General features: G+C 73.4%; 47 protein-coding genes and 1 tRNA gene (1 of these 48 running past the window's edge). 22 read left to right on the top strand and 26 right to left on the bottom strand.

Annotation, left to right across the window (positions count from 1 at the left end; genetic code table 11):
* On the bottom strand, positions 1 to 319 hold the beginning of the coding sequence (locus AB0424_RS26865; RefSeq protein WP_366309120.1) for a transglycosylase family protein. The gene continues 758 nt to the left of window position 1, outside the view; 319 of the gene's 1,077 nt are visible here — the first part of the coding sequence; its start codon is at positions 317 to 319; its stop codon lies beyond the left edge, outside the window.
* Positions 320 to 437: 118 nt separating this feature from the next.
* Positions 438 to 1,697 carry a cytochrome P450 gene (locus AB0424_RS26860; protein WP_366309119.1) on the bottom strand — a complete coding sequence of 420 codons (1,260 nt, stop codon included), beginning with the start codon at positions 1,695 to 1,697 and terminating at the stop codon, positions 438 to 440.
* A gap of 87 nt (positions 1,698 to 1,784) precedes the next feature.
* On the opposite strand from AB0424_RS26860, the gene AB0424_RS26855 reads away from it, so the two are divergent.
* Positions 1,785 to 2,996 (top strand): globin domain-containing protein, encoded by a 1,212-nt coding sequence (locus AB0424_RS26855; protein ID WP_366309118.1) that lies wholly within the window; start codon positions 1,785 to 1,787, stop codon positions 2,994 to 2,996.
* 34 nt (positions 2,997 to 3,030) lie between these two features.
* Here AB0424_RS26855 and AB0424_RS26850 read toward each other — a convergent pair whose 3' ends face one another.
* The 4 genes from AB0424_RS26850 to AB0424_RS26835 form a co-directional block, all read right to left on the bottom strand.
* Positions 3,031 to 3,240, bottom strand: a complete 210-nt coding sequence (locus AB0424_RS26850; RefSeq protein WP_366309117.1) for a hypothetical protein — start codon at positions 3,238 to 3,240, stop codon at positions 3,031 to 3,033.
* Positions 3,237 to 4,196, bottom strand: coding sequence for a nucleoside triphosphate pyrophosphohydrolase (locus tag AB0424_RS26845; RefSeq protein ID WP_366309116.1), 960 nt, complete (start codon positions 4,194 to 4,196; stop codon positions 3,237 to 3,239). The genes AB0424_RS26850 and AB0424_RS26845 overlap by 4 nt, the downstream gene beginning before the upstream one ends.
* Before the next feature lie 19 nt (positions 4,197 to 4,215).
* Positions 4,216 to 4,860 carry a SurA N-terminal domain-containing protein gene (locus AB0424_RS26840; protein WP_366309115.1) on the bottom strand — a complete coding sequence of 215 codons (645 nt, stop codon included), beginning with the start codon at positions 4,858 to 4,860 and terminating at the stop codon, positions 4,216 to 4,218.
* Positions 4,861 to 4,941: 81 nt separating this feature from the next.
* Positions 4,942 to 5,925: a glycosyltransferase family 2 protein gene (locus AB0424_RS26835; RefSeq protein WP_366309114.1), complete on the bottom strand. Its 984-nt coding sequence runs from the start codon at positions 5,923 to 5,925 to the stop codon at positions 4,942 to 4,944.
* A 125-nt stretch (positions 5,926 to 6,050) separates the two neighbouring features.
* Between AB0424_RS26835 and AB0424_RS26830 the strand changes: the two genes are divergently transcribed.
* On the top strand, positions 6,051 to 8,420 hold the full coding sequence (locus AB0424_RS26830; protein WP_366309113.1) for a YfhO family protein: 2,370 nt from the start codon (positions 6,051 to 6,053) through the stop codon (positions 8,418 to 8,420).
* 35 nt (positions 8,421 to 8,455) lie between these two features.
* Here the strand turns inward: AB0424_RS26830 and AB0424_RS26825 are convergent, their stop codons facing one another.
* The 7 genes from AB0424_RS26825 to AB0424_RS26795 all read right to left on the bottom strand — a co-directional run bounded on the left by AB0424_RS26825 (position 8,456) and on the right by AB0424_RS26795 (position 16,109).
* The gene (locus tag AB0424_RS26825; RefSeq protein ID WP_366309112.1) at positions 8,456 to 9,103 is read right to left on the bottom strand and encodes a GNAT family N-acetyltransferase; all 648 of its coding nucleotides are present in this window, start codon (positions 9,101 to 9,103) and stop codon (positions 8,456 to 8,458) included.
* A gap of 62 nt (positions 9,104 to 9,165) precedes the next feature.
* Positions 9,166 to 9,894, bottom strand: coding sequence for a DUF2625 domain-containing protein (locus AB0424_RS26820; protein WP_366309111.1), 729 nt, complete (start codon positions 9,892 to 9,894; stop codon positions 9,166 to 9,168).
* Between the two features lie 140 nt (positions 9,895 to 10,034).
* Positions 10,035 to 11,039, bottom strand: coding sequence for an AraC family transcriptional regulator (locus AB0424_RS26815; protein WP_366309110.1), 1,005 nt, complete (start codon positions 11,037 to 11,039; stop codon positions 10,035 to 10,037).
* 190 nt (positions 11,040 to 11,229) lie between these two features.
* Positions 11,230 to 11,613: a hypothetical protein gene (locus AB0424_RS26810; protein ID WP_366309109.1), complete on the bottom strand. Its 384-nt coding sequence runs from the start codon at positions 11,611 to 11,613 to the stop codon at positions 11,230 to 11,232.
* 131 nt (positions 11,614 to 11,744) lie between these two features.
* Complete coding sequence (locus tag AB0424_RS26805; RefSeq protein ID WP_366309108.1) at positions 11,745 to 13,325, bottom strand: serine/threonine-protein kinase; 1,581 nt, start codon at positions 13,323 to 13,325, stop codon at positions 11,745 to 11,747.
* Positions 13,322 to 13,927, bottom strand: coding sequence for a hypothetical protein (locus tag AB0424_RS26800; RefSeq protein WP_366309107.1), 606 nt, complete (start codon positions 13,925 to 13,927; stop codon positions 13,322 to 13,324). The genes AB0424_RS26805 and AB0424_RS26800 overlap by 4 nt, the downstream gene beginning before the upstream one ends.
* Positions 13,928 to 14,048: 121 nt before the next feature.
* Positions 14,049 to 16,109, bottom strand: coding sequence for an N-6 DNA methylase (locus tag AB0424_RS26795; RefSeq protein ID WP_366309174.1), 2,061 nt, complete (start codon positions 16,107 to 16,109; stop codon positions 14,049 to 14,051).
* A gap of 265 nt (positions 16,110 to 16,374) precedes the next feature.
* On the opposite strand from AB0424_RS26795, the gene AB0424_RS26790 reads away from it, so the two are divergent.
* Together AB0424_RS26790 and AB0424_RS26785 are read left to right on the top strand one after the other, a co-directional pair.
* Positions 16,375 to 17,169 carry a DUF4190 domain-containing protein gene (locus AB0424_RS26790; protein WP_366309106.1) on the top strand — a complete coding sequence of 265 codons (795 nt, stop codon included), beginning with the start codon at positions 16,375 to 16,377 and terminating at the stop codon, positions 17,167 to 17,169.
* Positions 17,170 to 17,322: 153 nt separating this feature from the next.
* Positions 17,323 to 18,129, top strand: coding sequence for a hypothetical protein (locus tag AB0424_RS26785; RefSeq protein ID WP_366309105.1), 807 nt, complete (start codon positions 17,323 to 17,325; stop codon positions 18,127 to 18,129).
* Positions 18,130 to 18,231: 102 nt separating this feature from the next.
* Here AB0424_RS26785 and AB0424_RS26780 read toward each other — a convergent pair whose 3' ends face one another.
* The 3 genes from AB0424_RS26780 to AB0424_RS26770 all read right to left on the bottom strand — a co-directional run bounded on the left by AB0424_RS26780 (position 18,232) and on the right by AB0424_RS26770 (position 20,766).
* Positions 18,232 to 18,978 (bottom strand): N-acetyltransferase, encoded by a 747-nt coding sequence (locus AB0424_RS26780; RefSeq protein WP_366309104.1) that lies wholly within the window; start codon positions 18,976 to 18,978, stop codon positions 18,232 to 18,234.
* 97 nt (positions 18,979 to 19,075) lie between these two features.
* Positions 19,076 to 19,783, bottom strand: a complete 708-nt coding sequence (locus tag AB0424_RS26775; RefSeq protein WP_366309103.1) for an HNH endonuclease family protein — start codon at positions 19,781 to 19,783, stop codon at positions 19,076 to 19,078.
* 134 nt (positions 19,784 to 19,917) lie between these two features.
* Complete coding sequence (locus AB0424_RS26770) at positions 19,918 to 20,766, bottom strand: hypothetical protein (RefSeq protein WP_366309173.1); 849 nt, start codon at positions 20,764 to 20,766, stop codon at positions 19,918 to 19,920.
* Positions 20,767 to 20,887: 121 nt separating this feature from the next.
* On the opposite strand from AB0424_RS26770, the gene AB0424_RS26765 reads away from it, so the two are divergent.
* The 3 genes from AB0424_RS26765 (at position 20,888) to AB0424_RS26755 (ending at position 24,344) form a co-directional block, all read left to right on the top strand.
* On the top strand, positions 20,888 to 21,526 hold the full coding sequence (locus AB0424_RS26765) for a TetR/AcrR family transcriptional regulator (RefSeq protein WP_366309102.1): 639 nt from the start codon (positions 20,888 to 20,890) through the stop codon (positions 21,524 to 21,526).
* 4 nt (positions 21,527 to 21,530) lie between these two features.
* On the top strand, positions 21,531 to 22,907 hold the full coding sequence (locus AB0424_RS26760; RefSeq protein WP_366309101.1) for a GDSL-type esterase/lipase family protein: 1,377 nt from the start codon (positions 21,531 to 21,533) through the stop codon (positions 22,905 to 22,907).
* A gap of 162 nt (positions 22,908 to 23,069) precedes the next feature.
* Positions 23,070 to 24,344: an SGNH/GDSL hydrolase family protein gene (locus tag AB0424_RS26755; protein ID WP_366309100.1), complete on the top strand. Its 1,275-nt coding sequence runs from the start codon at positions 23,070 to 23,072 to the stop codon at positions 24,342 to 24,344.
* 70 nt (positions 24,345 to 24,414) lie between these two features.
* Here AB0424_RS26755 and mfd read toward each other — a convergent pair whose 3' ends face one another.
* The 3 genes from mfd to AB0424_RS26740 all read right to left on the bottom strand — a co-directional run bounded on the left by mfd (position 24,415) and on the right by AB0424_RS26740 (position 31,469).
* Complete coding sequence (gene mfd, locus AB0424_RS26750; protein ID WP_366309099.1) at positions 24,415 to 27,945, bottom strand: transcription-repair coupling factor; 3,531 nt, start codon at positions 27,943 to 27,945, stop codon at positions 24,415 to 24,417.
* Positions 27,946 to 28,110: 165 nt separating this feature from the next.
* On the bottom strand, positions 28,111 to 30,684 hold the full coding sequence (locus AB0424_RS26745) for an FtsX-like permease family protein (protein ID WP_366309098.1): 2,574 nt from the start codon (positions 30,682 to 30,684) through the stop codon (positions 28,111 to 28,113).
* A complete protein-coding gene (locus AB0424_RS26740; protein WP_366309097.1) occupies positions 30,681 to 31,469 on the bottom strand; it encodes an ABC transporter ATP-binding protein in 789 nt (262 codons plus the stop codon). The genes AB0424_RS26745 and AB0424_RS26740 overlap by 4 nt, the downstream gene beginning before the upstream one ends.
* A 196-nt stretch (positions 31,470 to 31,665) precedes the next feature.
* Between AB0424_RS26740 and AB0424_RS26735 the strand changes: the two genes are divergently transcribed.
* Both AB0424_RS26735 and AB0424_RS26730 read left to right on the top strand, forming a co-directional pair.
* Entirely contained in the window at positions 31,666 to 33,231 is a 1,566-nt protein-coding gene (locus tag AB0424_RS26735; protein ID WP_366309096.1) for an MFS transporter, read from the top strand.
* Between the two features lie 29 nt (positions 33,232 to 33,260).
* On the top strand, positions 33,261 to 33,848 hold the full coding sequence (locus AB0424_RS26730) for a nitroreductase family protein (protein ID WP_366309095.1): 588 nt from the start codon (positions 33,261 to 33,263) through the stop codon (positions 33,846 to 33,848).
* A gap of 66 nt (positions 33,849 to 33,914) precedes the next feature.
* Here the strand turns inward: AB0424_RS26730 and AB0424_RS26725 are convergent, their stop codons facing one another.
* The 5 genes from AB0424_RS26725 to AB0424_RS26705 all read right to left on the bottom strand — a co-directional run bounded on the left by AB0424_RS26725 (position 33,915) and on the right by AB0424_RS26705 (position 41,456).
* Entirely contained in the window at positions 33,915 to 36,215 is a 2,301-nt protein-coding gene (locus tag AB0424_RS26725) for a VCBS repeat-containing protein (protein ID WP_366309094.1), read from the bottom strand.
* Positions 36,216 to 36,285: 70 nt separating this feature from the next.
* The gene (locus tag AB0424_RS26720) at positions 36,286 to 36,666 is read right to left on the bottom strand and encodes a VOC family protein (protein ID WP_366309092.1); all 381 of its coding nucleotides are present in this window, start codon (positions 36,664 to 36,666) and stop codon (positions 36,286 to 36,288) included.
* 11 nt (positions 36,667 to 36,677) lie between these two features.
* Positions 36,678 to 37,640, bottom strand: coding sequence for a cellulose-binding protein (locus AB0424_RS26715; RefSeq protein WP_366309091.1), 963 nt, complete (start codon positions 37,638 to 37,640; stop codon positions 36,678 to 36,680).
* A gap of 116 nt (positions 37,641 to 37,756) precedes the next feature.
* Positions 37,757 to 40,456 carry an SUKH-4 family immunity protein gene (locus tag AB0424_RS26710; RefSeq protein WP_366309090.1) on the bottom strand — a complete coding sequence of 900 codons (2,700 nt, stop codon included), beginning with the start codon at positions 40,454 to 40,456 and terminating at the stop codon, positions 37,757 to 37,759.
* A gap of 7 nt (positions 40,457 to 40,463) precedes the next feature.
* Positions 40,464 to 41,456, bottom strand: a complete 993-nt coding sequence (locus AB0424_RS26705) for an SMI1/KNR4 family protein (protein ID WP_366309089.1) — start codon at positions 41,454 to 41,456, stop codon at positions 40,464 to 40,466.
* Between the two features lie 248 nt (positions 41,457 to 41,704).
* Here AB0424_RS26705 and AB0424_RS26700 point away from each other — a divergent pair, with 248 nt between their 5' ends.
* Positions 41,705 to 42,217: a YwqJ-related putative deaminase gene (locus AB0424_RS26700; RefSeq protein ID WP_366309088.1), complete on the top strand. Its 513-nt coding sequence runs from the start codon at positions 41,705 to 41,707 to the stop codon at positions 42,215 to 42,217.
* Between the two features lie 8 nt (positions 42,218 to 42,225).
* Positions 42,226 to 42,717, top strand: coding sequence for an SUKH-3 domain-containing protein (locus AB0424_RS26695; RefSeq protein ID WP_366309087.1), 492 nt, complete (start codon positions 42,226 to 42,228; stop codon positions 42,715 to 42,717).
* Positions 42,718 to 42,779: 62 nt separating this feature from the next.
* On the opposite strand, the gene AB0424_RS26690 is transcribed toward AB0424_RS26695, so the two are convergent.
* Positions 42,780 to 44,108: a histidine kinase gene (locus AB0424_RS26690; RefSeq protein WP_366309086.1), complete on the bottom strand. Its 1,329-nt coding sequence runs from the start codon at positions 44,106 to 44,108 to the stop codon at positions 42,780 to 42,782.
* Positions 44,109 to 44,236: 128 nt separating this feature from the next.
* On the opposite strand from AB0424_RS26690, the gene AB0424_RS26685 reads away from it, so the two are divergent.
* The 8 genes from AB0424_RS26685 to AB0424_RS26650 all read left to right on the top strand — a co-directional run bounded on the left by AB0424_RS26685 (position 44,237) and on the right by AB0424_RS26650 (position 50,898).
* Complete coding sequence (locus tag AB0424_RS26685; RefSeq protein ID WP_366309085.1) at positions 44,237 to 45,109, top strand: hypothetical protein; 873 nt, start codon at positions 44,237 to 44,239, stop codon at positions 45,107 to 45,109.
* 11 nt (positions 45,110 to 45,120) lie between these two features.
* A tRNA-Gln gene (locus AB0424_RS26680) sits at positions 45,121 to 45,191 on the top strand.
* Positions 45,192 to 45,300: 109 nt separating this feature from the next.
* Positions 45,301 to 46,746: a bifunctional UDP-N-acetylglucosamine diphosphorylase/glucosamine-1-phosphate N-acetyltransferase GlmU gene (gene glmU / locus AB0424_RS26675; RefSeq protein ID WP_366309084.1), complete on the top strand. Its 1,446-nt coding sequence runs from the start codon at positions 45,301 to 45,303 to the stop codon at positions 46,744 to 46,746.
* 121 nt (positions 46,747 to 46,867) lie between these two features.
* Entirely contained in the window at positions 46,868 to 47,842 is a 975-nt protein-coding gene (locus tag AB0424_RS26670) for a ribose-phosphate diphosphokinase (RefSeq protein ID WP_055643043.1), read from the top strand.
* A gap of 240 nt (positions 47,843 to 48,082) precedes the next feature.
* Positions 48,083 to 48,670: a 50S ribosomal protein L25/general stress protein Ctc gene (locus tag AB0424_RS26665; protein WP_366309083.1), complete on the top strand. Its 588-nt coding sequence runs from the start codon at positions 48,083 to 48,085 to the stop codon at positions 48,668 to 48,670.
* A gap of 102 nt (positions 48,671 to 48,772) precedes the next feature.
* Positions 48,773 to 49,369: an aminoacyl-tRNA hydrolase gene (gene pth, locus AB0424_RS26660; protein WP_366309082.1), complete on the top strand. Its 597-nt coding sequence runs from the start codon at positions 48,773 to 48,775 to the stop codon at positions 49,367 to 49,369.
* An 89-nt stretch (positions 49,370 to 49,458) separates the two neighbouring features.
* Complete coding sequence (locus AB0424_RS26655; protein WP_366309081.1) at positions 49,459 to 49,902, top strand: hypothetical protein; 444 nt, start codon at positions 49,459 to 49,461, stop codon at positions 49,900 to 49,902.
* Between the two features lie 126 nt (positions 49,903 to 50,028).
* A complete protein-coding gene (locus AB0424_RS26650; protein WP_366309080.1) occupies positions 50,029 to 50,898 on the top strand; it encodes an LPXTG cell wall anchor domain-containing protein in 870 nt (289 codons plus the stop codon).
* A 69-nt stretch (positions 50,899 to 50,967) separates the two neighbouring features.
* Here AB0424_RS26650 and ppc read toward each other — a convergent pair whose 3' ends face one another.
* Positions 50,968 to 53,697, bottom strand: coding sequence for a phosphoenolpyruvate carboxylase (ppc, locus tag AB0424_RS26645; protein ID WP_366309079.1), 2,730 nt, complete (start codon positions 53,695 to 53,697; stop codon positions 50,968 to 50,970).
* A 262-nt stretch (positions 53,698 to 53,959) separates the two neighbouring features.
* Here ppc and AB0424_RS26640 point away from each other — a divergent pair, with 262 nt between their 5' ends.
* From AB0424_RS26640 to AB0424_RS26630, 3 genes are all read left to right on the top strand, one after another.
* On the top strand, positions 53,960 to 54,946 hold the full coding sequence (locus tag AB0424_RS26640) for a fatty acid desaturase (RefSeq protein ID WP_366309078.1): 987 nt from the start codon (positions 53,960 to 53,962) through the stop codon (positions 54,944 to 54,946).
* Positions 54,946 to 55,635: a TetR/AcrR family transcriptional regulator gene (locus tag AB0424_RS26635; protein WP_366309172.1), complete on the top strand. Its 690-nt coding sequence runs from the start codon at positions 54,946 to 54,948 to the stop codon at positions 55,633 to 55,635. The genes AB0424_RS26640 and AB0424_RS26635 overlap by 1 nt, the downstream gene beginning before the upstream one ends.
* 206 nt (positions 55,636 to 55,841) lie before the next feature.
* Positions 55,842 to 57,572, top strand: coding sequence for a VCBS repeat-containing protein (locus tag AB0424_RS26630; protein WP_366309077.1), 1,731 nt, complete (start codon positions 55,842 to 55,844; stop codon positions 57,570 to 57,572).
* The last annotated feature ends 99 nt before the right edge of the window (positions 57,573 to 57,671 follow it).

The following is a 57,671-nucleotide window of genomic DNA, read 5'->3' as shown; positions in this document are numbered from 1 at the left end:
TGGCAAGAGCCTTCTCGGCCACGGCGATCTGCTGGGCGCGGCTGGCGAGGTCGGGGCTGGGGGCGTACGCGAGGCCGCCGTTCCGCTCCCAGCTGTCCTGGGTGAACTGGAGCCCGCCGTACATCCCGTTGCCGAAGTTGGCGCTCCACTGGCCACCGGACTCGCACTCGGCGACCCGGTCCCAGGTGGCCGCGTCGGCGGCGGATGCGGAGCCCGTGGCGAGCAACGGCAGCGCCATCGCCGAACCGGTGACACCGGCGGCGACGACGATGGCGGGGGCCTGACGGGGGCGACGGTGTCGTCCGTTCCCGGAACGCATAGGAGCGCCTTTCGCGTGACGGCTGAGACTGCCGGGAAACGTAGCGGTATTCGAACGCTCATCACAAGTCGGTCGACCCGCGATCACGCGAAGATCACATTTCTGATGCGAAGTCAGTTCACGGGCGGGGAACGGACGGGGAGAATTCCACCGGAAGCGTGCGCAATCCACGCATGATGAGCCCGCCACGCCACCGCAGTTCGTCCGGATCGACGGCAAGTCGCAGATCCGGCAGGCGCGTCAGCAGCGTCGCGAGCGCCGCCTGGCCCTCCAGCCGCGCGAGCGGCGCGCCCAGGCAGTAGTGGATGCCGTGCCCGTACCCCAGGTGCTGGTTGTCGCGCCGGGCGAGGTCGAGCGTGTCCGGCCCGTCGAACCGCTCCGGGTCCCTGTTCGCGGCGGCCAGGACGACGAGGACCGGGTCCCCCGCCGGGATCTCCTGCCCGCCGACGGTCAGCGCCCGCGTCGCGTACCGCCAGGTCGCCATCTCCACCGGCCCGTCGAACCGCAGCAGTTCCTCGACTCCGGTCTCCAGCAGCCCCCGCTCCCCCGCCGCGAGCGACGCCTGGAGCCGCTCGCGCTCCGCGGGGTGGCGCAGCAGCTGGTAGACGCCGTTGCCGATGAGGTTGACGGTCGTCTCGAAGCCGGCGAAGAGAATGATGAAGGCCATGGCGGCGGCCTCGTTCTCGGTGAGGTGCTCGCCGTGGTCGGACGCCCTGATGAGCCCCGAGATGAGGTCCTCGCCGGGCTCCCCGCGCTTGCGGTGGATCAGCTCGGCGAGATAGCCGCGCATCTTCTTCACCGAGCGCGCGACGCCGCCGCGCGGCCCGCCGCCGTGGCGGATCATCATCCCGGCCCAGTCCCGGAAGTCGTCCTGGTCCTCCGGGGGCACGCCGAGGAGGTCGCAGATCGCGTAGATGGGCAGCGGGAACGCGAACTCGTGGATGAGGTCGGCGCTCCCCCGCTCCGCGAAGGAGTCGATGAGCCGATCGGTCAACTCCTGTACGCGGGGCGCGAACTCGGCGACCCGGCGCGGGGTGAACGCCTTCGACACGAGCCGCCGCAGCCGGGTGTGGTCGGGCGGGTCGATGTTGAGCAGGTGGGTCATCAGCTCGGCCTTGCGCTCACCCGGAATGCCCGTCTTGCCCTTGGCGTGCGGGGACTCCTCGTGGTGCGCGGGGTTCTTGGAGAGCCTCTGGTCGGCGAGCGCCTGCCGGGCGTCGGCGTACCGGGTCACGAGCCATGCCTCGACGCCGCTGGGCAGCGTCGTCCGGTGCACGGGCGCGTGCTCCCGCAACCAGGCGTAGGCGGGGTACGGATCGCTGGCGAACTCCCAGGTGAAGAGCTCGGGGGCGGGGGCGGGGCCGGGGGCTGTGCTCACGCCACGACCGTACAGGTCCGCCCCGGACGTCACGTTCGTGGAGAACCTGTGATCAAGGGGTGCAGGTCGTGCCCTAGATTCATGCCGGTGGACCCTCAGCTGCTCAGAGCCACGTTCGCCGTCGTCGAGAGACGCGCCGAACACGCCGTCACCTTCTTCTACTCGCACCTCTTCTGGAACAACCCCGGGGTGCGGGCGCTCTTCCCCGAGGAGATGCAGCCGCAGCGCGACCGGCTCTTCGCGGCGCTCACCCATGTGGTGACGCGTCTGGAGGACCCCGGACTCGCCGGCTACCTGGGCCGGCTGGGCCGCGACCACCGCAAGTTCCTCGCCTCCCCCGCCCTGTACGCCGCCGTCGGCGAGAGCCTGCTCGCCGCGTTCGCGCACGCCGCCGGCGCCGCCTGGACGGTGGAGGCGGAGAAGGCGTGGTCCGAGGCGTACGGCCACATCGCCGAACTGATGCTGGCGGGCGCCGACGAGGCGGCCGCCGCCGGGGAGCCGGCCTGGTGGGACGCGGACGTCGTCCGCCACCGGCGCCACGGCGAGGACCTCGCCCTCCTCACCCTCCGCCCCCGCCGCCCGCTCCCCTACCTCCCCGGGCAGTACGTCAGCGTCAGCTCGCTGCGCGTGCCCCGCGTCTGGCGCACGTACTCCCTCGGCAACGCGCCCCGCCCGGACGGCACCGTCGACCTGCACGTCAGCCGCATCGCGGGCGGCGCGATGAGCACGGCGCTCGTCGAGGAGACCGGCCAGGGCGACTTCCTGCGGCTCAGCGCCCCCGGCGGCGCCCTCACCGCGCGGACGCCGCCGGGCGGAGTGCGCACCTACATCTGCGCGGGCACGGGCTGGGCACCGGTGAAGGCCCTCCTGGAGGAGGCCGCGGCGGTCGAGCCGGACCTCGAGGGCCGGCTCTTCGTCGTGGCCCGCGCCAAGGAGTACCTGTACGGGCGGCCGGACGTGGAGCTGCTGAAGGAGCGGCTCCCCCGGCTGCACGTCACCTACATCACCTCGGCGCCCGGCCGGCGCCGCGACCAGGCCACCGAGCGGCTGGTCCAGGCCCTGCGCGCCTGCGGCCACTGGCAGGCCCACGACGTCTACCTCGCCGGGCCGCCGGCCTTCCTCACCGAGGTCGCCGAGGTCCTGGAGGAGCTGGGCACCGACCCGGACCGCGTCCACCACGACACCCTGCCGACCGTCGGACGCTTCGCCACCCGGCCCGGCACGACGGCCGAACGCCTCCTCGGCCCGCCCCAGGTCCTCTGGCACGACCCCGAGGCCCGGGCCCCGCGCCCCCGCTGAACCGGGTGCCGGAGCCGGGCGCCGGAGCCGGGTGTCAGACCCGCACCGAACCCCGCGCGCGCGTGCGCCAGAAGGCGAACCGCACCAGGTCCACGGCGCACCCGACCGCGACGACCGCGAAGACGGTCCGCGCCCACCACGGGGTCCCGCCGCTCGCCGCCTCCCAGCCGAAGAACAGCGTCATCAGGGCCGTCGTGCCCGGCGCCTCGGCGCACCGGGGCCGCCGTCCCCGGGCTCCGCTCACAGCCCCTCCGCCGCGCGGATCGCGTCCCGGTAGGCACGGCCCGCCGCACGCAGCGCGGCCTCCGGATCCACCCCGGACTCCTCGGCCCCGGCCACCAGGGCCAGCAGCTCGTAGCCGATCCCCTCGCCCTCCGGCAGCGGCACGTCCAGACCGGCCGTCCGCACCCGGCCCGCCAGCTTCGCGGCGAGCGCGAGCCCCGGCTGGCCGAGCGGCACGCCGTCGGTGACGGACTCCCGCCGCTTCTCGACGGCCTTGGTCCGCAGCCAGTGCGCCTTGACCTCCTCGGGGGTCTCGGCGGTCTCGTCCCCGAAGACGTGCGGGTGCCGGTGGACCAGCTTCTCGACGAGCGTCGCCGCCACGTCGTCCACGGAGAACGGCTCCTCCGGGTCCTCCTCGGCGATCCGGGCGTGGAAGACCACCTGGAGCAGGACGTCGCCGAGCTCCTCGCGCAGGGCCTCGCGGTCGTCGTCCTCGATGGCCTCGACGAGTTCGTACGCCTCCTCGATGCCGTACTTGGCGAGGCCCTTGTGGGTCTGCCGGGAGGACCACGGGCAGGAGCGCCGGATGCGGTCCATGACCTGCACCACGTCGAGGAGGCGGGCGCCCGGCAGGTCGTAGGAGCCGGGCAGCAGCTCCAGGTCGGGCATGGTGTGCCGGCCGGAGCCGGCCAGCCGGGCGAGGCCGTCGGTCAGCGCGCGGTCGCCCTCGCCGGAGGGCAGCAGCAGGACCGTGCGGCCCCCGGCGCAGTCGGCGACCAGCTCCTCGGCCGTCGGCACGGCGTGCTCGACGGCGACGCCGGCCTCGCTCAGGTACGGCAGCTGGGGGTGGTGCTCGTCGGGGCAGAGCACCCGGTCCGCGGTGCGCAGCGCCTGCCAGGCGGGCCAGGACAGCAGTCCGGGCGCCACGCGGTGGCTGGCGGTCAGCAGGACGATGCGGCCGGGGCTCTGGGAAGTCACCCCTCGAACCTACCCGGACTCAGGCACCGGCCTCCACGGCGGCCGGGTCCTGGCTGACCTGGCGGAGCCAGGGCGTGGTGGCGGCGGTCAGTCCGCCCCGGCTGGAGTCCCAGGCGCCGTAGCGCGGGTTCACGTCGATGGCGAGGGCCGCGGAGGCGGCCGAGTAGACGTCCGTCCGCTTCTTCTGGCCCTCGGCGCTGTCGGTGAAGCCCAGCTTCTCGGCGATCTTCAGCATGAGGACCTCGTGCCGGATGAAGCCGTCGATCTGGTCGGGCGCCACGCCCCGCTGCTGCAGCAGGATCGCCTCGAAGCGCTCCTCGCCGCCGTTCTCGCGGGTGTAGGCGGTCCGGGTCTGCTGGATGTCGGCCCGGGTGGCGGTGATGCCGTTGTCCGCGGCGACCTTCTCGATGATCCGGTCGATGATCAGGGCGCTGAGCTTCTGCCGGCCGAGGTCGCCGGTGGACCTGAGCAGCTCGGCCGACTGCTCCGAGGACGCCTGTGCGGCCCGCACGTCCTTCACCTGGGCCTGGAGGCTGGAGACCTCGATCCGTTCGCCGCCGACGACGGCCGCCGCTCCTGGGTGGGCGTCACTGCCACACGCGGTGAGGAGGGGGGCCGCGGCGAGGAGCGCGGCGGAGACGGTGAGCGCAGTGCGGCGGTGCAAAGGAGCCTCCCGGGCTGGTCGTGCGTCACGTTGAACGACCTTGCGGTGATCGATGGTAGGGAGTCGCCGGGGCCGGAGCCACTACTTCGGTGCGACTGATTCCCACAACGACTCACCTGTCACCCGGGTGTCGGCCGGTTCCGGACCGCCGCCGGTCTCCTGCAGCAGGTAGTGCGGTCTCCGTTTCACCTCGTAGTAGATGCGGCCGACGTACTCGCCGATCAGTCCGACCATGACCATCTGGACGCCGGCGAGGGCGGTGACGGCGACGAGGAGCGTGACGTAGCCGGGGGTGTCGACGCCGTGGGCGAGGGCGTCGGCGACGATCCAGGCGGCGTAGCCGAGGGCGACGACGAGGAGGAGGAGCCCGAGGTGGACGGCGGCCCGCAGCGGCTTGTTGTTGAAGGAGAGGAGGCCGTCGAGGCCGTAGTTGAGGAGCTTGCCGAAGCTCCACTTGGAACGGCCCTGCTCGCGGACGGCGTTCTCGTAGGCGAAGGTCGTGGTGCGGAAGCCGACCCAGGAGAACAGCCCCTTGGAGAAGCGGTTGTACTCGCCGAGGTCGAGGACCGCGTCGACGGCGCGGCGGGAGAGCAGCCGGAAGTCGCCGACCCCGTCGACGAGCTCGACGTCGACCAGCCGGTTGATGGCCCGGTAGTACAGGCGGGCGGTCAGGGTCCGGGTGACGCGGTCGCCGTCGCGGGTCCGGCGGGCGACGACCTGGTCGTACCCCTCGGCGTGCAGCGCGACCATCCGGTGCACCAGCTCGGGGGGATGCTGGAGGTCGGCGTCCATGATCACGACGGCGTCGCCGGAGACGTTCCGGAGGCCGGCGAGCATCGCGGCCTCCTTGCCGAAGTTGCGGCTGAAGGAGACGTAGCGGACGTGTCCGGGGTCGGTGGCGGCGAGGCGGCGCAGGAGCGGGAGGGTCCCGTCCCGGCTTCCGTCGTCCACGTAGACGATCTCGAACTCGCCGTCGAGCCTGGCGAGTTCGTCGGTCACGCGGTCGTGGAAACGGGCGAGGACGTCCTCCTCGTTGAAGCACGGTACGACGATCGAGAGCAGCACGCGGACCACGACAACGGGGCGCGGTGTCCCGGCCGGTCCGCGCGGATGGCCTGGAGACGACCATTGAATGAACTGGCCCTCCGGGAGCGGATCCGCCGCCGGGACGCTGACATATTCGAGCCGTCATGCCGAACACCACGCGCTCGTGCCTGCTCGCCGCCCTCCTCTCCGCCGCCGCCGTCTGCGGCGGGGACGCCGTCGCCCGGGTCTTCCCCTTCGGCCCGCGTCACCGGGCCGTCAACGACCTGGCCAACCAGTTCGTGCCGTTCCACGCGCACCTCTGGGACCTGCTGCACGGCCGGGCGGACGGCGGGCTGATCGACTGGCAGGCGGGCTGGGGCACCAGCTTCCTGCCCGACTACGGCACCTATCTGTCGAGCCCCTTCGCCCCGCTGGTGGCGCTCCTCCCGCGCGGGGACGTCGAGTACGCCGTGTACGCCCTGACCGTCCTCAAGACGGCGGTCGCGGCGGCGGCCATGACCTTCCTGCTGCGCCGCGTCGGACCGGGCGCCTGGTGGTGGGCGGCGGTCCTCGGCGCCTCGTACGCCCTGTGCGGCTGGTCGCTCGCCGAGGGCACGTACAACCCGATGTGGCTCGACGGCCTCATCGCGCTCCCCCTGCTCTGCCTCGTCGGCGAGTGGTGCCGGGAGGCCCGCCGGCCCCTCGTCGGGCCGCTGGTCGTGGCGGTCTGCTGGGTCGCGAACTTCTACACCGCCTACATGGCGACGCTCGGCGCCTGCCTGGTGCTCCTGGTCCGCCTGGCCGTCACGGGCACCGGCCGGGCGGCGGCGGTACGGGCGCTCGGCCGGGGCGCCCTGACGACCGCGCTCGGCGTCGGCCTCGCCGCGCCCGTCCTCGTCCCGGTGTTCCTCGGCTCGCGCCACGCGCACCCCGGCGTCGTCCGCGACTTCGCCCCCGCGGACGGCACGGACGTGCTCGCGCGCCTCCTGCCCGCCACCTACGGCTTCGCGACCCCGGCGGCCTTCGTCTGCACGGCGGTGCCGCTGCTCGCGGGGACGCTCCTGTTCCGCAGGGACGTGCCCGGCCGGGAGCGGTGGCCGTGGGCGGGGCTGTGCGCGGCGGTGGCGGCGTCGATGCAGTGGGGTCCGACCCACCTCGTCTGGCACCTCTTCGCGACCCCGAACGGCAGCCCCTACCGCCAGACCTTCGTCCTCTCCGGCGTCCTCGTCCTCGCCGCGTGGACCGGCCTCGCACACGGTCTCCCGGACCGCCGGGCGCTCCTCGGCGGCGCGGCCGTCGTCCTGGTCCTCGGCGCCGGGGCCCTGCCCAGCGATCTGCTCACCCCCTGGGCGCTGCTCCTCGCCGCCGGTGGCCTCGCGGCCGTGTCGGGCGCGCTGCTGCTGCCGCGCCGCGGCCGGTACGGGATGCTCGCCGCGGTCCTGGTCACGGGCACCCTGCTCGGGCAGGCGGCGGCCACGACGGCGTACGCGGACCGGGAGCGCCTCGTCCGGCTCGACGACTATCCGCCGTGGGGCGCGGAGCACGCCCGGCGGGCGGCGGCGCTGGTGGCGGCCGACGGCTGGCCGGCGTACCGCACGGACCCCGGGCTGCCCCGGGTGGCGGGCAACGACCCGCTGCTCCTGGGCGGCCAGAGCGCGGCCTACTACAGCAGCCACACCCCCGCCGTGCTGACCGCCACGACGACCGCGCTCGGCGGCGGCTGGACCTCCCGCGGCCGCAACCTCCTCGGCCTCGACAACCCGGTGACGGACGCGCTGTTCGGGGTGGGGGCGCGGTGGCGGGACGGCGTCGTCGTCCGGACCGCGACGTGGCTGCCGCTGGTGACGGTGCGGCCCCCGGGCCCGGCCCCGCGCTACGGCCCGTCGCCCTTCCGCAACCAGGAACTCCTGCTCGGCTCACGGGTGTACGGCGCTCCGCGCGGCGCCGTCTGCCCCGTCGGCACCGAGGTCTTCCTGTGGGCCCCCGACGCCACCGGGACCGCCCGCCTCGGCGACCGCGGCATCCGCCTCCTCGGCGGCCGGCCCCGGCGCAGCGCCGCCCTCGCCTCGCTGGGGATCCAGCGGACACCGGGGACGCCGGTGCTCCTGCGGGACGACCGGGCCGTCGAGCGGCCGGTCCTCCCCGGCACCGGCGCCGAGGTCGGCTGCCTGGACCACGACCGTCTCCGGTCGGCGGTGACCGCGCTGCGCGCCCGGGCCGCGGTCTCCGTGCGCCTCACCCCCGACGGCCTGCGCGCCACGCTCCCGGCGGGCGGCGGCACGGCGGTCGTCGCCACCCCGCGCCTCGCCGGCTGGCGCTGCGACGGCGCCCCCGCCCTCTCCTACGGCGGCCTCCTCGCGGTCACCCTCCCGGCCGGCCGCACGGAGCTCTCCTGCTCCTTCCGGCCGCCCGGCCTCCGCGCGGGAGCCGCCCTCGGCGTCGCGGCGGCGCTCGCCCTCCTGCTCCGCCACACGCCGGGCGCCGCACGGATCCGGCGCCGCGCTCCCGCCGCCCGCGCGGACGGCGGGAGCTGACGCACCGGCGCACCCGCTGGGGGGTGTCCTGTCGATCAGGCCGGGATCCCGAAGAGTTCCTCGCACCCCCGCAGCCCGCTCACGGTCACCTCGGGCCGCTCCGTGCGCTGCCAGTCCTCCCGCGAGAGCCGGAAGCGCTGCGACTCGACGACCTCGCCGCGCAGGACGTCCCGGGTGATGCCGTCCGGCCGGTAGCCGATCTTGCGGGAGACGGTCACCGAGGAGAGGTTCTCGGCGAAGGAAGCGGACGTCGCCGAGACCGTCCCCAGCTCCGCGAACGCCAGGTGCAGCATCCCGAGCCGCATCTCGGTCCCGATCCCCCTGCCCTGGTGCTCGGCGCCGAGCCACGAGCCGGACACGATCTCCCGCCGCACCGCGAACCCGGCGGCCCTCATGTTCTGGACGCCGACGGGCCGCCCCTCGTGGAAGGCGACGAGGTCGAGCGCCCAGTCCTCCGGCGTCCACCGTCCCAGCTTGCCCCAGTACCCCTGGAGGACGTACCGGGCCCGCCCCTGCGGGGGCAGCTCCGTCCACCCGTTCAGGAAGGTCCGGGTGCCCGCGCCGCTCACCCCCCGGGCCGCCACCTCCGCGACCTCTCCGAGCTCGTCCTCGGAGGGGAGCCTCAGTTCCAGGCGAGGGGTCCGTACGCGCAGGGCCTTGAGCGGCCAGTGGTGAGTGATCACCGCACGAGTCTGCACAGCGGCCCCGGGCGGCGCACCCCCGTTTCCGGGAGCGCGGTCCGCCGCTACAGGGCGCCCAGGAAGCCGGGGTCGGCGCCGTCGAACTCGGCGCTCGTCAGGCGCTCCAGGTCCAGGAGTTCCGCGAGGGCCACGACGCGCCGGCTGGTGCCGGCGAGGTCGCGGTGCGCCTCGGCGGACCAGAGGGGCGGGTAGAGGGTGAGGCCCCGGTCGCCGTCGAGCCCGCGGACCTCCTCGCGCCAGCCGGGCCAGCGCAGGTCCTGGTAGAACTCCTCGGTCCCGCCGGACAGCATCCAGGACAGCCAGGCGCCGTAGCCGGAGCCGAGGGCCTCCCAGCGCAGCGCGTCCGGGGCGAAGTAGACGATCTCGCCGGGCCGGCCGGGCAGGCCGACCCGGTCGGCGGGGCCGCCCTGGACGACGAAGACGCCGCCGAGGACGTCGTGGGCCACGACGAGTCCGGCCCGGGGCCGCCAGTGGGGGTCGAACCGGTCCGGGTAGCCGTTGACCCGCGCGATGCCCGGCAGCCGCCGGGAGTCGTCGGCGGCCGGACTGCCGTAGACCCGCAGCCAGCCGTCGTCGACGAACGCGCCGCCGCCGTGCAGCAGGAAGGCCCCGAGGTACGACCGGACGCTCACCTGGGTCTGCAGCAGCGCGGCGGCGCCGACCGCGGGGTCGGCCTCCGGCATCTCGACCGGCACGGCCGCCGCCCGCAGTTCCTCGCCCAGGACCGGCCACGCCGGGTCCTCGACCTCGGTCAGTTCGTTCAGTTCACGCACCGGTGCATGCTCGCACGGCCACCTCCGCCGCCGAACCCGGCCAGGTCCCAGACCTGCTGGTCGGCGTCCCTCTTGCGCCTCGTCATGTTGCCTCCCCCGTCCTCGCGGTGGTCGTCCGCACGGCTCCGAGCCTAGGAAGATCACGGTCCGGGCGCTGTGCCCCCGGCGCTGCCTTCGTTGACGCTCAGCGCACGCGCGCGGAACTCGGTGGGGCTGATCCCGTACGCCTCACGGAAGGTGCGGCTGAAGACGGCCGGGCCGCTGAACCCCCAGCGGGCGGCGATCGCCTGGACGGGACAGGCCGCGAACTCGGGCCGCTCCAGATCGGTCCGGGCCCGTTCGAGGCGGCGGCGCCGGACGCGGGCCTGGACGGTCTCCCCCTCGCCCCTGAAGAGCTGGTGGAGGGCGCGTACCGAGAGGTTGTGGTGGGCGGCGACGGCGACGGGCGTCAGCTCCGGGTCGCCGAGGTTGTACTCGATGAAGGCGTGGACCCGGCGGAGCAGCGTCCGCGTCCGTATCTCGGCGGGGAGCCGGTGCTCGGCGTCGAGGTGGGCGGCGAGGGTGGCGGCCGCGAGGTCGACCGCCGTCGAGCCGATCCGGCGCAGCTCCTCGGGCCCGCACCCGCCGCCGTGGGCGACCAGGGAGCGCAGGAAGTCGGCGAGGACCGCCCCGGCGCCGGTCCCGCCGGGCATCCGGTGGGCGAGGAGGCCGTCCAGCCGTGCGGCGCGCAGGGGCAGGATGTCGCGCGGGAGCTGGAGGATGACCAGTTGTCCCGGCTCGCCCTCGGAGACCGACCGGGCGTCGGAGGGCCGCGAGGTGTCCCAGAAGACCAGGTCCCCGGCCTCCGCCTCGCAGTCGTTGCCGTTCTGGACCAGGGTCATGGCCCCTCGGCTCACCAGGGCGAGCTGGTACTGCTCGGGGTCACCGCGCCGGATCAGCGCGGGGGTGCGGCGCGAGCGCAGGGGCGAGTAAGCGACCCGGGAGACCTGGGGGCCGCCCAGGTCGAGCACGGCCGCCTCCGCGGTGAAGTCGGCGGTCCGGTCGCTGCTGAGGGCGGTGGGCATGACCTCGCGGGAGATCATGTCCGCGAACCACTCGAACCGGTCCCTCTCGGGGAGGTCCCCCGACGACACCACCGACCACATCGCACGCTCCCCCCGGCCGGCCACCTTCACGACGGTGGCCAGAATGCACCGGCTCGAACGGCAACACGGCACCGTTTCATTCCCGTTCACCTCCGGGGCGGACTTTCCGCGCCCCGGGGAACCGTACGGCGCCGGGCAGCACGAGAGGGCCGGAACCCGTCGGTTCCGGCCCTCTCGGAGGTGCGGGGGGTTACTTCTTGACGACCTCTTCGAGGCAGAGGACGAACTTGTCCGAGTCGAGCTGCTGCGCCAGGGCGGAGAGCTCCTGGCCGCACTTGTCGAGGTCGAAGGTGTCGTCGTAGACCTTGACGACCTTGAAGAGGTCGGCCTTGCCGGAGGAGCAGTCCGCGGTGTCGACCTTGGGGTCGTTGTCGGCGCCGGTCACGGTGACGCACTCGCCGGCCTTGGCGTGCACCGGGGCGTCGCCCGTGAGGATGGGCAGACCGAACTTCACGGCGACGGCGATGACGATCGCCGCGATCACGCCGCCGACCTTCTTCAGGACGGTGCTGCCCTTCTTGGCGGGCGCGGCGGGCTGCTGCTCGGGGGTGAGGGGCGCGGACGGCGTCGTCATGAGGGATTCCTTGGGGACGCGGACATGATCAGACGCGAACGTTACATGCGCCAAATCAGACAAAAAGGATCATGAAGATCCACTTCCCGATCAGATGCCGAGTCGTGATCCTGGCGCCCCGTCAGGAGCCCTCAGGGGCGGGGCCCGAGCTGCCGCTGATGCTCCAGCACGCGCCTCAACTCCACCGGAAGCGGGTGATAAGGCCCGTACGCGCGCTCCGCGTCGAACAGCAGCCGCCCGAGCTGGTCCTGCCCTGCCGCGTGCTCGCCCGCCGCCACGAGCAGCAGCCCGACCCGCTGCCGGATGTCGAAGGAACGGACCTGGTCCCGCTCGTAGTACGGCAGGACCGCCCGGAACTCCGCCAGCGCGGCGGCCGTCTCGCCCAACTGCTCCAGACAGAGCGCGGCGTCGTACCGGAACTGCAGCGTCCCCGGATCCGCCGGACCCGCCTCCGCGTCGCGGTCCTCCGCCAGCCGGCGCAGCTCCGGCAGCGCGCGCCGGTACTGGCCGTCGTCCATCAGCGTCGAGGCGTACTGCTTGCGCAGGATGCGGACGACCGGCGACCGCTCCCCGTGCTCGGCCGCCGCCCGGGGCAGGATGCCGCCGAGCAGGTCCACGGCCTGGGTCAGCGACCCCTCGCCCAGCAGCCGCTTCACCTCGTCCACCGCGGCGGCGAGATCGGTGCGCCCGGTGGATCCCGACTGCACCCGGGGGTCGGTACGGGGGTCCGCGGGGCGCGCGGCCGGCGGCGGGGGCGCCTGGGGCGGCAGCTGCACGGGCACCTGCACGGGTACGGCGGCGGGACGCGCCGGCCAGGGCGCGTGCGGCCGCAGGAACGGGCGGGTCGGGTCCATCGGGCCCGTCGGGGCGCCCCGCGCGGGAAGGAGCGGCAGCAGGTGCTCGTACACCTCGTGCGCGCCGGACGGCCTGCTCCGCGGATCCTTGGCGAGCAGCCTCAGGACCAGGGCCTCCAGCACCTCGGGGACCTCGGGCCGCAGCTGCCGGATCGGCACGGGTGGCTCGTACAGGTGCCGGTGCAGGACGCCGAGGGCGGTGGAGCCGGCGAACGGGACGTCGCCGCTGAGCAGTTCGTGCAGCAGGACGCCGAGCGCGTACAGGTCGGTGGACGGGCCCACGGCGCCGCCCATCGCCTGCTCCGGCGCCATGTAGGCCGGGCTCCCGATCGGCGAGCCGGTCTGCGTGAGGCGGGTGGTGTCCGTGTCGAGGACGGAGGCGACGCCCAGGTCGAGGACGGTCACCGACCCGTCCGGACGGACCATCACGTTCCGCGGCTTGAGGTCGCGGTGCACGATCGGCACCGCGTGCACGGCGGCGAGCACCGCGCACAGCTGCGCGGCGACGCAGACGGCCCACTGCCAGGGGTACGGGGTGTGCTCGGCCAGGTGGTCGGCGAGGTCGGCGCCCTCCACGTACTGCATGACGAGGTAGAGGTCGTCGCCGTCGCTGCCCGCGTCGTGCACCGTCACCAGACCGGGGTGGTCGACGTGCGCGGTCACCCGGCACTCGCGCACGAACCGGCGCCGCAGCTCCTCGGCGGCCGTGGCGGGGCCCGTCATCGTCGCCGGCCGGAGCAGCTTCACCGCGACCCGGCGGTCGAGCCGCCCGTCGTAGGCCGTCCAGACCTGGCCCATGCCTCCCTGGCCGATGACGGTGGAGAGCTCGTAACGGCCGCCGATCACCCGCCCGTTCACCGTCGGTCGTCGCCTTCCGGAGTGTCCTTGCGCAGCAGGTCGCTCAGCTCGTCGAGCTCGGCGCGGACCTGCGCGATGCGCGGCGCGGACGGCGTGCCGGGCGGCGGCGTGGCGGCGGGCGGCAGCGGGGTCGCCGGGTGGGGCGCCGGGGGCCGGGAGTCGAGGTACGGGTTGGGGGGCCCGACCGGGCTCGGCACCGTCACGGCCGAACCGTCGGCGCCGTAGGGGCGGTAGGCGGACGCCTGCTCCGGGGCCGCCCCGCGGCGCTCGTAGTGGCGGATCTCCGCGACCAGGTAGTAGGTGACGGAACCGGCCGCCAGGACCGTGATCGTGCCGATCCCGACGAACGCCTCCAGCGTGGTGCCCTCCTCCTCGCCGGTGGCCGCGGCGTACGCGAAGAGGCCCGAGCCGGCCAGGAACGCCAGCCCGAACAGCACCCAGTCCAGCGTGCGGCGGGTCACGATCGCCAGCCTCAGCAGCGGGGCCCAGGCCAGGAACCCGCAGCTGAGCAGCGGGAGCGCGGCGAAGAGCACGCGCAGGGCGATCAGGCCGCCGGAGGCGGGGCTCTTCGGCGGCTGCGGGGCCTGCGGGGGGCCGTACATGTCGGCTGCTCCTGCTCGGACGGATCGGGATGCGAAGACGAGCGTATACACCGATTCGGACAACGGTTCCGGGATACCCGGAACCGTTGTCGAAGAGAGCGGGAAGCGGCCCCCCCGCGGGTCAGGGCGCGACCGTGCCGTCCGCCAGCCCGTCGTACAGGCCCTGCACCAGCTGGTCCCCCAGCCGGGACGCCTCGCGGAGCGCCTGCTCGAAGGCGTCCAGGGCCTGGAACCGCTCGCCGAACCGCCGCTGTTCGGCGAGCGGCAGCCGCGGCAGCTGGAGGCGCCGGACGTCGAGCCGGGTCGCGGTCGAGGCGTAGCTGCTGGCCTGCCTGTTGTTGGCGGTGGCCCGGAGGAATCCGGCCAGGAACCAGGGGTCGAGGGCCGCCGGATCGGGGCGCAGCAGCTGGAGGTTGCGGCCGAGCGCGGCGCCCTCGGCCGAGGAGTCCACGACCCGGACGGCCGCGCCGCCGCCCAGGACGGGGACGACCACGTCCCCGGCGGCGAGCAGCACCGGGTCCTCCGGCGGACCGTCGGGCAGCGTCCCCGACGGAGGCTGGGCGGCCAGCACGTCGTGGTCGGTGAGGACGGGCACCGGGGCGCCGGCGGGGGCCGTGCCCGCGCCGCCCGCGCGCAGGGTCAGGGCACCGGCCCTGGCCAGCTCGCCGACGGTGGTCGTGGGGCGGCCGACCGGACCGCCGCCGGCGGTGGCCGGGTCGGTCACGGGCGGCGGGGTCAGCTCCCTGGTCCGGTGCAGGGTCTCCGTCAGCCGCTCGCGCACCCCGGCCAGCTGGTCGGCTCCCTCGGCGGCGGCCGGCGGCGGCAGGTGGCGGGCCGGCGCGAGGTCGACGTCGTCGTCGAGGAGTTCGATGACGGGGACGGACCGGCTCGCGCCGGGGACCGCGGTGACGCTCCCGTCCCGGTCGAAGGGCTTCCACGCCTCCAGCACGGCGGTGTGGACGGCCGGCCAGTCGATCCGGTCGCGGGTGTCGCGGGCCGGACCCGTGTGCTCGGACGCGGTGTCGACGAGGAGGAGTTCGGCGGGCGGGCGCTCCCCCGGGGCGGGCCGGCGCAGCACCCACAGGTGGAGCGGGATGCCGTACGGGGGCGCGGCGCCGGCCGGGAGGGCGACGACCGCGCGCAGGGCGCCCCGGCGGAGCAGGTCGGCGCGGATCCGGCGGCCGGAGCGGCGCGAGGCGGCGGCGGGCGGCATGAGGAGGACGGCGGTGCCGCCGGGCCGGAGCCGGGCCAGGGCGTGCTGCACCCAGGCGAGTTCGGACTCCGTGCGGGCCGGGAAGCCGTACTCCCAGCGCGGGTCGTAGGCCAGCTCGTCGTGGCCCCAGTTGCGTTCGTTGAACGGCGGGTGGCACAGGACGGCGTCCGCGGCGAGCGACGGGAAGGCGTCGGCGCGCAGGCTGTCGCCGGACCGGACGCGGATGTCGGCGTCGGCGGCGAGCGCCAGGCGCAGGGCGGTGAGCGCGGCGAGGTCGGGGTCGGCGTCCTGGCCGCAGAAGGCGCCGGGCCGGGCGACCGCGGTGAGCAGGCTGCCGGTGCCGCAGGCGGGGTCGAGGACGGTGAGCGGGGCGTCGCCGTCGCCCGTGCGGGGCGGCAGGGCGAGCGCCGCCATGAGGGCGGCGGGGCCGGGCGGGGTCAGGGTGTACTGCCGCGGGTTGGCGTCGAGGTGACGGCCGAGCAGGAACTCGAACGCCGGGCGCACCCCGGCCTCCGCCGCCAGCTCGGCGGCGCCCCGCAGCAGGGGGACGGAGGCGGTGAGCGCGGCGCTGGTGGGGGTGTGGACGGACCGTCCGGGGCCGAGGCGCTCGCCGAGCGTCTCCTCCAGGGCGACGGGCAGCACCTCGACGAACCGGTCGTCGGGCAGCTCGGCCAGCGCGGGCCAGGCCGCGGACCTCTCCCGGACGAGCAGGAGGGCGCAGCCGGCGTGGACGAGGGCCGTCACGGCGCCCGCCGGATGGCCCGCGATCTGCTGCCAGACGCGCTCGCGGAGCGGGACCTCGGCCAGCTTGCCCTGGTCGCGGAGCCACTGCTCGACATCGGCCAGGGCGAAGGAGGGGCTCGTCTCCGTGCCCCCGACGGGCTTGGGGAAGTCGGCGTGGCGGCGGCGCCAGTTGCTGACGGCCGCCCGGCCGACGCCCGCGAGCCGGGCGATCCCGGCGGCGGTCACCTCGGCACCGCCGGGCTCCGTCCCGCCCGCGTCTCCGCCGCCCACGTCTGCTGCGCGCTCCGGCACGTGACCCATCTCCCCTGGTTCGCCCGCTGGCTCGTCCTGCTCGTCCTCGTGTGACCCCAATCCTACTGAGGAACGCGTCGGACACCACTTCACAGTGTGAGTCGATCTGTTTTTCGTGAACCGTGTTGACTCGGTTCACAGCCTCTGCTGTGATTGACCCATCGCGCCAGACAGCCTCATCGTCCGGGAGGACACACCCATGTCGTACGACACCCAGGTCCCGCCTGCCGCTCCGCAGGTCATGCGCAACGGGCTCGGCACCGCCGCCCTGATCCTCGGCATCATCGGCACGCTCTCCGGCTTCGTCCCCTTCTTCTTCTGGCTGGCCGGCATCCTGGGCGTGATCGCGCTGATCCTGGGCCTGGTCGCCAGGGGCCGCGTGAAGCGCCGCGAGGCGGACAACAAGGGAGTGGCCCTCACCGGCGTCATCCTGGGTCTCGCGTCCCTGGTCCTCTCGATCGTCGGCCTGGTCATCGTGGTCACGGCCGTCAGCGACGCGGTCGACGAGATCGACAAGTCCATCAAGGACTCGGCGCCGAAGGACCCCTCCGCGAGCCCGAAGGGCAAGGCCCCCGCGGCCGACGCCGGGAAGAACAAGGGCGCGGGCCTGGCGGACGGCGACACGTCCGTCTACGACGACGACGTCAAGGTCACGGTCTCGGACCCGAAGCCCTTCTCCCCGAGCGAGTTCTCGATCGGCCACACCAAGGGCAACAAGGCGTACCAGGTGACCGTCGTCATCGAGAACGGCGGCAAGGAGAAGTTCGACACCACCCTCGTGTCCTTCAGCGCCACGGCCGGCAAGGACGGCGTCGCCGCCGAGCAGATCATGGACGACAAGGTCGGCGCGGGCTTCGAGGGCACGATCATGCCCGGCAAGAAGGCCACCGTCACCGTCGCCTTCGACGCCCCCGAGGACGCGAAGAACCTGACCGTCGAGGTCAACCCCGGCTTCACCTACGACGCCTCGCAGTGGGAGCTGAAGATCGGCTGACGCGGCAGCACGCCGACCGGCCGCGTCCCCGGCCGACCGACACCGGTCGACTCGGGCCGGCACCGGTCACCACGGTCCGGCACGACCGGGCACACCAGGACCGGGGGCCCTTCGGGGCCCCCACCGCCGTACGACCCCCTCGGAGAGACCCCCATGCGCACCTCCTCCCGCCCCCGGGCCGGCCGCGGCAGGCACGCCGCCGCCGCCCTGCTGTGCGCCGCCGTCGCGGCCGGCGCAGCGGCCTGCGGACCGTCCCCGGACGACGCGAAGGCGGCCGGCTCCCCCGCGGAGCCGACGGGGTCGGCCCGCGCGAAGGCGAGCGGACCCTTCGGGGAGCTGACGGGGTCGCAGATCGTCGACAAGGCGTTCGCGGCGACGAGGGCGGCGAAGTCCCTGACCCTGGACATCGACCTGCGGTCCGCCGACGAGCCGACGAAGGGCTACCTCTCGCTGGACAGCCGGGGGAAGTGCGTCGGCACCCTGTCGCTCGGCACGGCCAGTACGGCCGAACTGCTCAAGGCCGACGACCGCGACGTCTACCTGCGCTTCGACGAGGCGTTCCTGCGCGAGCAGGTCAAGGAGGAGAGCCCGGAGCAGCAGGAGGCCACACTCGATCAGTTCCGCGGGCGCTGGACGAAGATGCCGCTGTCGGACCCCGACGCCGAGGACATGACGGCACTCTGCGACCTGGAGTCGCTGCTCTCCTCGTTCGACGGGGGCGCGAGCGGCATCGTCAAGGGCGGGGAGACCACCGTCGGCGGACGGAAGGCGCTGGCGCTGACGGAGCCGGCCGGCGGCGGCGAGACCAGCACCGTCTACGTGGCGACCGAGGGCACGCCGTACGTCCTGCGGATCGTCACGTCCGGCGGCGACGAGCCGGGGACGATCACCTTCTCCCGGTTCGGCAGGCCGGTCGTCGCGAAGGCCCCCGCGGCGAAGGACGTCGTCGTCACCGAGTGACCGGGCCGGAGCACCCGCGCCCGGGGCGGGGCCGCCACCGGGGGACGGCCCCGCCCCGCGCGCGGGCGGACAGGCGTACGCGTGCGTACGCCCGTCGGTGGTTCAGATGCGGTGACGCACCCAGACGTTGGGCTCGACGTAGACCGCGTATCCGCGGGTGGCCTGGCAGTGGACGGGGACCAGGGCCCCCTCCACCTCGACCGGACCGTCCGCGTCGAAGGGGAGACCCGTCCACTTGCGCCACTGCTCGACGGAGCCGGAGACCGTCATCGACGCGGCGGCCACCGCCTCGATCCTGCCGCCCGCGCGCACGTGGACACGGAGCCACGGGTCGTGCGGCAGTCCGTCGCTCTCCCGGGTGCGGAAGGCGTACTCGTGGATCGAGGTGCCGGACTCCAGGTGCTTGCCGTTCGGCCGGACCGGCGCGACGAGTTCGGCGAAGCCGCGCGCGCCCGCGTTGTCCCGCATGGCGGCCAGCATCCGGTGCGAGACGCCGCGGCCCAGGGCCGTGGTGTCGACCGTGATCTCGATCGCGCTGACCGTGTCGGCCTCCCGGCCGTGCTTCAGGTCGGAGAAGGCCCAGAGGAGCACCTCGTCCCAGCCGCGCGCGGGCAGTTCGCGGCGGCCGTCCAGGTCGAGGCGGAAGGGGACGCTGAAGCCCCGGGCGACGACCTTGCCGTCGGCGTCGGTGGCCACGAGGACGAACTCCGGCATCTCGCGCACGATCCGCCCGATGTTGGCCCAGCCCACCGGGTCGTACATCATGAACTCGGGCCACAGGTCCTGCATGCCCCACATCGGCCCTTCCAGTTCGGGGCGCTCGGCGAGGGTCGATATGTTGAGATCCATGCGGGCAGGATAGAGATCGCTGCGTGCTACACCAACCCGTTTTCGAGCCGGTCTCGGTGCGGGATTTCCCGACAGGTCTTCCCGGCCCGACCGTGCGTCACGGAAGTTTCTGCTGAGGGCACGCCGTCAGGACCCGCTTCATCGCGTCCCGCTCACCCTTCGTCACCCACACCCCGTACTTCTTCTTCACGGCGATCTGCCGTGCCACGTAGGTGCAGCGGTAGGCCCCGTTCGGAGGCAGCCAGGTCGCCGCGTCGCCGTCGGACTTGCGGCGGTTCGTCGAGGCGTCCACGGCGAGGAGGTTGAGCGGGTCGTTGGCGAAGCGGCGCCGGGTCTCGCCGTCCCACTTCTGCGCGCCCTTCTGCCAGGCGTCGGAGAGCGCGACGACGTGGTCGACGTCGACCTTGCTGCGGCCCCGCGCGTAGGCGATGGAGCCGCCCGTGTACGGGTCCTTCGCGAGGGTGCCGGAGGCGACCTTGCAGTGGCCGTCGGCGAAGCGGACCCCGGTCAGGTCGCGCTTGAGTATGTCGTCGCGGGTTCCGCAGCCGTTGCCGTCGACGTCCACCCAGGCGCGGCCGAACTTCTCCCGCTCGTAACCGGTCTTCGGGGCACGGCCCTTGACCGTCAGGGTGTCCACGGCCGCCAGGGCCGTGCCGCGCGCGGCGGGCTTGCCGCCCGAGCCGCCGCCGGGCTCCGGCCTGCCGGCGTCGCCCGGCGAGCAGGCGGTGGCGACGAGGGCCGCGGCGGCGAGCGCCGTGACGGCCAGGAGGCTTCGGCGGGTGCGGTACGTCCGTGGTGTGAACACCCGCGCATCCTAGGGGGTGTCCGAAAAGTCCGGTCTCTACGGCAGCCTTCGGGCCGGGCCGGGCCGGTGCGAGCCGGGCCGGACCGGGCCGGACCGGCCAGGGCCCCGACGTGCCGGTCCGCACCGACGGCCGTTCAGACCTTGCCGATGCCGAGGGTGTTCTCGGACGGGAGCAGGCCCGAGCCGATGGCGGCCAGCCAGGGGCCGCCGAGCAGGTCGGCGAGCCGGGCGGTGCCGTCGGGGCCGAGGGCGGCCCAGGGGGCGGCGGCCAGTTCGTCCGTGCGCCGCTCGACCTCGGCGCGCAGGGCGCGCCCGGCCTCCGTGACGCCGCCGGACGGGTCGAGGAGCCCGCGGGCCGCCAGCCGCTCCCGGGCGGCGGACCACTCGGCGGCGGACCAGCCGCGGCTCTCGAAGACGGGCTCGGGGGCGGCGCCGATCGCGGCGAAGGAGACCAGCGCCTCGACCGGGTCGAGCCCCGCGGCCTGGAGCGCGGCGAGGTGCCCGTCACCGCGGTGTTCGCGCAGGACCGTCGCGGCCTGCCAGAGGACGAGGTGCGGGGCCTCGGGCCAGGGCAGGTCCGCGTTGGCGGCGGCGAGCGGGCGGCCCGCAAGCCCCAGGGGCACGACGGCCCCGGCGGCGCGGCGGGCGAGGGCGGCGGCCTCGGCGAGTGCGGGGTCCTCGACGGCGTCGTCGCCGAGGACGGCCCGGTAGGTGCGGTCGACGGCCCGCAGCCGGGCGGCGAGCACGTCGGAGGGGGCGGCGGTCTCCCAGGCGGCGGGGACGTACCGGGCGACCATCGCCGGGCTGAAGCTGTAGAAGGCCGACGTCGTCGTGGCCGCGCCGGGGGTGCCGAGGGGCGCGGCCCGCCAGGCGAAGTAGGCGGGCCAGCGCTCGGAGGTGTCGTACCCGAGGGCGGCGGCCTCGTCGAACGCCTCGGGGGCGTAGTACACGAGGGCGTGCAGGGGTTCGAGCAGGTGCCACATCTGGCGTACGCGTCCGTTGTCCACGGTCTCCTCTTTTCTCCGCACCCATCGTCTTGTCACTGACAAGATTGCTCCCGCCCCAGGAACTTGTCAATGCCTAGATACGGACTAGGCTGCCCCCATGACGAGCCGGAACAGCTACCACCACGGCGACCTGCGACAGGCCGTCCTCGCCGCCGCCCTCGACGTCATCGCGGCCGAGGGCCCCGGAGCACTGAGCCTGCGCGACCTCGCCCGCCGCGCCGGGGTCTCCCACGCCGCGCCCGCCCACCACTTCAAGGACCGCACCGGGCTCCTCACGGCCATCGCCACCCAGGGGTACGAGCTGCTCGCCGACGCCCTCGCCGACGCCCCCGAGCTGCGCGAACGCGGCGTGCGGTACGTACGGTTCGCCGTCGCGCACCCCGCCCACTTCACCGTCATGTTCCAGCCGGAGCTGCTCCGCGCCGACGACCCCGACCTCGTCGCCGCCCGGGAGCACGCCTCCGCCGAACTCCGCGCCGGCGTCGCCTCCCTGCCGTCCGCGACCGCCGCACCGGACGACGCCGCCGCACTGCCCGGCACCGATCCCGTGCGGGACGCCCCCGACGCGCGTACCGTCGGCATCGCCGCCTGGTCGCTCGCCCACGGCTTCGCGACCCTGCTGCTCACCCACAACCTGGACGGGGCGGTCGGGGAGCGGGAACCGGGCGAGGTCTTCCGGACGTTGACCGGCCTGATGTTCGGCACCGAGCCCCCCACGGAGGGCCGGCACGGATGAACGGATGACGATGGACGCTCGGCTCGGGCGCACGGCCGCCGCCCTCCTCGCCCTGGCCGTCACGGCGACCCTGACCGCGTGCGGCTCGGCCGCCGCGGGACCGCGCACCGCGGCCGCCGGCCCCCACGCCGCGGCCACCGGACCCGGGCTCCCGGCCTCCCCGCCACCCGGCACCGCCCCGCTCGGCGCCGTGCCCCCCGCCCCCCTCGCGCCGGGCACACCGGCCCTCCCCCTCTGGCGCGGCTCCTGGGCGGCCTCGCCGCAACAGCCCCTCGACGTCGCCTGGTCGGGCCGGGGCTTCGCGGACCGGACACTGCGCCAGACGGTCCGCCTCACGGCCGGCGGCGACCGGGTCCGCGTCGAACTCACCAACCGCTACGGCACCACGCCGCTCCGCGTCACCCGCGCCACCGTGGCCCGCGCCACCCCGTCGGGCGACGGCTCCGTCGCACCCGGATCGGTCCGCCCGCTCCGCTTCGACGGCCGGCCCTCCGTGACGATCCCGCCCGGAGACACGCTCCTCAGCGACGCCGCGGACCTCCCCGTCGAGGCCCTCGCCCCGCTCGCCGTCACCCTCTACCTGGCGGAGCCGACCGGTCCCGCCACCTTCCACCGCATCGCCGCCACCAGCCTCCTCGCGGCCGGCGACCACAGCGCCGACCCGTCGGGATCGGCCTTCCGGGAGGCCGGGGGGTCCTGGTACTACCTGTCCGGCGTCGAGGTCTCCGGCGGACGCGAGGCCGTGCGCCGGGGCGGCGTCGTCGCCTTCGGCGACTCGATCACCGACGGCGCCGGCGCCACGCGGGACGCGAACGCCCACTACCCCGACGAACTGGCCGAGCGCCTCGCCGCCGCCGGCCGGCCCCGCGCCGTCCTCAACCACGGCATCAGCGGCAACCAGGTCGTCAACGACACCACCTGGGCCGGCGAGAAGGCCCTCACCCGCTTCCGCAAGGACGTCCTCACCGAACGCGGCGTCCGGACCGTCATCCTCCTCGAAGGCATCAACGACCTCGGTTCGAGCGAGGTCAACCCGCCCTCCACCGCCACCCCCGAGGTCACCGTCGATCGGCTGATCGCGGCCCACCTCACCCTCGTCGCCGAGGCCCGCGCCCACGGCCTCCGCGTCATCGGCGCGACCCTCACCCCCGTGGGCGGCTCCCCCTACGACACCCCCACCGTCGAGGCCAAGCGCAACGCCTTCAACCACTGGGTCCGCACCTCGGGCGCCTACGACGCCGTCGTCGACTTCGACCGCGCCCTCGCCGACCCCTCGGCCCCCCACCGCCTCCTCCCCGCCTACGACTCCGGCGACCACCTCCACCCCGGCGACGCCGGCTACCACGCCATGGCCGAGGCCGTGGACCTCGACGCGCTGTAGCCGCCTCCGGCACCCGGAACGGATCGGCATCCGGACCCCGAACACCTGCCTGACACTCCCTCATGTCCTTTTACACATAAGGGAATAGAAGGAATCGATCACGACTTGAACCTCATGCGCCCCACCGGCGCCACTGATCGAACTCCACGGGGGAGACACCGGATGAACACCCGCACCACCCTCCGGCACACCGCTGCCGCCCTGCTCGCCGCGACCACCCTGACCCTCCTGCCGGCCACCGCGACGGCCACCACGGAATCGGCCGCCGGCCGCCACACGGACGGCGGATGGCGCGGCGCCTGGGCCGCCTCCCCGCAGTCGGCGGCCCAGTCCTTCGTCCCCAACTGGTCGCAGCAGGGCTTCGCCGACCAGACGGTCCGCCAGGTCGTCCGCGTCAGCGCGGGCGGCACACGGAACCGGATCGAGCTGACCAACCGGTACGGCACCGCCCCGCTGCGGATCACCGGCGCCACCGTCGCCCGTACCGCCGACGGCAGCGCGGTCGAGCCCGGCTCCGTCCGCCGGCTCCTCTTCGGCGGCCGGACGTCCGTGACCATCCCGGCCGGCGGCACCCTCCGCAGCGACGCCGCGCACCTGCCCGTCGACGCCTTCGAGTCGCTGACCGTCACCCTCTACCTGGCGGGCGGGACCGGCCCCGCCACCTTCCACCAGTTCTCCACCGCCACCAGCTACCGCGCGAACGGCGACCACCGCGCCGACGTGTCCGGCACCGCCTTCAAGGAGAGCACCGACGCCTGGTACTACCTCTCCGGCGTCGAGGTCTCCGGCGGTCGGGAGGCCGGGCGCGGGAACGGGATCGTCGCCTTCGGCGACTCGATCACCGACGGCGTCGGCTCCACGGTCAACGCGAACGACCGCTACCCCGACGAGCTCGCCGAACGCCTCGCCGCCGCCGGCCGGCCCCGCGCCGTCCTCAACCACGGCATCGGCGGCAACCAGGTCGTCAACGACACCACCTGGGCCGGCGAGAGCGCCCTCCACCGCTTCCGCAAGGACGTCCTCACCGAACCCGGGGTCCGCACCGTCATCCTCTTCGAAGGCATCAACGACATCGGCGGCAGCGGCCCCGCCTTCCCGGACCCCACCCCCGAGGTCTCCGTCGACCGGCTGATCGCCGGCCACCTCGCCCTCGTCCGCGAGGCCCACGCCAAGGGCCTCAAGGTCATCGGCGCGACCCTCACCCCGATCGCGGGCTCCTTCTACGACAGCCCCGAGAACGAGGCCAAGCGGACCGCCTTCAACCAGTGGGTCCGCACGTCCGGCGCCTACGACGCCGTCGTCGACTTCGACCGCGCCGTCGCCGACCCGGCCCACCCGGAGCGCGTCCTGCCCGCCTACGACGCCGACGACCACATCCACCTGAACGACGCCGGTTACGCCGCCCTGGCCGGCGCCCTCGACCTCGACGAGCTCTGACCGATCCGTCGCCCCGGCCGCCCCGGCCGCCCCGCCTTCCGGAGCGGCCGGAGCGGCCGGGACGACACCGTCACGAGTCGAGGATCGTCGTAAGGAACTCCCCGGTCCACGCCAGGAGTTCACGGCCCACCACCGGCTTGCCGCCGATCTTGCCCGTCGTCGGACGCGGGACGAGGATCTGGTGGACGGCCGGCTTGATGACCGTCCGCGGGTGGAGCCGCTTGAGGCGCAGCTCCTGCGACTCGCGCAGCTCCACCGGGGCGAAGCGGATGTTGGAGCCCTGGAGGACGATCTCGCCGACGCCGCAGGAACGGGCCAGCATCCGCAGACCCGCGACCAGGAGCAGGTTCTCGACCGGCTCGGGCAGCTTGCCGTAGCGGTCGGTGAGCTCCTCGCGGACGGCGCGGATGTCCTCCTCGGAGTTGGCGGAGGCGATGGAGCGGTACGCCTGGAGGCGCAGCCGCTCCCCCGGGGCGTAGTCGTGCGGCATGTGGGCGTCGACCGGAAGCTCGATCTTGACCTCCAGCGGAGCCTCCTCCTCGGCCCCGCCCTCCATCTGCGCCCGGTAGTCGGCGACGGCCTCGCCGACCATGCGGACGTACAGGTCGAAGCCGACGCCCGCGATGTGACCGGACTGCTCGCCGCCGAGGAGGTTGCCCGCGCCGCGGATCTCCAGGTCCTTCATGGCCACGTACATGCCCGCGCCCATCTCGGTGTGCTGGGCGATCGTCGCCAGCCGCTCGTGGGCGGTCTCGGTGAGCGGCTTCTCCGGCGGGTACAGGAAGTAGGCGTAGCCGCGCTCGCGGCCCCGGCCGACCCGGCCGCGCAGCTGGTGCAGCTGGGACAGGCCGAAGTTGTCGCCGCGCTCCACGATGAGGGTGTTGGCGTTGGAGATGTCGATGCCGGACTCCACGATCGTGGTGGAGACGAGGACGTCGAACTTCTTCTCCCAGAAGTCCACCACGACCTGTTCGAGCGCGGACTCCGACATCTGGCCGTGGGCGGTGGCGATCCTCGCCTCGGGGATGATCTCGCGCAGCCTGGCCGCGGCCCGGTCGATGGAGTCGACGCGGTTGTGGATGTAGAAGACCTGGCCCTCGCGCAGGAGTTCACGGCGGACGGCCGCGCCGATCTGCTTCTCCTCGTACGGGCCGACGAAGGTCAGGACCGGGTGGCGCTCCTCCGGCGGGGTGGTGATCGTCGACATCTCGCGGATGCCGGTGACCGCCATCTCCAGCGTCCGGGGGATGGGGGTGGCCGACATCGTCAGCACGTCGACGTTGGCCCGCAGCTTCTTCAGCTGCTCCTTGTGCTCGACGCCGAAGCGCTGCTCCTCGTCGACGATGACCAGGCCGAGGTCCTTGAACTTCGTCTCGGAGGAGAAGAGGCGGTGGGTGCCGATGACGATGTCGACCGACCCCTCCCGCAGCCCCTCCATCGTCGCCTTCGACTCGGTCTCCGTCTGGAAGCGGCTCAGCGCCCGCACCTTCACCGGGAACTGGGAGTAGCGCTCGCTGAAGGTGCCGAAGTGCTGCTGGACGAGCAGCGTCGTCGGGACGAGGACGGCGACCTGCTTGCCGTCCTGGACGGCCTTGAAGGCCGCCCGGACCGCGATCTCCGTCTTGCCGTAGCCGACGTCGCCGCAGATCAGGCGGTCCATGGGGACGGTCTTCTCCATGTCCTCCTTCACCTCGGCGATGGTGGACAGCTGGTCGGGCGTCTCCGCGTACGGGAAGGCGTCCTCCAGCTCGCGCTGCCAGGGGGTGTCCGGGCCGAAGGCGTGGCCGGGGGCCGCCATCCGGGCCGAGTACAGCTTGATCAGGTCGGCGGCGATCTCCTTGACGGCCTTCTTGGCGCGCGCCTTCGTCTTCGTCCAGTCCGCGCCGCCGAGCCGGTGCAGGGTCGGTGCCTCGCCGCCCACGTACTTGGTGACCTGCTCCAGCTGGTCGGTGGGGATGTAGAGCCGGTCGCCGGGCTGGCCGCGCTTGGCGGGGGCGTACTCGACGAGGAGGTACTCGCGGGTGGCGCCCTGCACGGTCCGCTGGACCATCTCCACGTACCGGCCGACGCCGTGCTGCTCGTGCACGATGTAGTCGCCGACCTCCAGGGTCAGCGGGTCGATCGTCTTGCGCCGCTTGGCCGGCATCCGCTGGCCGTCCTTGCCGGCCGCCTTCTGCCCGGACAGGTCCGTCTCGGTGAGGACGGCCAGCTTCAGGGCCGGGTCGACGAAGCCGTGGTCGAGGGAGCCGGTCGACACGTGCACCACGGACGGCGAGATCTCGGCGAGGTCCGCGTCGAGGCGGGCGGCGATGCCCTCGCCGCCGAGGACCTCGACGGTGCGGGACGCGGGGCCGTGGGCCTCCGTCACGTAGACCGTGCGCCAGCCGTCGGCCAGCCAGCCCTTGGTGTCGGCGAGCGCGCGGGCGGTGTCGCCGCGGTAGGACTCCGGGGCGTGCATGCCGAGGGTCAGGGTGTCCCCCGACACGATCTCGTCCGCCGCGAACGGCGACACCGTCCACCAGGCGATGTCCAGCTCGCGCGCCCGGTCCCGGACGTCCGCGATGCCCCACAGGGAGGCCGCGCCGACGTCGATGGGGGCCTCGCCGCCACCGGCGGTCGCCGCCCACGACGCCTGGAGGAACTCCTGCGAGGTGGCGACCAGGTCCGCCGCCCGGGTGCGGACCCGCTCCGGGTCGCAGACCACGGCCAGGGCGCCCTTCGGCAGCACGTCGAGCAGCAGCTCCATGTCGTCGACGAGGACGGGCGCGAGGGACTCCATGCCCTCGACGGCGATCCCCTCGGCGATCTTGTCCAGCAGCTCGCCGAGCTCCGGGTGCGCCTCGGCCAGCTCGCGGGCCCGCGAGCGGACGTCGTCGGTCAGGAGCAGCTCCCGGCAGGGCGGCGCCCACAGGCCGTGCTCGGCGACCTCCAGGGACCGCTGGTCCGCCACCTTGAAGTAGCGGATCTCCTCGATGTCGTCGCCCCAGAACTCGATGCGGAGCGGGTGCTCCTCGGTCGGCGGGAAGACGTCCAGGATGCCGCCGCGCACGGCGAACTCGCCGCGCTTCTCGACCAGCTCCACCCGGGAGTACGCGGCCGCCGCGAGCCCCTCCACGACGGTGTTCAGGTCCGCCGTGCCGCCGCTGCGCAGCGCCACGGGCTCCAGGTCGCCCAAGCCCTTGACCTGCGGCTGGAGCACGGAGCGGATGGGCGCGACGACCACGCTCACCGGACCGGCCGCCGGGTCGTCGTCACGGGGGTGCGCGAGCCGGCGCAGGACGGCGAGGCGGCGTCCGACGGTGTCGGAGCGGGGCGACAGCCGCTCGTGCGGCAGCGTCTCCCACGAGGGGTACTCCACGACCGTGTCCGGGTCGAGCAGCGACCGCAGCGCGGCGGCCAGGTCCTCCGCCTCCCGTCCGGTCGCGGTGACGGCGAGGACCGGGCGGCCGGAGTCGCGGGCGAGCGCGGCCAGCGCGAAGGGGCGTGCGGCGGCCGGACCCACCAGGTCCACATGCGGACGGTTCCCGTCGGCGGCGGCCTTCACCGCCTCGGCGAGAGCCGCGTCCTTGACGACGACATCGAGCAGACCGTGCAGGCTCATGAAGGTGTCCATCCCGAGGGGTGCCGGAGGCGGGCAACGCGAACAGCCCGACACGTCGTACGGGCCGGGGTGTCCAGCGTACGACGGTGCACCGACAGCCGCTTCCGAAACACGGGCGGCCCCGGTGGTGCTCCACCGGGGCCGTACCGCTGCGCGCCGTGACCGCTACTCGCTCGCGATCGCGTTCAGGACGTTCATCCGGCCCGCCCGGAAGGCCGGGACGAGGGCCGCGAAGAGGCCCACGAAGGCCGATCCGACGAAGACGGTGAGGATCGTCGGCCACGGGATCTCCAGGACGCCCAGGCCCTCCAGGGCCAGCAGCTTCTGGGCCGCCGTGCCCCAGCCCATGCCCAGGCCGAGGCCGAGGAGGGCGCCGAAGAGGGCGATCACCACCGACTCCAGCCGGATCATGCGGCGCAGCTGGCGGCGGGAGAGGCCGATGGCCCGCATGAGGCCGATCTCGCGGGTCCGCTCGACCACCGACAGGGCGAGGGTGTTCACCACGCCGAGGATCGCGACGACGATGGCCAGGGCGAGGAGCCCGTACACGATGTTGAGGAGCTGGCCGACCTGGTCCTTCAGGTCCTCCTTGTAGTCGGCCTGGTTGCTCGCCTTGTACTGCGGGTAGGGCGCGAGGGCGTCCTTGACGGCCTGGTACGCCGCGGCCTCCTGGCCGTCCTTCGCGCTGGCGAGGAGCAGCAGGCTGTTGGGGACCTTGTCGGCCGGGACGTACCGGGTCAGGGTCGTGACGTTGACGTACATGACGCCGTCGTCGATGTTGCCCGTGTCCCGGGTGATCGCCGCGACCTTCAGCTTCACCGTATCGCCGCCGGTGAAGGCGACGGTCAGGACGTCGCCGACCTTCACGCCGTGCTCGGCGGCGTAGTCGGTGCCGACGGACATCGCGCCCTCGCCGTAGGCGTCCGCGAGGGTGCCGGCGGTGGTCTCGCGCCGCAGGTCCTTCGTGTACGTCGGGTCGGTGGCGGCCATCTCCGCGGTGGCGACCTTGCCGCGCGGGTCGGTGACCTTGGCGTCGACCCAGCGGTACTCGGTGACGTGGTCCAGGCCCGGGAGCTTCTCCAGGGCCGCCTGCGCCTGCGGCACGATCGGCTGCCCGGTGCCGGACTGCACGATGTAGTCGGCGCCGACCGAGCGGTCCAGTTCCTCGGTGGCCGAGGCGACCATCGAGGACCCGACCACCGAGAGGCAGGCGACGAGCGCGAGGCCGATCATCAGCGCGGCACCGGTGGCGCCGGTGCGGCGCGGGTTGCGCAGCGCGTTGCGTTCGGCCATCCGGCCGACCGGGCCGAAGACCCGCAGGACGACCACGCCGAGGGCGCGGACCACGCCGCCCGCCAGGAGCGGGCCGACGATGACGAAGCCGAGGAGCGACAGGACGACGCCGAGGCCGAGCCAGAGGGAGCCGGGGCCCGCCTCGGCCGCGCGGGTCGCGGTCCACAGGGAGGCCGCGCCGGCGGCGGTCAGGAGCAGTCCGATCGCGCCCCGCACCCGGCCGGCCTTCCCGTCGGCGGGGGTGCCCGCGTCACGGAGGGCGGCCATCGGGGAGACCTTGCCGGCGCGGCGGGCCGGGATGTACGCGGCGAGGACGGTGACGACCACGCCGAGGACCAGGCCGACGACCGGGGTCGTCCACTTCACCGTGAGGTCGCGGGTCGACAGCTCCATGCCCACCGCGGACATCAGCTTCATCAGGCCGACGGCGAGTCCGACGCCGGCCGCGACGCCGGCGACCGAGCCGACGACTCCGAGGAGCACGGCCTCGACGAGGACGGAGCGGTTCACCTGCCGGCGGCTGGAGCCGATGGCCCGCATCAGGCCGATCTCGCGGGTGCGCTGGGCGACCAGCATGGAGAAGGTGTTGACGATGAGGAAGATGCCGACGAGGAAGGCGATCCCGGCGAAGCCGAGCATCGCGTACTTCATGACGTCGAGGAATCCGGCGACGTCCTCGCGGCCCGCGTCCGCGGTCTCGGCGGCCGTCTGGAGCTTGTAGCCGTCGCCGAGGGCGGCGGCGATGTTCGCCTTCAGCGCCTCGTCGGCGACCCCGGGCTTCGCGTCGGCCGTGATCTGGGTGAACAGACCTTCCTTGCCGAGCAGTTCGCGCTGGGCGGTGGCCGTGTCGAAGTAGACGACCGTGGCGCCCGGGTTGGTGACCTTGAAGTCGACGATCCCGGAGATCTTCGCGGTGAAGTCGCCGGTGACGGCGATCGTCCGCAGCGGGTCGCCGATCTTCAGGTGGTGCTTCTCGGCGGTCGCGCCGTCGACGACCACGTCGGTGGGGCCGCGCGGCTCGTGGCCGGAGACCAGTTCCACCGAACGCAGCTCGTTGGGCGTCCAGTTGACGGCGATGGTCGGCGCGCCGCCGGTCGGACCGACGTTCTTGTTCCGCCCGTCGACGACGGTGACGCTGGTGGACGCGACCGAGCCCTGCGCGGCCTGCACGCCCTCCGCCGTGCGCACCTGCTCGACGAGCGCGGCGGGCAGGGCCTCGGGGCGGCCGGTCTGCGGCGTCTCGTCGTCGGCCGCCGCGCCCTTGGGGCTGACGGTGACGTCGGACGCGGTCACGGCGAAGAGCTTGTCGAACGTCGTGTTCATGGTGTCCGTGAACACCAGGGTGCCGCTGACGAAGGCGACGGAGAGCAGGACGGCGATGGCGGAGAGCGCCATCCGGCCCTTGTGCGCGAAGAAGTTGCGCAGCGACGTCTTGAGGACGCTCATGACGTCCGCCCGCGCGCGTCGAAGTCCTTCATGCGGTCGAGCACGGCGTCGGCGGTGGGCCGCTCCATCTCGTCCACGATCCGCCCGTCGGCGAGGTAGAGGACGCGGTCCGCGTACGAGGCGGCGACCGGGTCGTGGGTGACCATGACGATCGTCTGCCCGAGTTCGTCGACGGAGGTCCGCAGGAAGCCGAGCACTTCGGCGCCGGCCCGCGAGTCCAGGTTGCCGGTGGGCTCGTCGCCGAAGATGATCTCCGGCCGGGCGGCGAGCGCGCGGGCCACGGCCACGCGCTGCTGCTGACCGCCGGAGAGCTCGTTGGGCCGGTGCTTGAGGCGCTCGGACAGGCCGACCGTGTCGACGACCCTCCGCAGCCACTCCGCGTCCGGCTTGCGCCCCGCGATGTCCATCGGCAGCGTGATGTTCTCGATGGCGCTCAGTGTCGGCAGCAGGTTGAACGCCTGGAAGATGAAGCCGATCCGGTCCCGGCGAAGCTGCGTCAGCTTCTTGTCCTTCAGGCCGGTGATCTCGGTCTCGTCCAGATGGATCTGCCCGCTGGTCACGGTGTCGAGTCCCGCCAGGCAGTGCATCAGCGTGGACTTGCCGGAACCCGACGGTCCCATGATCGCGGTGAACTGGCCGCGGGCGATGTCCACGTCGACGGAGTCCAGCGCGACGACCCGGGTCTCCCCCGAGCCGTACGCCTTGACGACCTGACGCGCCCGCGCGGCGACGGCCGTACGCCCTCCAGTACCCCCGTGCCTGGGGATGGTCACAGCCGAAGTCACGGTATGTCTCCTCGAAGCGATGGCGTGGTTTGTAAGTTCAAGTTAAGAAGCCCGCACCCCCCTCCCACGTCCTCCGCCGGGACGAACGTCCCCTGGCCCGTATGGGGGAGAAGCCCCTAGGGGTTCCTCCACCCCGGGTACGGGTGAGACCCTGGCAGCCGCATATTTAGGTGTATGAAGAAAGGAGCGGTGTGCGGTGACGGAACCGTCGACGACCCGGACCGGGGCCGGGCCGGCCCCCGCGGCCCCGCCCGCCTCCGCGCGCCGGGGGCCCGTGGTCGCCGCCCTGATGATCACGATGGGGCTGGCGGCGATCGACGGGACGATCGTGTCGACGGCGGTGCCGCAGATCGTGGGCGACCTGGGGGGACTGTCCGCCTTCTCGTGGCTGTTCTCGGGATACCTGCTGGCGGTGACGGTGACGCTGCCGGTGTACGGGAAGCTCAGCGACACCTTCGGGCGGAAGCCGGTGCTCGTCGCGGGCGTGGTGCTGTTCGTGGCGGGTTCGCTGCTGTGCGCGGGCGCCTGGAACATGGCGTCGCTCATCGCGTTCCGGGTGGTCCAGGGGTTCGGCGGCGGCGCCCTCCAGGGCACGATCCAGACGATCGCGGCGGACCTGTACCCGCTGAAGGAGCGGCCCAGGATCCAGGCGAAGCTGTCGTCCGTGTGGGCCGCCTCGTCCGTCGCCGGACCGGCCGCGGGCGGGCTGCTCGCCGGATACGCCGACTGGCGCTGGATCTTCCTCGTCAACCTGCCGGTCGGGCTGGTCGCCCTCTGGCTGATCGGCCGTCACCTCGTCGAACCGGCCAGGGCCACGCCCCGCGCGCGCGTGCGCATCGACTGGGCCGGAGCACTCGCGATCTTCGCCACCGGGGCCCTGCTGCTCACCGCGCTCGTCCAGGGCGGCGTCGCCTGGCCCTGGCTGTCGGCCCCGTCCCTCGGCCTGCTGGCCGGAGCGGCCGTCCTCGGCGGCGTCACCGTCCTCGTCGAACGGCGCGCGGCCGAACCGATCATCCCGGGCTGGGTCTGGCGCCGACGCACCATCGCCGCGGTGAACCTCGCCCTCGGCGCGCTGGGCCTCCTGATGGTCGCGCCGACGGTCTTCCTGCCGACGTACGCGCAGTCCGTCCTGGGCCTGGGCCCGATCGCGGCCGGATTCGTGCTGTCGGTGATGACTCTGAGCTGGCCCATCAGCGCCGCGTTCTCCAACCGGGTCTACAACCGGATCGGCTTCCGCCTCACCGCCGTCACCGGCATCTCGATGGCCCTGGTCCTGCTGCTGGCCTTCCCGTTCCTGCCGTTCCCCGGCGAGCCCTGGCAGCCCGCGCTCCTCATGCTGCTGCTCGGCGCGACGCTCGGCCTCTTCCAGCTCCCGCTGATCGTCGGCGTCCAGTCGACCGTGCCCTACGAGGAGCGGGGCACGACGACCGCGTCCGTGCTGTTCTGCCGCCAGGTCGGCCAGAGCGTCGGCGCGGCCGTGTTCGGCGCCGTCGCGAACGGCGTCCTCGCCGCCCGCCTCGGCGGCGGCGACCTCGACAGCCTCGCCCGCTCCCTCGACGCCCCCGCCTCCTTGACCGCGGAGGCCACCGACCACCTGCGCCGGGCCGTCGACACCGCGGTCGACTACGTCTTCACGGGCGCGGCGGGCGCCGCCGCCCTCGCCCTCCTGGTCCTGCTCACCCTCGCGCCCCGCCGCTTCCCCGTCCTGAAGGAGGCGGTGGGCGACGAGGACGGGGCACGGGCCGCGTCCGGGCCGGAATAGGCCCGCGCGAGAGCCGGTTGGGACGGGACATGCGACGTGATCCCGAGCGGCCCGGCGGCCTCCACCCCCTGCTGGCGGGACGGTTCAGCCCCTACGGGTTCGATCCGGCGGCCGCCGTCGACGACCACACGCGGGAGCTGCTCCTGGAGGCCGCGCGGTGGGCGCCGTCCGCCGGCAACTCCCAGCCGTGGGGCTTCTTCACGGGCCGGCCCGGCGAGCCGGAGCACGCCCGGCTCGTCCGCCGTCTGGCGCCCAGTTCGGCGCGGTGGGCGACGGACGCGGGGCTCCTCGTGGTCGCGCTCACACGCCGCCGCGTCGACGACACCGAGCTGGTCCACTCCGAGTTCGCGGACTACGACCTCGGCCAGGCCATCGCCCACATGACGTTCCAGGCGGAGGCGTTGGGGCTGGCCGCCCACCAGTTCCGGGCCTTCGACCTGGAGGGCCTCACCGAGGACCTGCGGCCGAACCCGGGCTGGGCGATCGTCTCCATGGTCGCGCTGGGGAAGGCGGCCGAGGGGCCGCGCGCCGACCGGCACCGGCACAGCGTCGCCGACCTGCTGTCCGCTCCGTGGGCGCCGCTGCCGGTGGGCGGGGGCGTGTCCGCCCCGGGGTGACGTCTCCGCCGGGTGGGCCGACCCGCTCGCGCGGTCCGGCCGGCCCACCCGGCGCGTACCCGCCGCCTAGAAGGCGGTGTTGTACGACATGTCCTGGGTCAGGGACACGGACGTACCGCGCTTGAACGGGGCCGACCAGCTGCCCGTACCGGCGTAGAAGGTCTCGTCGCCGTTCGTGGCGACCAGGTCGGCGCGGCCGTCGCCGTTCGCGTCGCCGACGGCGGTGAGGCCGGTGAAGGCGTTCCATCCGGCGCCGACCCGGACGCGGTTCGCGAAGGTGCCGTCGCCCTTGCCGAGGTACATCCACAGGACGCCGGCCTTGTCGCGGGCGAGGAGGTCTCCGGCGGGAGCGCCGGCGATGTTCCCGGTGGCGGTCAGCTGGTTGTAGACGCCCCAGCCCGCACCGAGCCGCTTGGCGGCGGCGAAGGGCGCGTTGGCGTTGCCGGTGCCCCGGTAGAGGAACATCACGCCGGCCTTGTCGGTGGCGAGCAGGTCGGGACGGCCGTCGCCGGTGACGTCGCTGCCCCCCGCGAGCTGGTCGTAGACCTGCCAGCCGCCGCCGATCCTCGTACGTCCGGTGAGGGCCTTCTCCCGCACTCCGGTGCCCGGGTAGAGCCAGAGGACGCCGCTCGCGTCGCGGGCGATCACGTCGGGCGCGCCGTTGGTGCCCGCCACGTCGCCGACGGACTCCAGGCGGTCGTAGACCTGCCAGCCGCCGCCCACGCGGGAGCCTCCGGCGTCCGCGAGGGAGCCGCCGGGGGTCGCGGGCCGGGTGCCGAAGCGCCACAGCACTCCGCCGAGGTCGCGGACGAGGAGGTCGGCGGCGCCGTCGTCGTCGTAGTCGTGCGGTGCGGCGGGTCGGGTGACGGTGAACCGGCCGGTGGTGACGACCTCGGGGCCGATGCCGTCGTCCGGGCGGGCGGTGAGCTTCCACTCGTACACGCCGTTGCGGGCGGGGCGGCCCCAGTCCCGGCCCTCCAGGTCCTTGCCGTCCCAGTGCCAGGAGATCCGGCGCGGCATGCCGGGGACGGCGCCGTCCAGTTCGGACCAGCCGTCGGAGATCGACTGCCCGGTCGGCACGTGGGTCAGGCTCACCCACACCCTGGCGTCGCCGCGGGACAGGTCCCAGGAGAAGTCGACGCCGCGCGCGGCCTGGTCGCCGGTGAGCGTCGTCGGGGTGGTGGAGCCGGTGAGGGCCAGGACGGTCGACTGCCCGGTCGTCGCGACCAGTTCGACCTCGGGCCGGCCGCCGTCGGCGCGCGGCGAGATCCGGTAGAGGCCCTCGCCCCGCTCGGGGGTGCCGCCGCGGACCAGGAGGCTGCCGCCGGGGCCGGCCGTGGCGGAGGAGAACGCGGTGAGGAGGACGGTCTTCTCACCGGTCTCGACCGACTGGACGGTGAAGGGCCGCTTGGTGGGGTTGTCCCCGCCGTCGAGGTAGGAGGACGCGTCGATGTGGATCTTCTGTCCGGACGCCGCCCAGCCGCCGACCAGGTACATCGGGTCGGACAGGTCGTCGTCGGACGGGAGCCAGCGCTCGCCGGACTTCCCGCGCTGGTGGGCGACGATGCCGTGGACGGCCCGGCCGCCCGACATCCGCGCCTCGCGCCAGGCCACGTGCGTGGCGGAGACGGCGCCCGGCCGGGCCCACTCGTCCTCGGTCTGCAGGTACGTGGACGAGGCCCCCGTGGCGGGGTCGACGACGACCTTGGCGTCGAGCGCGGCCGCCTCGAACCGGCACTCGTAGAGCGCGGAGCCGGCGTCCGTCCAGCCGTCCTGGCCGTCGGAGCAGTCCAGGCCGGACCCCCCGGTCAGGAACCGGAGCTTCGGCGTGCCGCCGTCGAGCGTGACGGCGTACTGCTTGACGGGGCCACCGGCCCGGTACTGCCCGAGGAGCATCTCGTTCCCGGCCAGACCCTCGAAGAAGAGGCCGTCGCCGAGCGCGTCGAGGTTCACGTCCTGCGGGGGCACGGCGGCCGTGGCGGGCGTGGAGAGGTCGTACACGCGCACCACCCGGCCCGCGACCGGGGCGGTCCGGTCGACGGTGACGACGCGGTCCGTGCCGCCGGCGGCGGCGACGGTGGCGCCCGGCAGCACGATCGACGTGCCGTCGGCGTACCAGGTCCAGCGGTATTCCGGAGTCGTCCCCCGCGTCTTCGACAGGAAGCCGCTCGGCCCCGCGCCGACGACGTCCGCGTTGCGCGGGAAGGCCACGGTGGTCTGCTGGTCCTGCCGGTCCTGCTGCGTGGCCCCCGCTGCGGGTGCCGCGGTGGCCGGGACCGCGGCGATCGTGCCGCCGGTCACGGCGAGTGCGGCGGTGACGGCCGCCGCGGTCAGACGGCGCCGTCCTGAAATGCGTATGTGATTCACGTCGTTCCTCCCCTGGAAGGGACGACGTTAGCTGGCCGGGTCGGTGACACCTGCCACCGGCCCCGGCCGCTCAGGACTCCCGGGGTGCGCGCGGCACGGTGAGGCAGAAGGGGTGCCCGGCAGGGTCGAGGAGGACGCGCCAGAGGTCGGAGCGGGGCTGCGCCTCGGGCAGGGCCGCGCCCCAGGAGACGAGCAGGGCGGCGGCCTCGTCCAGGTCGTCGACGTCGAAGTCGAGGTGGAGCTGCTGCGGGACGTCCTGCGTCGGCCAGGACGGCGGACGGTACCCCTCGACCCGCTGGAAGCCGAGGACCAGGCCGTCCTCGGCCCGCAGGCCCGCGAAGTCGTCGTCGGACCGCTCCGCGACCGGGAGCCCGGTGGCCCGGTGGTAGAAGGCGGCCAGCGCCATGGGGTCGGCGCAGTCGAGGGTGATCGCCGTCAGTCTCATCCGCATGGGCGCGGATCCTACCGGCCGGTTCCCGAGCCGTCCGAGTCCGTCACGTCGCCCTCGCCGACGCCCGGTTCGCCCGTCCGACCGGCCTCGTCGGCGGCCTCGGCCAGGTCCTCCCGGGGTCGGTCGCGGCCCGTGAGGGCGGCGAGGGAGCCGCGGATGTGCTCCATGTGGGAGTGGATCTCGTCGCGCGCCTCGTCGTGCTCGCGCAGGACGCGCTCCGTCGCGCGCTCGACGCGTTCCGCCGTCAGCCGGGCGCCGGCGAGGACGTCCCGCGCGCGGGCCTCGGCGTCCTCCTGGCCGTGCCGGGCCTGCTCCTCGGTCTCCGAGAGGTACCGCCGGGCCTCGGCGAGGCGCTCCTCCGCGGCGGCCGCCTCCTCCTCGTGCCGGGCGTCGTGGCCGGCCGCGAGGCCCTGCGCGGCGCGGTCCGCCTCGTCCCGTACGGCCGTCTGCTCGGCGTGCTGTTCCGCCAGGAGCGCCGCCGCGCGGCGCTCGGTCTCCTCGAAGACCTCGCGGGCCGCGGCCCGCTGCGCGTCGGCGTCGCGGCGGGCGTCCGCGGTCAGTTCCCCGGCCCGCTTCCCGGCGGTCTCCAGGGTGGTGCGGGCCGCCGCCGCGGCCGCGGTCCGGACGCCCTCCGCGTACGCCCCGGCCGCGTCGGCCGCCTCCTCCGCCGCCGTCCCCGCGTCCTCGGCGAGGGCCTGCGCCTCCGCCTCGGCGGCGCGCACGAGCGCCTCGTCCTCCTGCTCGGCCAGCTCCAGGATGCTGCGCGCCCGGTCGCCGAGGGACTCGTACCGCTGGGGTGCGAGGGACTCGACGGCGGCGCGCAGCCGGGCGGCCTCCGCCTCCTTCTCCGTCACGAGGGCGGTGAGCCGGGCGGCCTGCTCCCAGGCACCGTCGCGCTCTCCGGAGAGTGCCGCCAGGTACCGGTCGACCTGCTCCGGGCGGTAGCCCCGGCCCCGTCCGACGACGAATCCCATCCCTGACGCCCCTTCCCGTACGGCCTGACCTGTCAAGGATGCGCCATCAGAACGGACAAAAGGCGCTCAACGTGGACACACGTCGAGCGCCTTTTGTCACATTCGGACTACCTGTCCTACAGGAGTCCGTCCCACATCTGCTCCAGCAGCACCGACCACCAGTTCTCCGGCGACGACAGCGCCGCCGGGTCCAGCATGGCCAACTGCGCCTGGAAGTCGACCGTCCAGCGGCCCGCCTGCTCCGGGTTGAGCCCGAACCGCAGCCGCCACATCCGGCCGAGCAGCGCCATCGCGCGCGTGAACTCCGGCAGCCCGGTGTTCACGAACTGCGGCGGCACCGGCTGCCCGCCAGGACCGGCCTCCACCGGCACCGCGACGATGTGCGCGGTCCCGTACTGGACGCAGATCGCCCGCCCGAAGTCCGAGCCCAGCACCAGGTACGAACTCGCGTCCGCCGCGGCCGGCACCTGCCGCTGCGCCGCCAGCTCCGCGAGCGTCGGCACCACCGGCACGGCCGGCTGCGCCCAGAAGAACGGACCGAAGTCCGCCGGCAGACCCGACCACACCAGGGTGCGCGCCACCAGCTCCGGCACGCCCTGCCGGGACACCGCGCGCTGGTCGAAGCGCAGGATACCCGGACCGAACGCCCCGGCCAGCTCCTGCGCGATCCCCTCCGGCGGGATCGGCGGCGCCGGCTGCACCTGCGGCAGCGGCGCGCGCACCGGGGCGGGGCGCGCCGGACCGTCCGCGACCTGGTGCAACTCGCCCTGATGGGTCAGCAGTTGCGCCATGCCCTGCTGCCGGCCCGCGTGGTCGCGGCCGTACGGGGCGATGCTGGTGATCCGTGCCTGCGGCCACGTCTCGCGGATCATCCGCGCGCAGTAACCGCCCGGCAGCTCACAGGACTCCAGCTCCGTGTGCAGCTCCAGGACCTGCTGCGGCGGCACGTTCATCGCGCGCAGCTCGTGCAGGATCTGCCACTCGGGGTGCGGGGTGCCGGGCGCCGACCGCCGGATGATCTGCGCCTCGGACCCGTCGGGGGCCCGGTAGCGCAGCACCGCCTGATAGCCGGGACCGACCGTCGGCTGACCCGTGTTCTGCGGGTAGCCGTACGCCGGGGGCGCGGCCGCGGGCGGCGGCGTGTGCCCACCGTGCACCGGCGGCGCCGGAGCGGGCGGGGGCGGCGGCGTGCCCGGACCGCCGGGTCCGGGGTGGGCCAGCATCGTCGCGGCGTGCGCGATCCCGCCCGGCGGCGTGCCGGGCACACCCGGCGGCGGCGGGGGCGGCGGAGGCGCGCCCGGACCACCCTGGTTCGGGTGCGCCAGCATCGTCGCGGCGTGGTGCACCGGCTGCGGCGGAGTCGGCGCGGCGGGAGCCGGCGGCGGACCGGGCGGGCCCGGCTGCGCCGGCGCGGGCGGCGGGCCGGGGGGCTGGAGCCCCTCGGGCCCGACCTGCGACACCAGTTGCGTGGGGATGTACGCACCCGCGCCCGAGGACGCCCCCGGGGTCCCGGGCACGCCCGGCGGCGGAGGCGGCGTCGGACCGCGCCCGCCGGCCTTCGGCGGCGCCGTCGCCTTGCTGGTCGCCGCGTCCGAGATGTCCCCGGAGCCCGGCGCCGACGGCGCGGGCGGCGGAGGCGGCGGCACGCCGGGCCCGCCCTGCGAGGGGACGGGCGGTACGGGCGGAGCCGGGGCCTGCGCCTGCGGCCCCGGACCCGCCGGAGCGGCGGCCGGCCGCGGTGCGGAGGGTTCGAGCCGGGGAGCGATGGCGGTCGGCGGCAGTGCGCTGCCGCCCTTCATCAGCGCGGTCGGGGCGTCGGCGCCCACCGACGGCGGCGGGGTGTCCTCGTCGTCCGTCCCCGTCAACGGCGGCGCGAACACCGTCGCCGGCAGCGGCACGGCCCCGTCGGCACCCCCTGAACTCGCGTTCGCGTCCGCCCACGGGCTGCTCGCCGAAGCGGGCGTGGGCGCCGGTACGGGCGCCGGAGCGGGAGCCGGTGCGGGGACAGGAGCAGGCGCGGGTGCCGGAGGAGCGGGCGCGGTCGGAGGTGCGACGGGCGCCTCCTGAGCCGGGGAGGCGACAGGAGCGGCGGGAGCGACCGGGGTCGCCGGAGAAACCGGAGGTGCGGGAGCCGCGGGCGTCACCGCATCTGCGGGGGTGGAAGGCGTCACAGGGGTGGCAGGCGTCACAGGAGCAACAGCCCCCGCCCCGCCCGGCGTCCCCGCCGGCACCCCGTCCATCGCCGTCGGCTCGTGGTCCGGAAGCCCGGCCACGGCACCCGGCCCGGACCCGACCGCGAGCCCGACCCCGTCACTGGCCTCCGACCCCGACGACGCCACCGAGGCCGACGGGACCGCGTCACCCGCGCCCACCGCCTCCGAGACGTCGTCCGAAGGAGCCGAGGAGACACCGCTCTCCTGCGAGGCGTTCGGGCCGTTCGGCAGACCGATCTTGTCCGCCGCGTCCTGGAGCCACTCGGGCGGACTCAGCAGGAACGACGTCTGGTTGAGGTCGATCCGGGCCGCCGGCACGGCCGCCTGGGCGGGAACGTCGTCGGCGGCCCCGTACTCCTCCTCGTACCGCCGGATCACCTCGCCCACCGGCAGTCCGGGCCACAGGGTCGCCTCGCCGCTGTCCCGGGCGATCACCAGCCGCTGACGCCCGCCGTCCGAGGTCGGACCGCCCTCGCGGTCCTCCGCCCACACCACGAACCCCAGCTCGAACTCCCGCACCCGCACCTCACGGTGCTGGTACGACGGCAGGTCGCCGTTGATCCACTCCTCGGCGCGCTCCTGCGCCTGCGCGAACGTCACCACAGCCAGTTCACTCCCCCACCGGGACCACGGACACGGCACGCGCGAAGCCGCCGTCCACCATCAGGTTCGCCACCGTCTCCAGCTCCGGCGGACTGCCCGCGAGCCGCTGGAGGAACGCGTCGAAGTCCGCACCGCAGGGCAGCAGCAGCCGCTCCACCCGCTCGGCCGGCGACCAGGCCGCCGCCTCGCCGGAGTCCCGCGCGTCGTCGTAGGCGCAGAACCACACCGAACCGACCCCGTGACCGCGCACCTTCACCGCGACCAGACCGCCCTGGACGAAGGCGACGCCCAGATAGTCCTTCGTCAGGTGGTCGCGCAGACACTTGTTGACGTAGACGAGGTCGTTGACGCCCGCCTCCTCGCGGACCGTGAAGAACGGCTGGTCCACCAGGAGCCCGAGCTCCGCGTCGAGCGCCGTGCCCACCGGCGCACAGCCGCCCGCCGCCTTCAGGAACGTGCGGTACGCCCCCGGCAGCCGGTACCCGAGGTCCTCCTCGACGCCCTGGAGCTGCTGCTCCGACACCGACACCCGCCCCTTGGGCAGCCCGAAGTGGGCCGGCCGGGTCTCCTGCAGCGGCCGCGTGCCGCGCTTGGCGTGGTCGACGGCGGCCGTGGCCACGCCGCCGTGGTGGCGCAGCAGCGCCTTCACCTCGACCGGCACCAGCTCCATGCGGCGGCTGTGCGCCACGTGGTGCCAGGTCCAGCCGTGCGGCGTCGCCACCGACGGGATCGTGTCCCACAACTCGTGGCCGGTCGCCGCCATCGCGGCGTTGGCCGACACGTAGTCCGTGAGCCGCAGCTCGTCGACGCCGAAGCCCTCCGGCGGGTCGGCGATCTCCGCCGCCGCGCGCGCGTACGGCGAGAAGTCCGGGTGGCCGTGCTCGCCCACCCGCACCCCTCGGGGGTGCCGGGAGGCGCGGACCGGGTCCGGGAAATGCACGACCTGCCCGGCGTAGGCCGCGTTCGGTGGCGCGGTGTGCCCGAGCCGACCTGTCGTCATGGCGGTTGCCCCCTGCACTGGCGTCGCTGACTGCTACTACGGACTGAATCCCGCACAGCCTATGCGCTGCCACAAGAGCCCGAACGGCCCCCGCCCGACGGTGACCAAGTGTCACGACGCCATGACAGTCGCACCATGATTCCGACACACCGAAGGGTCGTTTCGGCGCCCCAGCTTCCCCATATGGCTCCCTATTTGGCAGGCTGTCCACGCAACTCGGGGGATTGCAGGAGGGGAAGACCAGCACCATGCACACAGCAACGACGCCCACACAGGGTGACCCACGCCTCAACTGGAGCAGCGATGCCGAGGCCGCACGCGCACCGTTACTGCGTCACCGTCGCGACGGCATCCTCCCCACCGTCGGCGCCGCCCTCTCCGTGCGCGGCGAGACCCTCACCTGCACCGCGGGCCGGGGCGACCGGCCCCCCGCCCTGCACGCCCTCGTCCAGGACTTCCTGGACACCCTCACCAGCAGCCAGCGGGAACGCTTCACCGGCCGATGTCCGGAGGCGATCCTGCTCTCACGCCACCTCACCGCGACGGAGAACGCCCGCTCCCGACGCGCCCAGCGCAAGCCGCTCACCCACGGCGAGGCCCGCCGCTCCCTGAAGCACGCCAAGCTCACCGCCCGGCGCATCCGGGAGGACGGCGACCCGCTCCACGGCAGCTACGCCGCACCCTGCCGTTCCTGTACGGCGATGCTCGCCCACTTCGGCGTCCGCACCGTCGACCCCACCACGCCTGTCGAGAACGGCTGACCGTGCCCATGCCCGACCACCTCAGCACCACCCGCTTCCCCGTGAACGTCGACGCCGCCCTCCGCGAGGCCGGCTGGCAGCCCGGCCGCTGGGACATCAAGCTCGCCGAGGAGTGGGCCGACGCCCTGCGCGCCCACGTCTCTCCCGCCGGGCACCGGCACAGCGTCTTCCCGGCCGCCGTCGAAGCCTGGGCCGAGTTCGGCGGCCTGCGGATCACCGCGCCCGGCCACGGCCGGCAGATAGCGCCCGCCACGGTCCGGTTCGACCCCCTCGCCGGACTCCACCTCTCCCGCACCCTCGCCGACCTCGGCCGCGCCCTCGACACCGAGCTCGCCCCCCTCGGCGAGGAGGGCGACCACCAGGCCGTCCTCGCCATGGACGTCGAAGGCCGCGTCTACGGCCTCGACCACGCCGGCGACTGGTACCTCGGCAAGGACATCGACACGGCCCTCGCCACCCTGATCACCGGCGCCCACCCGACCCGGCTCACGGCGCACTAGAGCGGGTCCCGTCGACCACGCCGCGAGCCGGGCACGGTCGACGGAACACCCCCGGGGCCGCCCTACGGCGTCTGCGTGCCGACCGCAGGCAGCACCGCCGACACCCGGAACCCCCCGGCGTCCGTCGGCCCCGAGACGAAGACGCCGCCGAGCCGCAGGACCCTCTCCCGCATGCCGACGAGCCCGTTGCCACCGCTGGGCAGCCGTACGTCGGCGGCGCCCGCGTCCGACGGGCAGGGGCCGTTCTCCACCTGCATGGCGACCTCGGCGTCCCGGTGTGCCAGCCGGACGACGACCGCGGCACCCGCCGCGTGCTTGTGGACGTTGGTCAGCGCCTCCTGCACGACCCGGTACGCCGTCCGCTCCACGTCCGGCGGATACGCCCGCATCTCGCCGAGGACCACCAGCTCCACCGCGGCACCCGCCAGCCGCGACTGCTCGCACAGCCCCTCGAGCGCGTCGAGGCGGGGCCCGTCGTCCGCGGCCGCCTCCGCGGCGGCCGCGGCCGCCCGGCCCACGGCCGCCAGCGGCACCGAGGCCGGAGCCACCGGAGCGGTGCCCTCGCGGAGCACGCCCAGCATCTCCCGCAGCTCGGTCAACGCCTGCCGGCCCATGTCACCCACCAGCGCCGCGTTCCGCACGGCCTTCTGCGGGTCCTTCAACGCGACCGCCTGCAGCGCCGCCGCGTGCACCACCATCAGCGACACCCGGTGCGCCACCACGTCGTGCATCTCCCGGGCGATCCGCGTCCGCTCCTCCTGGCGCGCCCACTGCGCCCGCTGCTCCGCCCGGTCCGCCAGCAGCGACAGCTCCTGCTCCAGGCTGTCCGCCCGTTCCCGCAGGCTCTCCATGAGCCGGCGCCGCGCCCCTATGTACAGGCCGAACAGCACCGGCGGCGCGTTGAGCCCCAGCGTCATGAAGACCGACACGACCGGCACGTACCAGCCGCTGGGGTCGAAGTCCCGGGGGCCGTCGTCGACCTGGGCCACGTCCTGGCGCATCTGCACGACGGTGACGATGAACACCGCGAGCGTCGACATCCCGGCCAGCACGGCGGTGATGCGGCGCGGCACCTCGGAGGCGGCGAGCGAGTAGAGCCCGACGATCCCCATGAGGAAGCCCATCTCGGCGGGCGCCACGGCGATCGACACGAGCACGACCACGATGGGCCAGCGCCGCCTCACCAGCAGCACGGACCCCACCAGCAGGCCGAACACCACGCCCACGGGCACCGGCAGCCCGGCCTTCCCCGCGAACCCGATCCCCTCCACCGCGCACTCCAGCGCCGAGACCGCGGCCAGCCCCACATCGAGCACGGCGCTCCGCCGTCTCCCCCACCACCACCGATTCCCGACGCCCCCGGCGCCCCGCTCTGCCCCCGTTACGGTCATACCGCCACCCTACGGGCGAGCCCTTCCCCGAAGCCCGCAGCGTCAACGTTCCACACACCAGTCCCTCGAACTGTTGAATCGCCAGAGTTTTCGACCAGGACATCCGCATTCGGGGCGACGCTCTTCGCATGACAGGTGCCACAAGCAAGTACGCGGACTTCGAGAACCTGCGCCGGCAGGCCGTCGCCCTCCGCCGCGAGGGCCTCAGCCGTCGCCGGATCCGCGACCTCCTCCACGTCGACAACAACGACATCCTCAACCGCCTCCTCGAAGGGGAGCCCCCACCCGCCTGGACCAAGCGCCCCAACGCCAAGGACGACCTCCGCGCCCGGGCCCGTGAACTCCGCCTCCAGGGCATGACCTACGACCGGATCCAGCTGGAACTGGGCTGCTCGAAGAGCTCGATCTCCCTGTGGGTACGGGACCTCCCCAAGCCGGATCGGAGCCGGACCCGAGCCGAGGCGTCCGAGATCGCGCGCCGGGGGTGGGAGCCGACCCTGCGCCGACGGGAGGAAGAGCGCCGGCGGACGAAGAGCGCGGCAGCGGGACGGGTCGGAGCTCTGTCCGAGCGCGAACTCTTCCTGTTGGGTGTGGGCCTCTATTGGGCCGAAGGCACGAAGGACAAGCCGTATGCCCGGCGCGAACGCGTGACGTTCGTGAACAGCGACCCCGGGATGATCCTGGTCTTCACCGCCTGGCTCGATCTCATCGGGGTCGAACCCGGGCACCGGAGGTACCACGTGATGATCCACGAGACCGCCGACGCGAGCGACGCCCTGCGATATTGGGGCGATCTCGTCGGTGTCGCCCCCTCCGCGTTCGGCAAGACGACCGTGAAACGCCACAACCCTCGAACGAACCGCAAGAACGTGGACTCGGAGTACCGCGGATGCCTCGTGATCCAAATCCTCGGGAGCGCCGATCTGTACCGTCGCATCGAGGGCGCCTGGTGCGGCATAGTAGGGGCCGTCCGGACCGCCTCGACAGGAGTCCGGGCATAGCTGGCGAACCATCCCGGATCGTCTAAGGGCAGGACAAATGGTTTTGGTCCATTGAATGAGGGTTCGAATCCTTCTCCGGGAGCCGACTGCTGCGGGTCCTGACCTTTCCGGTCAGGACCCGCGCTCATGTCCGCGCCGTTGCCCCCCGGTATCCTTCGTGGGTCCACCACCCAAAGCCGAAGGGCATTCCCGTGAGCGCCAACCGCCCGGCAGCCGTCGTCGTCCTCGCAGCGGGTGAGGGCACCCGCATGAAGTCGAAGACCCCCAAGGTCCTGCACGAGATCGCCGGACGGTCGCTCGTCGGGCACGTCGTGTCCGCCGCCCGGGAGCTGGAGCCCGAGCACCTCGTCGTGGTCGTCGGGCACGCCCGGGAGAAGGTCAGGGGCCACCTGGAGGAGCACTACGCGGGGACCCGCACCGCCGTCCAGGAGGAGCAGAACGGCACCGGGCACGCGGTGCGCATGGCGCTGGAGGAGCTGGGCAAGACGCCCGACGGCACCGTGGTGGTCGTCTGCGGCGACACCCCGCTGCTCTCCGGCGAGACCCTGCGCGCGCTGGCGGCCACGCACGCCGCCGACGGCAACGCGGTGACAGTGCTGACCGCCGAGGTGCCGGACTCCACCGGCTACGGCCGGATCGTGCGGGACGCCTCCGGCGCGGTGACCGAGATCGTCGAGCACAAGGACGCCTCCGACGAGCAGCGCGCCATCCGGGAGATCAACTCGGGTGTCTTCGCGTTCGACGGACTCCTGCTCGCCGAGGCGCTCGGCCAGGTGCGGACCGACAACAGCCAGGGCGAGGAGTACCTCACCGACGTGCTGTCGATCCTGCGCGAGGCCGGCCACCGGGTGGGCGCGTCCGTCGCCGCCGACCACCGCGAGATCCTCGGGATCAACAACCGGGTGCAGCTGGCCGAGGCGCGGGCCCTGCTGAACGGGCGACTGATCGAGCGGGCGATGCTCGCCGGCGTGACGGTGGTCGACCCGGCGTCGGTCCTCGTGGACGTCACCGTGACGTTCGAGGCGGACGCCGTGATCCTGCCGGGCACGCAGCTGCTCGGTGCCACGCACATCGGCGAGGACGCCGAGGTCGGCCCGAACACCCGCCTGACGGACACCACCGTCGGCAAGGGCGCCCGGGTGGACAACACGGTCGCGTACTCGGCCGTGATCGGCGAGGGCGCCTCGGTGGGCCCGTTCGCCTACCTGCGCCCGGGGACCAACCTCGGCAGGAAGTCCAAGGCCGGCACGTACGTGGAGATGAAGAACGCGACGATCGGCGAGGGCACGAAGGTCCCCCATCTGTCGTACGTGGGTGACGCGACGATCGGCGATTTCTCGAACATCGGCGCCGCGAGCGTCTTCGTGAACTACGACGGCGAGGCGAAGCACCACACCACGATCGGCTCCCACTGCCGTACGGGTTCGGACAACATGTTTGTGGCTCCCATCACCATCGGGGACGGCGCCTACACCGCTGCGGGCTCCGTGATCACGAAGGACGTGCCGGCCGGCTCGCTCGCGGTCGCCCGGGGCCAGCAGCGGAATATCGAGGGTTGGGTGGCCCGCAAGCGTCCCGGCAGCGCTGCCGCGCAGGCCGCGCAGGCCGCCTCGGAGGAGTCCGCCGGCGAAAGCTGACCGGAAACAGGTACGTCGAACTCGGCGTACCGTGATACGTGCACACAAATTCGGCTGGTTCGCACATGCGCTCGACAGGCGCGGGATCGCGGCCAGAGAACACGTCTGAGGAGACAGTGCTGTGACCGGGATCAAGACGACCGGCGAGAAGAAGCTGATGCTCTTCTCCGGCCGCGCCCACCCCGAGCTGGCCGAGGAGGTCGCGCACCAGCTGGGCGTCGGTCTCGTTCCCACCAAGGCGTTCGACTTCGCCAACGGTGAGATCTACGTCCGCTTCCAGGAGTCGGCCCGCGGCGCGGACTGCTTCCTGATCCAGAGCCACACGGCTCCGATCAACAAGTGGATCATGGAGCAGCTGATCATGATCGATGCTCTCAAGCGGGCCTCGGCCCGGAGCATCACCGTGATCATCCCGTCGTACGGCTACGCCCGTCAGGACAAGAAGCACCGCGGCCGCGAGCCGATCTCGGCGCGTCTGGTGGCGGACCTGCTGAAGACGTCGGGTGCGGACCGCATCCTGACGGTGGACCTGCACACCGACCAGATCCAGGGCTTCTTCGACGGCCCGGTGGACCACCTGTCCGCCCTGCCGGTCCTCGCGGACTACGTGGGCGCCAAGGTCGACCGCGCCAAGCTGACGATCGTCTCCCCGGACGCGGGCCGCGTGCGGGTCGCCGACCGCTGGTGCGACCGTCTGGACGCCCCGCTGGCGATCGTTCACAAGCGCCGCGACAAGGACGTCGCCAACCAGGTCACCGTGCACGAGGTCGTCGGTGACGTGAAGGGCCGCGTCTGCGTCCTGGTGGACGACATGGTCGACACCGGCGGCACGATCTGCGCGGCCGCGGACGCCCTGTTCGCGCACGGCGCCGAGGACGTCATCGTGACGGCCACCCACGGCATCCTGTCGGGTCCGGCCGCGGACCGGCTGAAGAACTCGAAGGTGAGCGAGTTCGTGTTCACGGACACGCTGCCGGTGCCGGGGGCCCTGGAGCTCGACAAGATCACGGTGCTGTCGATCGCGCCGACCATCGCGCGCGCGGTGCGCGAGGTGTTCGAGGACGGTTCGGTGACCAGCCTCTTCGAGGAGCACTGAGCCACGCGCTGACGTCGAGGGCCGCTTCCCCGTTCGGGGGAGCGGCCCTCCGTCGTCCCCCGCGGTGATCGAGTTGGGCGGTGGGGCCGGGGGCCGGTAGACTGCCGTAGTTGCTCGGCGAGGGAGGCCGTACCCCCATGGGGTCACGGCGGTCCGTTATCGACGCGCTCTTCGTAGCAGGCCATCGCCAGTCGTGGCCGGGTGACCTTTCTTTCGTCACCTTTCTACGAGGAGTGCACCATGTCCGAGGTCAAGATCGCAGCTGCCGTCCGCACCGAGTTCGGCAAGGGCGCCGCCCGTTCGATCCGCCGCAACGCCCAGGTCCCCGCCGTCGTCTACGGCCACGGCTCCGAGCCGGCGCACGTGACCCTCCCGGCCCACGACCTCGGCCTGGCGCTCCGCACGCCGAACGTCCTGCTCTCCCTGGACATCGACGGCAAGAACGAGCTGGCGATCCCGAAGGCCGTCCAGCGTGACGCCATCAAGGGCTTCCTGATCCACGTCGACCTGCTGCTCGTCAAGCGCGGCGAGAAGGTCACGGTCGAGATCCCGGTCCAGGCCGAGGGCGAGCTGGCCGCCGGTGGCAACCTGCTGGAGCACGTGCTCTCCACCCTGTCCGTCGAGGCCGAGGCCACCCACCTCCCCGAGGCCGTCACGGTCTCCGTCGAGGGCCTGGAGGCCGGTGCCTCCGTCCTCGCCGGCGACATCACCCTGCCGAAGGGCTCGACCCTCGTGACCGACGCCGAGGCCGTCGTCCTGCAGGTCCTGGCCGCGCAGGCCGAGGAGCCGGCCGCCGAGGAAGAGGCCGCCGAGGGCACCGAGGTCTGAGCCGTAGGCTCTGCCTGACGTGACGGGGTGACGGGCCGTACGGCCCGTCACCCCGTTTCTCTTGTACGGACGCGTGGACGGATACGAGGAGACCTGACGCACATGACGGACGACGCCAACGCGCCCTGGCTGATCGTCGGCCTCGGCAACCCGGGGCCCGAGTACGCGGCCAACCGGCACAACATCGGCTTCATGGTCGTGGACCTGCTCGCGGAGCGGATCCGCGGTTCGTTCAAGCGCGCGCAGAAGGCGCAGGCGCAGGTCGTCGAGGGCCGGATGGGGCCTCCGGGGCCGGAGAACCGCCGGGTGATCCTGGCGAAGCCGATGTCGTACATGAACCTGTCCGGCGGCCCGGTGACGGCGCTGCGGGACTTCTACAAGGTGCCGACGGCACGCGTCGTGGCCGTCCACGACGAGCTGGACATCGACTACGGGGTGCTGCGGCTGAAGATCGGCGGCGGCGACAACGGGCACAACGGCCTGAAGTCGATGACGAAGGCGATGGGCGCCGAGTACCACCGGGTGCGGTGCGGGATCGGGCGTCCGCCGGGCCGGATGCAGGTGGCCGACTTCGTCCTGAAGGACTTCTCGTCGACGGAGCGCAAGGACCTGGACTGGTTCGTGGACCGGGCGGCGGACGCGGTGGAGTGCCTGGTCGCGGAGGGCCTGGAGCGGGCGCAGTCCGCGTACAACTCCTAGGCTCCGCACGGAAAGCGGGGCCAGGCGGCACTTTTCGGACATGGCCTGGCCACTGGCGGTCGGAGCGTACGACTGTACGATCGCGGGTCATGACGCACGTCCGTAACGCCGCCATGGCCCTGGTCGCCCTGCTCCTCGTCGTCGCGGGGGCGTGGGCCTCGTGGAACTCGGCCCAGCACGTCCTGCTCGCCAAGGGCCGCGAGCACGGGAGCCTGACGGTGACCGGCTGCACCGACGAGACGTGCAGCGGCACCTTCGCCCCCGAGAACCCGTCGTCGACCCGGCGGACGCTGACGATCACGCGGTCGGTCGCGGCGGAGAAGGGCGAGACGATCCCGGTGGTGGTGAAGCCCGGCACGGACGAGGGCGTGCGGACGGGCTGGGGCGGCGGTCTGCACGCCTGGCTGCCGCTGGGCGGTGCGCTGCTCCTCGCTGCGCCGCTGATCGGCGGCGGCCTGCGGCTGCCGCGGACGGCGTGGACGGTGGCGGGGGCCGGCGGGGCGCTGCTGGTGGCGGCGTTCCTCGCGCTCTGACCGCTTTGGGCCGGATTCCTGGCGCAATCGTTATGGGCCTCTGGCTTAAAGGCGACTTAAAGAACTGGATAGGCTGCCCCAGCCACCTCCCACGGCATCCCTCATTCCACAGATGGACGACTGCACATGCGACGCTCCCTCATACCCGCAGCCGCTCTTGTCGCGGCCATGGCGGGCTCTCTCGCCCTGGCTCCGGTGGCCTTCGCCTCGAACGGCCCCAAGGGCGACAACGGCACCGTCAAGATCCACGACTCGAAGACCGGCGAAGAGGTCAAGGCCAACGAGCCGAAGGTCTGCGAGTTCTACCTCGACGCGTTCAACTTCGATGCCTCGCAGAAGGCGATCTGGCGCATCGAGGCATGGGCGAACAACGACCAGGAGAAGGGCACCGAGGTCGAGAAGGGCTCCATCACCCTTGACGCCAAGGGCCACGGTCGCACCGAGGACCTGACCCTCGACAACGGTCAGTACAAGCTGTTCTGGAACTTCGACGGCGAGCACGGCGCCGCCAAGCACAAGGTCTTCAAGGTCGCGTGCGAGGACGGCACCACCGGTGGCACCACCGGCGAGACGACGACCGGCGAGACCACCAACGGCGGCGCCACGGGCGAGACCACCACGGGTGGGACCACCACCGGCGAGACCACCACGGGTGAGACGACCGGCGAGACCACCACCGGTGAGACCACGACCGGCGAGACCACCACGGGCGAGACCACCACCGGTGAGACCACCACGGGTGGGACCACGACCGGCGAGACCACGACCGGTGAGACCACCTCCGGCGAGACCACCACCGGCGGCACCGCCGCGACCGGTGGCTCCACCACGGGTGAGACGGCCACCGGCGGCTCCGCCGCGGGCGGTTCGGAGGAGGGCAACCTCGCCGAGACCGGCACCGGCGCCCCGGTCGGCATCATCGCCGCCGCGGCCCTGGCCCTCGCGGCCGCCGGCGCGGTCCTGGTGACCCGCCGTCGCAAGACGCAGCAGAACTGACGTACCCCGTCACGACGGTGCCCCCGTGGAGGAATCCACGGGGGCACCGTCATGTCCGGGGCGCGGGCGTCAGCCGGTGTTGCGCAGACCCGCCGCGACGCCGTTCACCGTGAGGAGGAGGGCCCGCGCGAGCAGCGGGTCCGGGTCCTCGCCGCGCTCGGCGGCCGCGCGCTGGCGGGCGAGGAGGGCGACCTGGAGGTAGGAGATCGGGTCGAGGTAGGCGTCGCGGATGGCGAACGTCTGCTGGAGGACCGGGTTGGAGTCGAGCAGTTCGACGCCGCCGGTGACCCTGAGGACCTCGGCGACGGTCAGCGCGTGCTCGGCCTCGATGGTCTCGAAGACGTGCTTGAGGTCGTCGGGGACCAGGGTGTCGACGTAGTGGCGGGCGATCCGCAGGTCCGTCTTGGCCAGCGTCATCTCGACGTTGGAGAGGAAGTTGCGGAAGAAGTGCCAGCGCTCGTGCATCTCGCCGAGGACGGCTTCGAGGCCGGCCTCGCGCAGGGCCTTGAGGCCGGAGCCGACGCCGAACCAGCCGGGGACGATCTGGCGGGACTGGGTCCAGCCGAACACCCAGGGGATGGCGCGGAGTCCGTCGAGGGAGACGCCGGAGCCGGGGCGGCGCGAGGGCCGTGAGCCCAGGTGCAGGTCGGCGAGCTGGTCGACGGGGGTGGAGGCGAGGAAGTACGCCGGCAGGCCGGGGTCCTCGACGAGCTTGCGGTAGGCGGTGTGGGCGGCGTCCGAGACGGTGTCCATGGCCGCGTCCCAGCGGGCGAGGGCCTCGTCGGACTGGCGGGGCGCGGTGTGCAGGGCGGACGCCTGCAGGGTGGCCGCGACGGTCAGTTCGAGGTTCTCGCGGGCGAGGGACGGGATCAGGTACTTGTCGGAGATGACCTCGCCCTGCTCGGTCACCTTGATCTCGCCCTCCAGGGTGCCCCAGGGCTGGGCGAGGATCGCGTCGTGCGAGGGGCCGCCGCCGCGGCCGACGGTGCCGCCGCGGCCGTGGAAGAGCCGCAGCCGGACGCCGTAGCGGTGGGCGACGTCGCGCAGCCTGCGCTGGGCGCGGTGGATCTCCCACTGGGAGGTGGTGATGCCGCCGAACTTGGAGGAGTCGGAGTAGCCGAGCATGACCTCCTGGACGTCGCCGCGGAGCGAGACGAGGCGCCGGTAGGAGGGGTCGGCCAGCATGTCGTTGAGGATGACGTCGGCGGCCTTGAGCTCGTCGGTGGTCTCCAGGAGCGGCACGATGCCGATCTTGGCCCAGCCGGCGTGCAGGTCGAGGAGGCCGGCCTCGCGGGCGAGGACGGCTGCGGCGAAGACGTCGTCGGCGCCCTGGCACATCGAGATGATGTAGGACTCGATGACCTCGGGGCCGAAGCGCTCGAACGCCTCCTTGATGGTGTGGAAGACGCCGAGGGTCTTCTCGCCCGCGGCGTCCAGCGGGGCCGGGGTCGGGGCGAGCGGGCGGCGCGAGCGGAGCTCCTTGGCGAGGAGCTTCTGCCGGTACTCGCGCGGCATGTCGGCGTAGCGCCAGGACTCCTCGCCGAGGCGGTCGAAGAGCTGGCCGAGGGTGTGGTGGTGGGCGTCGGCGTGCTCGCGGACGTCCATGGTGGCCAGCTGGAGGCCGAAGGCGGACAGGGTGCGGATGGTGCGGTCCATCCGGCCGTCGGCGAAGAGGGCCCCGCGGTGCTCGCGCAGCGAGGTCTGGATGAGGGTGAGGTCGCGGATGAGCTCGGCGGTGCCGAGGTAGTCGCGGCCGTCCTGGTGCGGGTAGCCCTGGGCGAGGCGCTCGCGGGTGTTGACGAGCTTCTGCCGGATGCAGGTGGCCTTGAGCCGGTAGGGCTCCTCGGCGTTGAGGCGCTTGTAGCGGGGGCTGATCTCCGGGAGGAGCTCCAGGTCGCGCTGGAGGGAGTCCAGGAGTTCCTGGGTGGCTCCGGCGTAGCGGATGGAGTTGGAGAGCAGTCCGCGCAGGAAGTCGACCAGTTCGAGGGCGTCGGTGATGCCGTGCTCGTGCTGGAGGATCAGGACGTCCCAGGTCACCTGGGGGGTGACGTTGGGGTTGCCGTCGCGGTCGCCGCCGATCCAGGTGCCGAAGGTCAGCGGGCGGGTGCCGGCGGGCAGCTCGACGCCGACGCGCTCCAGCTCGGCGGCGAGGTCCTCGAGGACGTCTCCGACGGCGTTGGCGTGCAGCTCGTCGAGGTAGTAGATGGCGTTGCGGGCCTCGTCGGCGGGCTCGGGGCGGACGACCCGGAGCTCGTCGGTCTGCCAGATGAGGTCGATGTTCTCGGCGAGCCGGAGGTCGTGGCGGCGGCGGTCGGCCTCGATGACCGGGGTCTCCAGGAGGGCGGCGATCCGGCGCAGCTTGTTGAGGACCGAGCGGCGGGCGGCCTCGGTGGGGTGCGCGGTGAAGACGGGCCGGACGTTGAGGTTCCGGACCGTCGCGCGGACGTGCTCGGGGTCTCCGTCCTTCAGCATGTCGACGGTGCGGGCGAGGAGGCTGCCGTCGGCGGCGCGCTTCTCGCGCATCTCGCGGCCGCGGTGGACCTGCTCGGTGACGTTCGCCAGGTGGAAGTAGGTGGAGAAGGCGCGCACCAGCTTGGCGGCGGTCTCCAGCTCGACGCCGCGGAGCAGCTCGGCCGCGGCCTCGCCGTCCTCGCGGGTGAGGCTGCGGACCCGCTCGACGAGGTCGAGGAGCTCGTGGCCCTCCTGCCGGACGAGGGTCTCGCCCAGCAGGTCGCCCAGTCGGCGGATGTCGGCGCGCAGCTCGGCGCTGGCGGTGGGGGTCTGGTCGGCACTGCTCACAGGTGCGGCTCCTTGCAGTGTTTGAGCACGTCTGGAGGGGTTCTGGAGGCTTGCGGACCGCGCTGTCCGACGCACCCAGGATAGGTGTCCACATTGTGGTCGGCGGGCAGCCCCCTCTTGTGCCCCCTTGCCGCGCGCCACGGCGCTGCCATACTTACGACGCCGTAGGTTACGGAGGCGTAGCCTCGCCCGGGCCTTCGTTCGCTTTTCTGCACATTCCCGTACTTTCCCCCACTCTCACCCTCACCCCCAGGGGACACCCATGACCATCAGCCCCGAGATGACCTCGGCGCCGGAGGCGTCCGACGCCACCGAGGCGACGCTGCCCTCCGCCACGCTCGGCGGGGACAGCAAGCGTTCGATCGAGCAGATCACCCTGCTGCTGTTCATCGCGGTGCCCTTCGTGGCGCTGCTCGCGGCGGTGCCGCTGGCGTGGGGCTGGGGGGTGAGCTGGCTGGACCTGGGGCTGATGGTGGTCATGTACTACATCGGCTGCCACGGCATCACGATCGGTTTCCACCGCTACTTCACGCACGGTTCGTTCAAGGCGAAGCGGCCGCTGCGGATCGCGCTGGCGATCATGGGGTCGCTGGCCGTGGAGGGGCCGCTGGTGCGCTGGGTGGCGGACCACCGCAAGCACCACAGGTTCTCGGACGCGGAGGGCGACCCGCACTCGCCGTGGCGGTTCGGCGAGACGGTCCCGGCGCTGATGAAGGGCCTGTGGTGGGCACACATCGGCTGGATGTTCGACGAGGAGCAGACCCCGCAGCACACGTACGCGCCCGATCTGATCAAGGACCCGGCGATCCGGGCGATCTCGCGGCAGTTCGTGCTGTGGACGGTGGTGTCGCTGGCGATCCCGCCGCTGGTGGGCGGTCTGGTGACGTGGTCGTGGTGGGGCGCGTTCACCGCCTTCTTCTGGGGCTCGCTGGTGCGGGTGGCGCTGCTGCACCACGTGACCTGGTCGATCAACTCGATCTGCCACGCGGTGGGCAAGCGTCCGTTCAAGTCGCGTGACCGTTCGGGCAACGTGTGGTGGCTCGCGGTGCTGTCCTGCGGCGAGTCGTGGCACAACCTGCACCACGCGGACCCGACGTCGGCGCGGCACGGGGTGCTGCGCGGCCAGGTGGACTCCAGCGCGCGGCTGATCCGCTGGTTCGAGCAGCTGGGCTGGGCGACGGACGTGCGCTGGCCGGCCGCGTCCCGCATCGAAGCCCGCCGCCGGAACGTCTCCGCCGACGCGGCATGATGGAAGACGTGGCGATCGAGGGCAGGACCGGCGGTACCGGCAGCAGCAGCGCAGAGCAGAAGCCCCGGCGGGGGCGCCGGGTGCGGATGACGGGCGCGGAGCGCCGGGAGCAGCTGCTCGACATCGGCCGGACGCTCTTCGCCGAGAAGGGGTTCGAGGGCACGTCGGTGGAGGAGATCGCGGCGAAGGCCGGGGTCTCCAAGCCGGTGGTGTACGAGCACTTCGGGGGCAAGGAGGGGCTGTACGCGGTCGTCGTCGACCGGGAGATGCGCCAGCTCCTGGACGGGGTGACGGGCGCGCTGACGGCCGGGCATCCGCGGGAGCTCCTGGAGCAGGCGGCGTTCGCCCTCCTGGACTACATCGAGAACTACACGGACGGTTTCCGGATTCTCGTACGGGACTCCCCGGTGGCGCAGTCGACGGGCACGTTCGCCTCGCTGATCAGCGACATCGCGACCCAGGTGGAGGACATCCTCGGTCTGGAGTTCAAGGCCCGCGGCTTCGATCCGAAGCTGGCCCCGCTGTACGCGCAGGCCCTCGTGGGCAGTGTGGCGCTGACGGGCCAGTGGTGGCTGGACGTCCGCAAGCCGAAGAAGGCGGAGGTCGCCGCGCATCTGGTGAACCTGGCCTGGCACGGCCTGGACGGCCTGGAGCAGAAGCCGCGGTTGATAGGGCACCGCAAGAGCTGAGACCGCGCGGTCGGTCCGGTCCCCCGGATATCTCCCTGGTGCGCCGCGCACCGGTGAGTAGACTCGTGTTCAACATCCGGGGGGGTGTTCCGACCGCCGGGCGATGCCGTCTCGTGTGCCTTCGGGCATGCCCTGACGCCGTCCGGCGCCACGTGAACCCCCCGCGTCCGGTATCCGTGGACACCTGATCCCTGGGGGGGATCTTCTTGCCTTCTCCGCAGTTCACCCGTGCGCGCCGCCTCGCGGCCGCCACCGCCCTCGCCGTCTCCGCGGGCATGCTGCTCGCCACGCCCGCCTCCGCCGGTTCCCCGGCGCCGCGCCCGGGTGTGGACAAGGAGCGTCCGGCCGCCCAGCGGTCGGCGGCTCCGCAGGGCCTGACGGCCGGCCGGTCGGCCGACGCCGGGACCGCCTCCGCCGCCGACGCCGACGGCACCGCGCCCCGCGGCGACTTCGACGGCGACGGCCGGAGCGACCTGGTCTACCGGGAGCTCGACGGCTCGCTCTCGCTGGCGGGCTTCGTCGAGACCGCCGAGTTCCTGCGGATCGGCGGCTCGGGCGAGTTCGCCGAGGACGTCATCCCGGTCGGGGACCAGGACGCGGACGGCGCCAAGCGGCCCGAGGTGCTGACCCTGTCGGTGCTCGGCCGGCTGGAGCTGTTCACCAACGTGGACATCTCCCTCGGCGGCAACCGCAGCTGGTCGGGGCTCGGCTGGAACATCTACAACAAGGTGTTCTCCGCGGGTGACGTGAGCGGCGACGGCCGGCCGGACCTGCTGGCCCGTACGCCGGCCGGCGAGCTGTACGTGTACCTGTCGACCGGCAACACGGCGGCGCCGTTCGGGGGCCGGACGAAGGTCGGGGGCGGCTGGCAGGTCTACGACCAGCTGATCGGTCTGGGCGACCACGACGGCGACGGCCGGGGCGACCTCGTCGCCCGTACGCCCGCCGGGGAGCTGAAGTACTACGGCAGCACCGGCGACGCGGCGAAGCCGTTCAAGCCGGCGACGTCGGCCGGCACGGGCTGGCAGCAGTTCAACCAGATCCTCGGCGCGGACGACCTGACCGGTGACGGCCGGCCCGACCTGCTGGCACGGGCCAAGGACGGCACGCTGAACCGCTACGAGGGCAGCGGGCAGGGCACCTTCGCCCAGCGCGTCCCGGTGTCCGACGCGGGCGCGTGGTCGGGCGTGTCGCAGTTCGGCGGCGCGGGCAACATCCCGGCCTCGGGCAAGGAGGAGCTGCTCGCGCGCGACAAGGCGGGCACGCTGTTCTGGTACTACGCGCTCAACAACGGCAAGCTGAGCGCCCGTCAGGCGGTGAGCGACGTCGGCGGCTGGGCGGGTGCGAACATCACCAACGCCTCCTCGTTCGACCCGAACGGCGAGTCGGACGTCGTCGAGCTCTGGAGCGACCACCTCTACGTCGAGGGCCGGGACAGGGGCGCCGGCTGGGGCATCTACAACATGTTCGCGGGCCCCGGCGACCTCAACGGCGACGGCTCGGGCGACCTGCTGGCCCGGGACCGCTCCGGCAGGCTCTACCTGTACCGGGCGTCGGTCGACGGCTCGTCCTTCTCCAGCCGCGTCCTGGTGGGCGGCGGCTGGCAGGCGTACAACTGGATCTTCGGTGCGGGCGACTACACCAACGACGGTCTGAACGACCTGCTGGCCCGCACCACGAGCGGCGCGCTCTACCTCTACCCGGGCACGGGCCAGGCGGCCGCGCCGTTCCGGAGCGGGATCAAGCTGGGCGACGGCTTCCAGGCGTACGGCAAGCTGGTCGGCACGGGCGACCTGACCGGTGACGGCAAGGCCGACTTCGTGGGCGTGACGTCCAACGGCGACCTCTACCGCTTCGACGGCGGGGCCGCGTCGCACTACTTCTCGCCGCGCGTGAAGATCGGCTACGGCTACCAGATCTACAACGCCATGTACTAGGCCGTACCGGCCTGGACGCGCGGGCGCCCCGCACCGGAGTTCCGGTGGCGCCGCGTCAGTGACGCTCGGGGAGGTCCCGCTCGGCCGGCCGCGAGGTGA

This window comes from Streptomyces sp. NPDC051180, from assembly GCF_040689545.1.
In the GTDB taxonomy this organism is placed as follows: Bacteria; Actinomycetota; Actinomycetes; order Streptomycetales; family Streptomycetaceae; genus Streptomyces.
The sequence above is the reverse complement of the archived record's forward strand: the minus strand, read 5'-3'. Positions and strand labels throughout refer to the sequence as shown.

Bases quoted from the DNA above. Each gene is read 5' to 3' on its own strand.
- AB0424_RS26830 (WP_366309113.1), top strand. From the start codon at position 6,051: ATGCCGAACACCACGCGCTCGTGCCTGCTCGCCGCCCTCCTCTCCGCC.
- AB0424_RS26815 (WP_366309110.1), bottom strand. From the start codon at position 11,039: ATGTGGTCGGTGGTGTCGTCGGGGGACCTCCCCGAGAGGGACCGGTTC.
- AB0424_RS26810 (WP_366309109.1), bottom strand. From the start codon at position 11,613: ATGACGACGCCGTCCGCGCCCCTCACCCCCGAGCAGCAGCCCGCCGCG.
- AB0424_RS26800 (WP_366309107.1), bottom strand. From the start codon at position 13,927: ATGTACGGCCCCCCGCAGGCCCCGCAGCCGCCGAAGAGCCCCGCCTCC.
- AB0424_RS26790 (WP_366309106.1), top strand. From the start codon at position 16,375: ATGTCGTACGACACCCAGGTCCCGCCTGCCGCTCCGCAGGTCATGCGC.
- AB0424_RS26785 (WP_366309105.1), top strand. From the start codon at position 17,323: ATGCGCACCTCCTCCCGCCCCCGGGCCGGCCGCGGCAGGCACGCCGCC.
- AB0424_RS26780 (WP_366309104.1), bottom strand. From the start codon at position 18,978: ATGGATCTCAACATATCGACCCTCGCCGAGCGCCCCGAACTGGAAGGG.
- AB0424_RS26770 (WP_366309173.1), bottom strand. From the start codon at position 20,766: ATGTGGCACCTGCTCGAACCCCTGCACGCCCTCGTGTACTACGCCCCC.
- AB0424_RS26765 (WP_366309102.1), top strand. From the start codon at position 20,888: ATGACGAGCCGGAACAGCTACCACCACGGCGACCTGCGACAGGCCGTC.
- AB0424_RS26760 (WP_366309101.1), top strand. From the start codon at position 21,531: ATGACGATGGACGCTCGGCTCGGGCGCACGGCCGCCGCCCTCCTCGCC.
- AB0424_RS26755 (WP_366309100.1), top strand. From the start codon at position 23,070: ATGAACACCCGCACCACCCTCCGGCACACCGCTGCCGCCCTGCTCGCC.
- mfd (WP_366309099.1), bottom strand. From the start codon at position 27,945: ATGAGCCTGCACGGTCTGCTCGATGTCGTCGTCAAGGACGCGGCTCTC.
- AB0424_RS26745 (WP_366309098.1), bottom strand. From the start codon at position 30,684: ATGAGCGTCCTCAAGACGTCGCTGCGCAACTTCTTCGCGCACAAGGGC.
- AB0424_RS26730 (WP_366309095.1), top strand. From the start codon at position 33,261: ATGCGACGTGATCCCGAGCGGCCCGGCGGCCTCCACCCCCTGCTGGCG.
- AB0424_RS26720 (WP_366309092.1), bottom strand. From the start codon at position 36,666: ATGCGGATGAGACTGACGGCGATCACCCTCGACTGCGCCGACCCCATG.
- AB0424_RS26715 (WP_366309091.1), bottom strand. From the start codon at position 37,640: ATGGGATTCGTCGTCGGACGGGGCCGGGGCTACCGCCCGGAGCAGGTC.
- AB0424_RS26705 (WP_366309089.1), bottom strand. From the start codon at position 41,456: ATGACGACAGGTCGGCTCGGGCACACCGCGCCACCGAACGCGGCCTAC.
- AB0424_RS26700 (WP_366309088.1), top strand. From the start codon at position 41,705: ATGCACACAGCAACGACGCCCACACAGGGTGACCCACGCCTCAACTGG.
- AB0424_RS26695 (WP_366309087.1), top strand. From the start codon at position 42,226: ATGCCCGACCACCTCAGCACCACCCGCTTCCCCGTGAACGTCGACGCC.
- AB0424_RS26690 (WP_366309086.1), bottom strand. From the start codon at position 44,108: ATGACCGTAACGGGGGCAGAGCGGGGCGCCGGGGGCGTCGGGAATCGG.
- AB0424_RS26685 (WP_366309085.1), top strand. From the start codon at position 44,237: ATGACAGGTGCCACAAGCAAGTACGCGGACTTCGAGAACCTGCGCCGG.
- AB0424_RS26665 (WP_366309083.1), top strand. From the start codon at position 48,083: ATGTCCGAGGTCAAGATCGCAGCTGCCGTCCGCACCGAGTTCGGCAAG.
- pth (WP_366309082.1), top strand. From the start codon at position 48,773: ATGACGGACGACGCCAACGCGCCCTGGCTGATCGTCGGCCTCGGCAAC.
- AB0424_RS26655 (WP_366309081.1), top strand. From the start codon at position 49,459: ATGACGCACGTCCGTAACGCCGCCATGGCCCTGGTCGCCCTGCTCCTC.
- AB0424_RS26650 (WP_366309080.1), top strand. From the start codon at position 50,029: ATGCGACGCTCCCTCATACCCGCAGCCGCTCTTGTCGCGGCCATGGCG.
- AB0424_RS26640 (WP_366309078.1), top strand. From the start codon at position 53,960: ATGACCATCAGCCCCGAGATGACCTCGGCGCCGGAGGCGTCCGACGCC.
- AB0424_RS26635 (WP_366309172.1), top strand. From the start codon at position 54,946: ATGGAAGACGTGGCGATCGAGGGCAGGACCGGCGGTACCGGCAGCAGC.